The sequence below is a fragment of the Rhodococcus sp. BUPNP1 genome, assembly GCF_002215235.1.
GTDB lineage: Bacteria > Actinomycetota > Actinomycetes > Mycobacteriales > Mycobacteriaceae > Rhodococcus.
Genome location: NZ_NERM01000007.1, coordinates 57,672 through 115,342 on the forward strand (window position 1 = coordinate 57,672; position 57,671 = coordinate 115,342).

A 57,671-nucleotide genomic window follows, 5' to 3' on the forward strand; every position below is an offset into this window, starting at 1 on the left:
GGTTCCTGCCCCGCGACGTGCGGGTCACCGGGATCTCCGTCGCCCCCGAACATTTCGACGCCCGGTTCTCGGCGATCCGGCGTCACTACGAATACCGCCTCACCACAGCGGCGTACGGCGCCGAGCCGCTGCGTGCCCGCGACACCGTCGCGTGGCCCAAGGCCGTCGATCTCGATGCGATGCAACGCGCGTCGCAGTCGCTGCTCGGCCTGCACGACTTCGCTGCCTTCTGCAAGCGGCGGGAGGGTGCGACGACCGTACGCGAACTGCAGCGATACGACTGGACCCGCGAGGGCGACATCCTCACCGCCTACGTCAGTGCCGACGCCTTCTGCTGGTCGATGGTGCGTAGTCTCGTCGGCGCGGCGCTGGCCGTGGGGGAGGGGCGCCGCAGCGTCGAGTGGATGACGGCTCTGCTGGAGGAACGTGAACGTGCGGCCTCCGTCGCGGTGGCACCGGCCCACGGCCTGTCACTGGTCCGCGTCGACTACCCTGCTGACGAGGAACTGGCCGCGCGCAACGCTGCGACGCGGGAGATGCGCGGGCCCATCACGCCCGGCTGTTGCGGATGAAGGGAACGAATGTGCGCGCACGACGGTTTGCGTTGATGGGGACGATCGGGGCGCTCGCCGTCTCGTCGCTGGTCCTGCCCGGTGCCGCGGTCGCCCACGCCGAGGATCTCCCGGCCGCCGCGACCGGCGAGACCCGCTCGCAGAGCGCGACTGTCGAACGCATCGAGAAGCACACCGACCGCGACTGGTCGCTGTTCGTGTACTCGCCGTCGATGGAACGCACCATCGAGCTCCAGGTGCTGCGCCCGGCCGACACGAGCGCGCCGCGACCGGTCTTCTACCTGCTCAACGGTGCCGGTGGGGGACTGGACCGGGCGACCTGGCGCGAGCAGACCGACATCGTGGAGTTCTTCGGCGACAAGAACGTCAACGTCGTCACCCCGGTCGGTGGCGCGTTCAGCTACTACACCGACTGGCTCGAGGACGATCCCGTTCTCGGACGCAACAAGTGGACGACCTTCCTCACCGAGGAGATCCCGTCGGTGGTCGACGAGACGCTCGGCGCGAGCGGCCGCAACGCGATCGCCGGTGTGTCGATGTCGGCGACGTCGGCGTTGGCGCTCGCCCAGCAGGCGCCCGATCTCTACCAGGCGGTGGGTTCGTACAGCGGATGCGCCGAGACCGCGTCGGAGATCGGTTCGCGCTACGCGGAGATCGTCGTCGCGTTCGGCGGGGGCGAGGTCGAGAACATGTGGGGACCGGTCGCCGGTGAGCACTGGACGGAACAGGACGTCGTGCTCAACGCGGACAAGCTGCGCGGCAAGGCCGTGTACGTCTCCACGAGCAGCGGTGTCCCGGGTCCGTACGAACTGAAGGCGTGGGAGCAGGACGGTGTCGCCGTCCTTCCCGATGTGGCTCTGCTCGGGCTCATCGAGGCCGGTGTGAACGACTGCACGACGCGACTGCGCGGTGCGCTGGACGCAGCCGGTGTCGAGGCGACCTACTCGGTCCGGCCCGACGGCACCCACACCTGGGGCTACTGGCAGGAGGCCCTGCACGAGTCGTGGCCCGTGCTCGGCGAGGCCATCGGCGCCTGAGCCGGACGCGCCGAGAAAGCCCCGAGGGAGTGAGGTCCGCGACCTCACCCCCTCGGGGCTTTCTCACATGCTCGTCAGATCAGCCAGTCCAGGAAGTGGAGGACGTTGCTGATGAGGGCGTCGAGCGAACCGAGAAGCATGTGGTGACCTCCATGTCGAAAACGAATCGGACGTATGTCCAGAACTGATTCAAGCGAAACTGCCGGTAACGGGCAACATCGGCGAATGTGACAAATATCCGTCGAGAAGTTGTTAACGCGCGACTGTCGACGTGCGAGCAAGAGCCTCGGCGATCATGCGATGCCCCTCGGCCTCGTAACAGTCGTCGCCCACATGGAAGGCCCACACCGCGACCGCGACCGCCGCGCGGACACGTTGGCGGAACCACGCGTCCTCCTCGCGTGGGTCCTCGCCGTAACCGCGCAGGAAGGCCTGCTCGGCCCCGGGGACCCGGAGGAACTCGCGCACCGCGAGCCGCTCGAAGTCCTCACCCGCCGGGCGCATCGCGGCACGGCCGAAGTCGATCACCTTCACTGTGCCCGCGTCGTCGGCGAGCCAGTTCCGGCTCTGCCAGTCGCCGTGGGTGGGCACCAGGGTGGCCGTCGGCGTCGGCCACCCCTCGACCATCGAGCGCAACCGGCCGGCGACATCGGGGCCGATGCGGTGCGGCGCCGCGAGCCACCGCAGCGTCTTCGTGTTCGCCGATCGCTCGTATCCCTCGTCCACCACACGTTCCTGGCGGTGGAACTGCGCGAGCAGCGCGCCGGCCTGTTCGTAGACGTCCAGGCAGGACGATGCCGCCGTGCCCTGGATCAGCCGGCCCGGAAGATATTCCGTCACGACGAGCTTCGTCGCGCGGTCGGCGTACACCATCCGGGCGGCCCGGCCGCACCGGACCCACGGAGCGGTCCACCGTTCGTGGGCGCTGATCTCACGGCCGATGTGCCGATCCGGGGTTCCGCCCGCCTTCACGACCAGACGCCCGTCGTCGGTGTCGACCTCGAGGACGGTGGTCGACACCAGCCCCCAACTCATGTCGGAGACCACGACGATGCGGCCGAACCGCTGCGTCAGCAGGTGGCGTTGCTGTGGAGTGAGCCGCTCCAGGGCGTCCGGCATGAAGGCACTCTAGCGATCTTTCGCCGCGAGAACCCCTGTCGCTTCCGGCTCGCGATCGTTCACCCCGCGAGGGACCGCGCGATCACGAGTCGCTGAATCTGATTGGTGCCCTCGAAGATCTGGGTGATCTTCGCGTCGCGCATGAAGCGCTCGACCGGGAAGTCACGAGTGTAGCCGTATCCACCGAGGACCTGCACAGCGTCGGTCGTGACCTTCATGGCAGCATCCGTCGCGACGAGCTTGGCCACCGATGCCTGCCGCGAGTAGGGCAGACCTGCGTCCTTGCGCCGGGCGGCGTCGAGATAGGTGGCGCGGGCCGAGTCGACGGCGGCGGCCATGTCGGCGAGGACGAACCCGAGGCCCTGGTGGTCGATGATCCGCTTGCCGAAGGCCTGTCGCTCCTTGGCGTAGGCCGTCGCCTCGTCGAGCGCGGCCTGGGCCAGACCCGTCGCGACGGCGGCGATCCCCAGTCGTCCGGAATCCAGTGCGCTGAACGCGATCGGCAGTCCCTGTCCCTCGGCGCCGATCCGGCGCTCGGCCGGGACGAAGGCGTCGTCGTAGTGGGCGGAAGTGGTGGGGACGGCGTGCAGACCCATCTTCTCCTCGGGCTTGCCGAAGGACAGACCCTCGGTGCCGGCGGGCACGAGGAAGCACGAGATGCCCTTGCTGCCGGTGTCGGCCGTGCGGGCGAACAGGGTGTAGAAGTCGGCCTTGCCGCCGTTGGTGATCCACGCCTTCGAACCGGTGATGCGGTAGCCGCCGTCGACGGGCTTCGCGCGGCACGCGAGGGCGGCGGCGTCGGATCCGGCCTGCGGCTCGGACAGGCTGTACGCGCCGATGGTGTTGCCGCCCAGCATCTCCGGCAGCCACTTGTTCTTCTGCTCGTCGGTGCCGTGGGTGGCGAGCGCGAAGCACGACAGTCCGTGCACGCTCACCGCGACCGCCACGGCCGCCCAGCGGGCACCGAGTTCCTCGAGGACCTGCAGGTAGACCTCGTAGGGCTGGTCGCCGCCGCCGAACTCCTCGGAGTAAGGCAGGCTCAGCAGTCCGGCTGCGCCGAGTGCGGGGAAGACGCCCTCGGGGAAGGTCTCCTTGCGCTCGTGCTCGTCGACGCGCGGGGCGAGCACCTTGTCGGCGACGTCGCGGGTGAGGTCGATCAGGTCGTAGGCCTCGCGGGTGGGAAGCAGACGCTCGACGGGCACGGTGGTTCCTCCTGGAAGGCTGGGGACCGAAAATAGTACTGAGAACGATACTGGCGTACTGTTCTCGGTATGGCAAGAGTCGGTAGCCGGCGGCCCACCGCCCGGCAGGCGCAACTGTTCGACGATCTGGTCGCGTTGTTCCTGGCAGAAGGCTTCGCGCATCTGACCCTCGACGACATCGCCGCGCGTCTGCGCTGCTCGAAATCGACGCTCTACGCACTCGCGGAGAACAAGGACCGACTCGTCTACGCGGCGACCGTCCACTTCTTCAAGGGCGCCGCCGACCGGGTGGAGGCCGACGTCGGGCGGGCCGCGGACGCGCAGGCACGCATCGGCGCCTATCTCGAGGCCGTGGGGCGCGAACTCGAACCCGCCTCCACGCGGTTCATGGAGGACATCGCCCACACGCCCGTCGCGCGCGAAGTCTACGAACGCAACACCCGGTTCGCCGCCGACCGCGTCCGCCAGCTCATCTCCGACGGCGTCGCGGCCGGTGAACTGCGCGACGTCCACGCGGCCTTCGTCGCCGACGTCGTCGCCTCGGTCATGGTGCGCATCCAGCAACGACAGGTGGCCGAGGCGACCGGTGTCGAGGACGCACGTGCCTACCGGGAACTCGCCGCGCTGCTCGCGCACGGGCTCTCGGCCGCACCGCACCTACGATCGACTCCATGACCACGGCAGCATCGAACGAGCCGATCCGCCTCGAGGTCGTCGTCGCCAGTGTCCGTGCCGGTCGCATCGCCCCGGTCGTCGCCGACTGGTTCGCGGCCACCGCGCGACAGCACGCCGAGTTCGACGTCGGCGTTCTCGATCTCGCCGAGACCCCGCTCCCGCAGGACCTCTCGGGCGGACCCGACGCCGACGCCTTCACCCGTCGCATCGGTGCTGCGGACGCCTTCGTGGTGGTGACCTCCGAGTACAACCACGGTTATCCCGCCGCGCTGAAGACGGCCATCGACACCGTCAAGCGTGAATGGCGCACCAAGCCGGTCGGATTCGTCTCCTACGGTGGCCTGTCCGGCGGCCTGCGCGCCGTCGAGCAGTTGCGGCAGGTCGTCGTCGAGGTCCACATGGTGCCGGTGCGGCAGTCGGTGAGCTTCCACCGCGTCAAGCACGCCTTCGCGGCGGACGGCACCACCTCGGACGAGGCCGCGATCGACGGCGCGGAACGCATGCTCGACCAGATCGCGTGGTGGGCTCGCACCGTCCGCGCCGGAACCGCTCTCGACCGCTATCCCGGCTGAGGCGCCGGATCCGGCATGCGCGACCGGCCGAGATGGGTGCTCTCCGCCGCGATCGTCACGAGTGTGAGGGGCGTGCGTTCGTCGCCCGCCGTGAGCACGACGCGGTCCCCGGCCGCTCCGGGTTGCAGCAGTGACACCGTGGGACGCTCGCGCGGCCATCCGTCCGGGTGGATGTGCACGTGGATCGCGGTCGCGTGCGGCATGGACGAGGTGGGCGGGACGCCGTCGTGGACGACCGTGTCGAAATCGCGGTCGCCCGCGTACTCGCCCGCCAGACGCAGCCGGTCGGGTCCGGCCGCGGATCCGACCAGGCCGCGCCACGCGCCGGGGCGGTCGGTGTGGACGACGACCCGCGCCCCCACCGCGACGGCACGGAAGACCACCTGCTGGGCGAAATACAACTCGCCTGCGATGTGGACCGAGCGGACGCCGGGACCGGTGAGACGCGCGGTGACGGCGCGACCGGCGTCGTCCGATCCGACGAGCTGCCCACACCCACCGGCCGGAAGAGCGAGGGCGTCGAGTCCACCGGTGCGCGATTCGCGCAACGGAACCCGGTCCTCCAGCTGCGGAACCCCGAGGGGCAGCGCAGCGGTGAGGAGTTCCGCGTGACGTCCGTACGCCGGGAGCAGTCCGGCCACCGAGGGGACGTCCGCCTCCCGCGTGGTGAACCGTGCCAGCGCCCCGACCCGAACCGACCCGTCATCACCCGGTCGCAACCGGAGGACCAGCGTCGACGCCAGGGTCGGATGCGACCAGATCGCCGCCGTGTGGTGGCGGTCGATCCGTCGGGGGTCGAAAGCGCCGCCCGAGTCGAAGACGGAGGACAGGGCGACGTGCCGGTGCGTCGGGGCCCACTCCGTCGCCGGTACCCCGTGGGAGATGCGCAGCGCGGCCTGTTCGATCTCGCTCGCGGTGAGCAGTCGCGCACCGTACCCGGCGTCGGCGAGCGCGCGGATCACGCGCCGTGCCGCCGCGACGACGGTCCGGGCCGCACCCTCGGAGCCTCCGCCCCGACGGGCGGCAGCGCTCGCGCAGGACGTGACATCGAGTCGGAGCACCACCCGCACCGTGCGTTCGGCCGCGGCGGGAAGCGGGCCCAGCAACTGCGCGTAGGCCTGGCCCGCGGGTGTCGAATCGCGAACCCGACGCCCCTGCACCACGACATCGATCCCGTCCAGAACGACATCGTGCCGGTACAGGCAGGCGGCGATCGCGTCGAGGGGAAGGGTTCGCCCCGTCTCCTCGCTGTCGCGCCCGAGCCGGGTGATCGCGCCGGCCGGGGAGGTCAGCTCGAGAACGACGGTCGCGTACGGGCCGTCCCATCGCACCCCCACCGGGACCGCCGACCCGACATGGAAGTCGCGGAGGACACCCGAGACGGGGACAGCATTCGTGCGTCGGCGCAGAACGGTCGCGATCCACTCGGACGTGCCGCGTCCGCCGACCCGCACGAGACACAGCGCGGCGGGCGGTACGGCGATCGCGCACGCTACCCACACGGACGCCCCCGACACCACCGCCAGCGCCCACACGAGGACGGCGACGCACTGCGCACCCACGAGCCGCACGGCGACGCGACTTCTCGCCTCACCTGCTGTTGTGCGGACCCGTGCACTGTCGGTTGCTGTGCCGACCCGTGAATCCTCCGTCTCGGACACGGTCCGTTGCATCGATCCCCCCGAACGACGGCCGGCAATGATTCGGGCGCGGTGCCGACCTTCCCCCTGACCGCGCGGAGCGCGTGTGGTGAGCGCCCGACAGGACTGTACTGTGTTGCGCCAGAGAGCGTGCCGTACGGGGGGAGATCGATGGCAGCGCAACCGACCACGCGATGGCAGGTCAGTGGATACCGCTTCCTGGCGCGGCGCATGGATCATGCGTTGGTGCGGGGCGACGTACGAATGATCCACGACCCCATGCGTTCCCAGTTCCGGGCGCTCGTCGTCGGCGTCGTCGTCGCGTGTGTCGTGCTGGGAGGCTGTGCCGCCCTTGCCCTGTTCCGGCCCCAGGACCGGATCGGTGATGCGTCCGTCGTCGTCGCCCGCGACTCCGGTGCGCTCTACGTCGCGATCGACACGACCTTCCATCCCGTCCTGAACCTCGCGTCGGCACGGCTGATCCTGGGGTCTCCCGCCGAACCTGCGGTCGTCGCCGACGAGGAACTGACGACACGACCGCGCGGACCGCTGGTGGGGATCCCGGGTGCGCCGTCCTCCCTGGCCCACGATGCGGAGATGGTGCCGTGGACGGTCTGCGACGTCGCCGATCCGAACGGCCTGCAGTCCTCGACCACCGCCGTGCTCGCCGGCACACCCGACCACAGGGCAGGCTCGGTGCTCGCCGACGACGAAGCGCTCCTCGTGACCGCGGACGGCAGATATCACCTGCTCTACGAGGACAGACGCGCCGAGATCGACCCGAACGACCGGTCCCTCGTGCGCCTGCTGGGCATCGACATCTCCCGCGCGCGCCCCGCGAGCCCCGGACTGCTCGCCGCCGTGCCGGAGGCACCGAAGCTGACGGCACCCGTCATCACCGGCGCCGGAGGCGTCCCGAGCGTGTCGATGCCGGGTGCGCGCGTCGGGTCGGTCGTCTCGGTGTCCGAACCGGACGGTCAGAGTTTCCACGTGGTGCTCGAGAACGGTGTGCAGGAGGTCTCGCGGGCCACCGCACATCTCATCCACTTCTCGGATTCGCAAGGAGCACCGGAGATCCCCGTGGTTCCACCCGACGTCCTCGCTGCCGCGCCGGTCGTGCACGAACTGCCGGTCGACACCTTTCCCGAGGTCGTCCCACGCATCGTCGATCCGGGGGAGAGGCCCGTGGCGTGCTCGACCTGGCAGCCGGGCACGGGCGAGGACGACCGGCACCGCTCGGCTCTGCGGTTGTCCGCGGGAACGGCCCTGCCCACCGGCAAGGACGCCGTGCCCGTGGTCCCGGCCCAGGCCGACGGTGCCGGACCGCAGGTCGACGCGATCCACATCCCGCCGGGCCGCGGCAGATACGTGCAGACCACTTCGCTGACCTCGGACACCGACCGTCTCGGTTCGTTGTTCTACGTCGCCGACACCGGCGTGCGGTACGGCATCACCGATGCGGACGCCGCTACGGCGCTCGGCTTCACGGATCCACCCGCCCGGGTCCCGTGGCCGATCCTGCAGTTGCTCGCTCCGGGACCCGCGCTCGGCCGGGAGCAGGCGCTGCTGGCACACGACGGTGTCGCCGCCGACCCGGGGGCGGTCCCCGTCCGGGCGGGCAACTGATTCAGGTCCGTGATCGGGCGAGTCGTCGTGCCGGTGCAGTGAGGACGAGAACGAGGGCGGTCGCGGCGATCACGGTTGCAGCCGAGATCAGTGCGATGGTGCGCGGCCGATGATCCGGTACCGGGGGAGGAGTCGGCTCGGCGACGGCAACCGCCGGCACCGGCTGCGCGCGCTCGGCCGGTAGCGGCGCGGTGACCGCGGCGAGCGGATCGACGACCCCGTGCCCCACCCGCGGATTCCATCCTTCCGCGGGTGAGTGGGCGGTGTTCTCGATGCGCGCCATCACCTCCCGGGCGGACAACTGCGGATGCCGCGAGCGCACCAGCGCGACCGTCGCCGCGACGAGCGGCGCCGCGAAACTCGTCCCGGATACCGGCCTGCCGCCCTGGGGTCCGGGGATCAGGTCGGCCAGACCGTCGGTGCCGGGATTGAGCGAGACGAGCCCACTCCCGGGAGCGGCGACGTCGACCCACGGCCCGGGCAGGCTGTACTCGGCCGGCGTGCCGTCGTCCTCGACCGCACCGACGGTGAGGACGTACTCGTCGTACCAGGCCGGTGATGCCAGGGTGACGACCGAATCCCACGGATCCGCACCGGGATCGGCCGGATCCACCGAGCGCGGATTGCCTTCGCGGCAGGTGTCGGTGTTGCCGGCCGCCGCGACGACGACCGCGTCGTGCACATCCGTCGCGTACTGCACCGCCGCGCCCAGTGGACCGTCGACGAGGCCTTCGGCGACCGTCCGACAAGCGACCTCGGAGATGTTGACGACGGTGGCGCCGAGATCCACCGCCTGCCGGACGGCCGCGGCGAGGGTCCGTACGTCGCCGTATCCGGAGGCGTTGCGCGCGGCATCGTCGTCCGACCGGGAGCGATCGGAGAAATGGCCACTGGACTGGCGGATGGCGATGATCCCGACGTCGGGTGCGCCACCGGCGAAACCCGACCCGGGTGTCGGTCGCGCCGCGATCAGGCCGGCGACGAGCGTGCCGTGCGCGTCGCAGTCCTCGGTGCCGTCGCCCGTGGACACGTAGTCGCCACCCGGCCTCGGGGCCGGCAACCGCGGATGCGGATGGACCCCGGTGTCGATGACGGCGACCACCTGCCCCGATCCCCGGGTGATCGGCCACACGGACGCGAAGTCGAGGATGCGTTGTGCCCGAGGGATCTGTGGCCCGTCCGGAGCATCCGGCAGTTCCGCGCACAGCACCCGCATCTCGGTGGCCTCGGGAGGTGCTGGCGTCGCGCCGGCGGGCAGTTGCGCCGGATCGGGTACCGGCGGCGCGGCGGTCGCGAGACCCGGCGTGGTGGTCGCTACCAGGGCCGCGAGGGCCAGGACCGCGAACCGGTGTGACAGCCGCACCGTCACAGTCCGCGGATCGCTGCGTACACACCGGCGACCCAGCAGGCCAACGGCACGACGGTGGCGATGGTCGCGTACTCCGCGATTTCGGCGATCCGGCGCTGTACCGGGGTGAACGTCCGTCGCGGTGCGACCACACCGAAGAGGAAACCGGCACACGCGAGACCCGTAGCGGATGCGAACACCGCCCACGGTGGCAACGCACCGCTCGCTGCCGCGCCGACGAGCAGCCCGAGCAGCAGTGCCGCGCCACCGGCCACGAGGGGAGCCGCCTGCGCGGTCGCGGTGTAGGTGCGACCCCGGAAGACGAGGACCACGGCCGACGCGACGGCCAGTGCCACCGCGGGGACGAACACCTCTCCGTCCCACGGGAATGCGGCGCACCACGCCCCACCCGCCGTGAGTACGACGACGGCATGGACGATCCCGGTCAGCGCGCTGCGTGCCCGGTCGGCCCGGTCTTCGAGCTCCGCCGGTGACGGCAGACCGGACACGCTGCTGCTGTCGGTGCTCTCCGGTTCGAGCGGAGCGCCCGGAGCGGGGACCGAGGGGATGGGGAGTTTGGCGAGCATCGCCGCGAGACGCGGTGCCGTGCCGGCGAGCAGCAGCGCCGCCACGACCGTTCCGGCCCCGAGCGCACGCGCGTCGAGATCGGTGGTCGATGCGAGGGAGGCCGTCACGACGACACCCGCGGCGGTCGCGGCGACCGCCGTGCACGGTGCGAGGCCGATGCGGGTGACACGCACGGCGAGCACCGCGACCGCACCGGTCAGAGCCGCCGCGAGGACGAGACGCGGCGCCGGCGCGTCGCCGGGAACGAGCAGCGCACCGGCCGTCGATGCGAGAGGAAAGGTGCACCACAACAGTGCGGTGGCGGTCCGACGATCGTCGTGCAGCCGGGCGAGGATGCCTGCAGTGAGCAGCACCAGGAGAGACAGCGCGGCACACACGGCTCCGAGGGCGAGACGACTCGCACCGTCGGGCAGGAACAGCAACGGTACGCAGCCCGCAGCGAGGGCGACCGGACCCAGGACGGCCGCGATGAGACCCGACGGGCCCGCACCCCACGGCGTCATGGTCCGGTCCGACGCCGCGACGCTGTACATGACGTCGTCGAACAACGGTGGAGGAGCGGGGGATCCGGCATCCTCCAGGACGAGGATCTCCCCGTCGCGGACACCGTGCTCGTCGAGGCTCAGTGCCCCGGACAGCGGGGCCCGGCCGATCCGGGCGAGCGCCCAGCCGTCGGGCTCCGTGCGTTCGGGTGTCGCGTCGAAGTCGTTGTCGGGCCGGTGACCGGCGACGAGATCCACGATCCCCGGGAGCAGCAACGCCACCGGAACATCGAGGGGCAGCGCGAGATCGACCTCGGTGTGGCGGGCGAGCACGGTGATCCGGCACAGATCCGGGGCTCCCACCTGCCCCGGGGTCTCGGATCGCGCACGCACAGATGTCATCGGCCTCGGTTCCCCCCGTCACTGCAGTCCGAACGACGCAGACCATACGACATCGTCCCGACAAATGTCCTGCCCGAGTTGCCCGTCGGGGGACCGAGATGCGAGCAGGAGCACGGAAGGTCACCGCCATGGGTTAGTCTTCCACGACCGTGGGGCCGTAGGGGGCGGCCGACGGCGTCCCGGGGGGTGGCGAAGTGAGTACCGTGCGTTTCGTGCGCAGAGCACGGCGGGAGGCGCCGCGCGCTCCCGGCGGGGAGGTGAGTGTCCAACCGCCACCGGACATCCCCCGGGCCACACCCGGAAATCTGGTGACCAGGCTGCTCCCGCTCGTGATGGTCGCGGCGATGATCGGGATGGTCGCGCTGATGTTCACCACCGGCGCCGCACGCAGCCCCATGGCGATGATCTTCCCGCTCATGATGGTCGTGTCCCTGGTGGGCATGCTCGCCAACGGTGGTCGCAGCGGGGGAACGAAGACCGCCGAGGCGAACGAGGACCGCAAGGACTACCTGCGCTATCTCGACCAACTCCGGCGCGAGGTCACAGAGACGGCACACGAACAGCGTCGGGCGCTCGAATGGTCGCATCCCGACCCGGCCCTGCTGTGGACCCTCGCCGGCACCGTCCGGATGTGGGAGCGGCGGGGCAGCGATCCCGATTTCGGCCATCTCAGGGTGGGGCGCGGCGGGCAGCGACTCGCGACCCGGCTCGTGCCTCCCGACACCGGACCGGTCGAGGATCTCGAACCCGTCGCCGCCCTGTCGCTGCGCAGGTTCGTGCGCGCGCACTCGGTGGTGCAGGCGCTGCCCACGGCCGTGTCGCTGCGGGGTTTCGCCGCGATCGGCATCGAGGGCGATCGCGGCGCAGCGCGCTCGCTCGCGCGGGCGATGCTCGCGCAGGCGTGCACCTTCCACGGTCCCGACACGCTGCAGGTCGCCGTCGTGTGCGGTCCCGACACCGCCGCGGAATGGGAATGGATCAAGTGGCTGCCGCACGCGCAGAACCCGGTCCTGCGCGACGGTGCGGGCAGTGCACGCACCGTGTTCGGTTCGCTGTTCGAACTCGAGACAGATCTCGCGGCGGTCCTCGCCGGTCGCAGCAGATTCGTCCGGAACACCCCGGCCGGCGAAGGTGTCGTGCACCTCGTCGTGGTCGTCGACGGCGGGGTCACGGGATCGGGTTCGGGCGTGCTCGACGACGGTCTCGACGCGGTGACCATGCTCGATCTCTCGGGTTACGCCACACGACTCAGCGCGACGCGTGGCCTGCGCCTGGTGGTCGAGGACGGACGGGTCGGGGTCGCCACCGGCACCGACGTCGACATCTTCGCCGAGGCCGACGGCATCGGGACACCGCAGGCACAGACGCTGGCCAGGCGGCTCGCGCCGTACCGGGTGGTGAGCGGGGCGGTGGACGAGAGCGCCGGTGACGAGCGGCCGTCGAGTTGGCAGGAGCTGCTGGGACTCGGGGACGTGGCCCGTTTCGACCCCGCCCAGGCGTGGGTGCCGCGCCGCGGACGCGACCGCCTGCGGGTACCGATCGGTGTCGGCATCGACGGTGCGCCCGTCGAACTCGACCTCAAGGAGGCCGCCGAGAACGGGATGGGACCGCACGGATTGTGCATCGGCGCAACCGGTTCGGGGAAGAGTGAATTCCTGCGGACGCTGGTCCTCGGTCTCGTGGCGACGCACCCACCGGAGGCGCTCAACCTGGTCCTCGTGGACTTCAAGGGTGGCGCGACCTTCCTCGGTCTCGAGCGGCTCGCGCACGTCGCGGCGGTGATCACCAACCTCGCCGACGAGATCGCGATGGTCGACCGCATGAAGGACGCCCTCGAAGGCGAGATGAACCGACGGCAGGAACTGCTCCGGACCGCGGGCAACTTCGCCAACGTCGGTGACTACGAGAAGGCCAGGGCGGCGGGCGCACCGCTCGACCCGCTGCCCGCGCTGTTCATCGTGGTCGACGAGTTCTCCGAACTGCTCTCGCAACAACCCGAATTCGCCGACCTCTTCGCGGCGATCGGACGTCTGGGCCGGTCGCTGCACATGCACCTGTTGCTCGCCAGCCAACGACTCGACGAGGGTCGCCTCCGCGGCCTCGACAGCCACCTGTCCTACCGCATCGGTCTGAAGACCTTCTCCGCCAACGAATCGCGGAGCGTCCTCGGTGTTCCCGACGCCTACCACCTGCCGTCGACACCCGGCGCCGGATATCTGCGGACCGATTCCGCCGACATCCAGCGGTTCTCCGCGGCGTACGTCTCGGGACCGTACGAGCCCGGCCGCCCCACCCGGCGCGCCCGGTCGGCGGTGCCGGCCGGCACGTCCCGGCCCCGGCTCTTCACCGCGCGGGCGGTGCCGGTCGATGCCGGTCCGCCCGCCCCGGTCACGGAGCCGCTCCCGGTTCTTCCCGTCGGCGACGGGCGGAGCGTGCTCGAGGTGGTCGTCGATCGGATCCAGGGCCATGGAAGACCGGCACACGAGGTGTGGCTTCCTCCGCTCGACGCATCCCCGTCGCTCGACATGCTGCTGCCCAGATCGGTGCTCACCGGCGACGTGCCGCGTCGGGCAACTCTGCGCACCGTCGTCGGTGTCGTCGACCGGCCGTTCGAACAACGCCGCGATCCGCTGGTGGTCGACCTGTCGGGGTCGGCCGGCAACGTCGTGGTGGTCGGCGGGCCGCAGTCCGGGAAGTCCACACTGCTGCGCAGCCTCGTCCTGTCGATGGCCCTCACACACACCGCCGAGCAGGTGCAGTTCTACGGTCTCGATTTCGGCGGTGGCACCCTGTCCGGTCTGGCCGGCCTGCCACACGTCGGTTCCGTCGCGGGGTGGCACGACACCGACCGGGTGCGCCGCACGGTCGCGGAGATGATGTCGTTGCTGCGTCGCCGCGAACGGTCCTTCGCCGAGAACGGCATCGAGTCCATGGCCCAGCTGCGGCTGATGCGCGCCGACTCGGTCGCACCGGCCACCGCCGATCCGTTCGGCGACGTCTTCCTCGTCGTCGACGGCTGGCCGAGCATCCGGCAGGACTTCGAGGCACTGGAACAGACGATCGGGATCCTGGCCGCCCAGGGGCTGTCCTACGGCATCCACGTGGTGCTCAGCGCCCCGCGCTGGGGTGACGTCAGGCCCGCCATGCGCGACCTGCTCGGTACACGGCTCGAACTCCGCCTCGGCGACCCGTCCGACTCCGAGTACGGCCGCAAGAGAGCGGCGATGGTGCCGGAAGGGCGGCCCGGACGCGGTATCGACCGCGACGGCCTGCACATCCTGGGGGCGCTGCCCCGGGTGGACGGAAGCTCCGACCCGGCCGATCTCGCGGTCGGCGTTGCAGCGGCGGTCGAGGCCGTCCGTGCTGCCACCCCGGGGCGTTCGGCGCCGCCGGTGCGCATGCTGCCCGAACGCATCGACCGACCCGACCTCCTCGCAGCGCTGCCGAGGGGATGGCCGCCGCCGGCCGAGGCATCCCCGACGGCCCGGCTCTCCGTCCCGATCGGCATCGACGAATCCGAGCTCGCGCCCGTATCGGTGGATTTCACCGACCATCCGCACCTGCTGATCTTCGGCGACTCGGAATGCGGCAAGACCAATCTGCTGCGAGGACTGTGCCGCGGACTGGTCGAAGCCGGCAGCGGCGCGCAGACCAGGATCATCGTCGGCGACTACCGCCGCACGATGCTCGGCGTCGTCGACGGCGACCATCTCGGGGGATACGCGCCGTCGGCGACGGTCCTCGCGGCCATGGTCCGCGAACTCGCCGGCATCTTCGAACGTCGGCTGCCGGGCCCCGACACGACGCAACAACAGCTGCGCGATCGATCGTGGTGGACCGGACCCGAGGTGTTCGTGGTGATCGACGACTACGACATGGTCGCCACCTCGGGCCAGAACCCGCTGCTGCCGTTGCTCGACTACCTTCCGCAGGGACGCGACATCGGCCTGCACCTGGTGGTCGCGCGTCGTTCGGGTGGTGCCGGACGCGCGATGTACGAACCGATCCTCGGACGTCTGCGGGAGTTGTCGACTCCGGGTCTGATCATGAGTGGTAGCCGCGACGAGGGAGCGCTCGTCGGCGCGGTCCGTCCGTCGACGATGCCGCCGGGTCGCGGCACGCTCGTGCGACGCGACGGCACGGCGCTCGTCCAGACCGCCTGGGTGCCGGAGGTGTGATGGCGGTCCGGGACGAGACGGTCGCCGCGGTCGCGTTCACGTTGACGCCCGGGTCCGTCCACATCGGGTGGTCCGGAACGACGCGCAGTGTGCCCGCTCTCGCTGCGGATCTCGGTGACCGGCGGGTGTACGGAGCGGCAGCGGGGGAGGAGTCGGATCCCGTCGGCCTCGGAAGGGTCGTGGATGTCACGGAACTCGTGGATGCGGCTGCGGTCGGAACGGAGACCGAACTCGGAGAACTGCTGAGCGGACTCGTCTCCTACGCAGCAGCGACCGTGGGTGCACCGGATACCGGCGGGCTGGCGTGCGCGATACACCCCACCTGGTGGAACGAGCGGCGCCGTGATCTCTTCCGGACCGCTGTGCGGCAGGTCGCGGGCGATACGATCCTGCTCCCGGTCGCGGTGGCCGCCGCGCGCGCCGCCGATCCTGCGCCGCACGAGCGGTGGGCGGTACTCGAATTCGCCGCCGGGGGAACCACCGCCGTGAGCATCGGTCCGCCCGGACCCGACGGGCCGACCGTCGAACGACTCGCGCGTGATCCGGGCCTGTCGGTGCACTCTCCGGACGCCGCGACGCGACTCGAGAACCTGCTGACCTCGGTGTGCGGCGGGGCCGGGCCGGAGGTCGTGGTGGCGACCGGAGCGCCGGGCGAACCGTCCGGTGTCGAATCGTTCGCTCTCGCGGCAGATCTCGTGGGTGCGGGTCGGCGGGTCGTGCCCGTCGCGGCCTCGGAGATGCTCGTCGCGGTGACCGGCACTCCAACGCCACCGGCCGGAATCGGACCGGCCTCGAGGGCTCCGGCCGTCGCGCCGACGACCGGCGGACCCGACAGGACACTGCCGTGGCTGAGCGAGGTGCGTGCACGCCCGGATCCCCCTCGTGCCGGACGGGCCGGCGCGGTGCGCACGCTGGTCGTCGCCGGTGCGGTGATTCCGTCCCTGCTCGCCGCAGCGATCTTCCTGTGGCCGCTTCTCGCCGGAGAAGGCGGAGATGCGGAGGCCCCGGATCCACCGGAAGTCGTTGCTGCAGCGGAGGTGCCGGCCGACGCGCGTGAGCACGAATCGGCCACCGACACCGGTCCGTCCCCGTCGACGCGGATCGACGCCGGCCCACTGCACCTCGACCTGCCGGAGGGCTGGCGCGTCCGCGACCCCGCGACCGTGCCCGAGGGCCGCGCGGAACTCGTACCGGTCGGCGGAACCGATCGTCGGATCCTGGTGGTGTACCGCGATCTCCCCGGCGGGACCGACGAGCACTCGGTCGCCGCCGCGTTGGCGGAACGGGCCGCCGAACGTGCACCGGTCATCCGCGACCTCGACACCGACACGACCTTCGCCGACCGCAAGGTCGTGGCGTACACCGAGGTTCCCGACGACTACTCGGTGGTGCGGTGGTCGGTCCTGGTCTTCCCCTCGTCGGCGACGCCGACCGGGCGCGGCCTCCAGGTGTCGGTGGGATGCCAGTACCTCGACGAGGAATGGACTCGTATCCGCAGTGAATGTGAGCAGGCCGTCCACACCCTCCGGGTCGGGTGAGAAAAGAAGGTCCACGAATTTCGGAAGGGGCGGAACCGATACCGGATCGGGTGCGTCCAACCACATGTAGGAGCCAGGACCGGCTCGACGCCGAGCCGGACGACCCACGCACGAGCGAAGGAGTACGCCGTTGACCCAACCGACCGGCAATTCGAATCACCTCACCACCGATGTGGCGACCATGGAGGTCGTCGCGGGACAACTCCAGGACTCCCGCGCCGAACTCGACGCGATCCTCGGTCGTCTGACGGGCGTGGTGCAGTCCGCGCCGTCGGTCTGGCGGAGCCGCTCGGCGGAACAGTTCGCCGGAATCATGGAGCGCTGGAACGTCAACCACACCAAGCTGTCGAACGCCCTGGACGAACTGGCAGAGGCCGTGCGCACCAGCGGACGGTCGTACGCCGCGGCCGAGGACCAGCAGGCACAGTCCCTGTCGGCGATCGACCCCGACGGCGGTTCGGTGCTCAACGGGTCGTTCACCTGATCCCGGTTCCTCCGGCACACAGCCCCTCCGGCACACATTCGAGAACAAGGAGAACGATCCGTGTCCGAGATCTATCAGAACTTCGCCGGCGTTGCCGACCTGCACGCCCAGCTCGTGTCCGGTCAGAAGGCGATCGAGGCGACGCTCGACCGCATCGAGGGGCAGGTCGCGCCCCTCATCGCCACCTGGGACAGCGGGGCGCAGGAGCGGTACGCCGCCACGCAGGCCCGCTGGAACGAGGCCGAGGCCGGTCTCATCCAGGTGCTGCACGACATCGGTCGGGTGGTCTCGACCGGTAACGACAACATGCAGGAGGTCGAGCGACTGAACCAGCAGCGTTTCCCGGGCTGATCCGGGTCCGCCGGATCCGGACCGATCCGGCGCTGTCACGTCCCGGTGGTGGAGAGGCCGCCGGGACGTGCTGCTGCTTCCGGAGTGTTCCGGCCGGGGGTGTGCCGGGTCGGGGCTGCTGCGGCGCTTTGACCGGCCCCGCGTCCGCCCGGTAGAGTGTCCCCTCGGCGTGTCGCACGTCGTCGTGCCCTGTGGCGCGACGAACACCTCTCCCGGGTCCCAACTGGCCGCCGGGCGTGGCAACCGTCGGCATGCAGGCCAGCAGCGAAACGATAGACGAGGAAGATCTGTGTCTACGTACACACCGAAGGCCGGCGACGTGACCCATCAGTGGCACGTCATCGACGCCACCGACGTGGTGCTCGGCCGCCTCGCGGTGCAGGCGGCAAACCTGCTCCGCGGCAAGCACAAGCCCACATTCGCGCCGCACGTCGACGGTGGTGACTTCGTCGTCATCATCAACGCCGACAAGGTTGCCGTCTCCGGCAACAAGCGGACCGACAAGTTCCTCTACAGCCACTCCGGTCACCCGGGCGGTCTGCGGGCTCGTTCCGTCGGCGAGGTTCTCGAGAAGAACCCCGACCGCCTCGTGGAGAAGGCCGTCACCGGCATGCTCCCGAAGAACAAGCTCGGTCGCGCCATCGCGAAGAAGCTGAAGGTCTACGCGGGCCCGAACCACCCCCACGCCGCGCAGCAGCCGGTGCCGTTCGAGATCAAGCAGGTGGCACAGTGACGACGCCCGAGGAACAGAACGTGAACCCCGAAGAGTACGTCGAGAACGTCGAGGTCGCTGCAGACGAGTACGTCGAGGACGTCGTCGAGGCACCTGCTGCCCCGATCGTGTTCGACCGTCCGGTCCAGACCGTCGGTCGCCGTAAGGAGGCCGTCGTCCGCGTCCGCCTCGTGCCCGGCACCGGCAACTTCACCCTCAACGGCCGCACCATCGAGGACTACTTCCCGAACAAGGTGCACCAGCAGCTCGTGAAGTCGCCCCTGGTGACGGTCGAGCGCACCGAGTCGTTCGACATCCACGCACGCCTGCACGGCGGCGGCCCGTCCGGCCAGGCCGGCGCGCTGCGTCTCGCCATCGCGCGTGCACTCACCGAGGTCACCCCCGAGGATCGCCCCGCGCTCAAGCGTGCCGGCTTCCTCACGCGTGACCCGCGTGCCGTCGAGCGCAAGAAGTACGGCCTGAAGAAGGCCCGTAAGGCATCGCAGTACTCCAAGCGCTGATGTGCCGCCGACGCTGATTTCGTCAGAGTCGGCACCTGTTCCACCACGAGAGCAGGCGTCGGTAGACATCTCCTACCGGCGCCTGCTTTCGTGCATTCTGACCTCTATCGACATCCGCGGCGGGGGCCGCACACGACTGGGAGGCTGTGTACATGGGTCGGTTGTTCGGCACCGACGGAGTCCGGGGCTTGGCCAACGCCGAGCTCACATTGGAGCTGGCAGTACGTCTGGCAGGCGCTGCAGCAGCGGTCCTGGCCCCTCAGGGTGCCGAGCGGCGACCGGTCGCGGTCGTGGGTCGAGATCCGCGCGCGAGCGGGGAGATGCTCGAGGCGGCCGTCACGGCCGGACTCACCGCAGCCGGGGTCGACGTGGTCTCGGTGGGCGTGCTGCCCACGCCCGCGGTCGCGTACCTCACGGGTGACTACGGCGCCGACCTCGGCGTGATGATCTCCGCGTCGCACAATCCCATGCCCGACAACGGCATCAAGATCTTCGCGGCCGGCGGGCACAAGCTCGACGACGAGGTCGAGGACCGGATCGAGGCGGTGCTGCACGGCGACGCCGAGAGCGCTGCACGCCCGACCGGCGCGGACATCGGCCGGGTACGCGTCGTGTCCGACGCCCTCGACCGTTACCTCGCGCATCTCGAGACGGCCGTGCACAAGCCGCTCACCGGTACGACCGTGGTGGTCGACTGCGCGCACGGCGCCGCCTCACAGGCCGGCCCGGCCGCCTACGCGGCCGCAGGTGCGACGGTCATCGCGATCAACGCCGAACCCGACGGACTGAACATCAACGACGGCTGCGGATCCACGCACCTGTCCGTGCTGCAGCAGGCCGTGCTCGAGCACGGCGCCGACCTCGGTCTCGCGCACGACGGCGACGCCGACCGCTGCCTCGCCGTCGACGCGACCGGCACGGTGGTCGACGGCGACGCGATCATGGCGATCCTCGCCCTCGGCATGCACGAAGCCGGCGAACTTCCCGACGACACGCTCGTCGCCACGGTGATGAGCAATCTCGGTCTGCATCTCGCGATGCGCGCGGCGGGAATCCAGGTGCGCACCGTCGGTGTGGGCGACCGCTACGTGCTCGAGGAGCTCCGCCGCGGTGGCTACGGCCTCGGCGGTGAGCAGTCCGGTCACATCGTCCTGCCCGCGCACGGCACGACCGGCGACGGCGTGCTCACGGGTCTGCGCCTGATGGAGCGGATCGCCACTACGGGCCTGCCGCTCGCGAAGCTCGCCTCGGTGATGACGTCGCTCCCGCAGGTTCTCGTGAACGTGCGGGTCCACGACAAGGTCGCCGTCGCGAACGATCCTGCGGTGGCGGCTGCGGTCGCGGAGGCCGAGCGCGAACTCGGTGAGACCGGCCGGGTGCTGCTGCGTCCGTCGGGTACCGAACAGCTCGTGCGCGTCATGGTCGAAGCCGCCGACGACGATCACGCCCGGGCAGTCGCCGACCGTCTCGCGGGAGTCGTCGCCGCCGTCTGATCTGCGCGGTCACCGGCTCCTCGTAGCCGCATTCCACGGGTAGTCCCGCTGCGGTGGAACCGGATCGCCCTGCGCTGCGTCCTAACTCTTCGAGAGGGTTCGGTGGGCGAAGGGCGGACATGGACACACAGCAGCAGAGCGCGGCGACACAGCACGGCACGATCAGGTTCGACGGCGAGGCGGTGCGCGCCGTCGCGGCACGACTCGCGGAGGTCGCCGAGGACGCCGACGACGAGATCCGTCGCGGCTTCGGCGGTCTCGTCTTCGACGGCTCCGGTGCCGGATCGACGCACCGGGCGGCCGGCGTCCGCGTCGAGACCGGCTGTCGCAGGATGCGTGCTGCATGCGAGACCTGGGCGGCGACCGTGCAGGCGCATGCCGATGCGCTGCGCGCCGCGGCGGACACCTACCGCCACCAGGACGACGCGACCGGCATCGCCGTCACCGCTGTGACCGGCGCCGAACTCGACAGCGTCGGGTTCGGCGACGCAGGGACCCGGCAGCCGTGAGGACCCCTCCCGAGAGCGCAGGCGACATCCTCGATGCAGGAGCGCCCGGCCTGGCCCGTCTGACCGACCTCGTGCAGTCCCTGCATGCTCTCGGGCTCGAGTCCGGCTGTTGCGTCGCGGACGTCCGGGCACGTTACGACGAGGAACGAACCCTCGCGTTGCCCGCCCTCGCCGACGACGCCGCCACGACGCGCTCGCTGGCGACCTCCCTCGGTCGTCGGACCGACGAACAGCGTCGTCTCCTGCTGCAACTCGACGAGTCGTGGGACGGATCCGCCGCCGACCGGGCTCGCGCGGAGCTGACGGCCACCGTCCGTGCCGGAGTGGCGCTGTGTTCGTCGCTCACCGATCTCGCGGTCGCTCTGGAGTCGGCCGCCACCGCGATCGCCGCGGCCTTGCGTGAGAAGGCCCGCGTCGTCGGGGATCTCGCGGAAGGCACCGTCGACGGTCGCACGAGGGACGAGATCGACACGATCGTCGCCGGAGCGAGCGGGAGCCCGCACGGACCGAGCCCGGAGGAGCATGCCCGCTGGTTCGGCGACCCGCCCGGTTGCGACGTGGGCGACCCGCCCGGTGGCGACGTGGCCGACCCTGCCGCCGACTGTCGGAGATGGGTCGAGGAACGTCTGGTCCCGGCGGTCCGGGACGCCGTCGACGTGGTGCTCGGGGCGTGTGAGGAGGCCGGCCGCCGGATCGCCGGCAGTGTCACCGACCTGGCGACGACCACCGAACGCGTCGCCGAGGGTGCCGGGGCGGCCGGGGGCGCGTCCGGTACCGGGACGGTGGCTCCCGTCGTCGACGACGGGTCGATGCAGCACGGACCGAGCGACCCGCCGAATCAAGGTGCACTGCTGACGGTTCCCGGGATCCGCCCGGGCGAACGCAGACGCGAACATGCCTCCGGACCGCTCGAGGACGACCGTCGGCAGAACGAGAACGACGAGGGTGATACGGGAGTCGTGCTCGCGGAAGCCGGGCCGCTGTGACGCGAACGACGGAACGGAGGTCCGTCAGCGCCCGAGGAGCAGGTTGACCTGCGTGCCGAGATCACGATCGACGACGTCGGGGTCGGAGATCACCGTGGAGCCGGGCAGCTCCGTGGTGAGGTCGGAGAAGATCGTGTACGTCTTGTCGCCCGTGAGACGGTGCAGCAGGAAGCCGGTGAGCAGCGCACGAGTGCGTTCCTGGGTGCGACGCTCCGCACCACCGACGCCGAGAGCGCCGAGCAGGCGGCGCCCCTCGACGAGTCCTTCGTCGTTCGCCTTGTCGACGACCCGCAACTGCACGTCGTCGCTGCCCCAGCCCCGGGCGACCGCGACGGCATCGCTGGTCATCGACCCGATGCTCTTCTCACCGACGAGGACGAGGCCCGGTGCCCGCACGCGGCCCGCGGCGTCGGAGGCGGCAGGGGAGACGGGCGAGGGGTAGAGCGCGGCGACGGCCGCCACCTCACGCCTCGCTGCGGCGAGCACCGCCGCTCCGGCGCCCGAGCCGTGGCCCACCAGCGCGAGCTTCGACGGATGGACACTGATCCGCCCGGTGCCGAGACGCACGCCGGTGCAGATGTCGAGGGTGGTGAGCAGGTCGGTCGACAAGCCGATCGCCGACGGCACCGGTCCGCGCTCGGTGTTGGGGGCGCCCACCACGATTCCCCAGGACGCGAGGTGCTCGAAGAGCTTCGTGTACTTCGTGACCCCGGTGAGCCAGCCGTGCCCGAACGCGATCGCGGGCAGGTCGAAGCCTTCCGCGGGGGTGTACACGACACCCGGCTGACCGGCGAGCGCCAGGTCGCCGCGCAGCACCGAGTGCGGGCCGCGCCGGGAGAGTTCCTGAGCCAGTTTCTTGGGGTTCGCCGCCACGGCCTGAACGTTAGCGGATGGCGCTGCCCGCCGGGGTCGGTGCGTACCGGACGGCGTGCCCCGATGCAGGTGTACGGGCTCACCGGTGTGTTGTTCCCGGACGGGGGTCGACCAGTACCCTGCTAGGCATGTGCGGAATCGTGGGCTATGTCGGGCACCGTCGTGCTCTCGACGTCGTGGTGGAAGCGCTGCGGCGGATGGAGTACCGGGGTTACGACTCGGCGGGAATCGCCATCCTCGACGGCAAGGGTGCTCTGGCCGTCGAGCGGAAGGCGGGGCGGCTGGTCAATCTGGAGGCCGAGCTCGCCGAGATCGGCGAGGAGCACTTCGCCGGTACCGCGGGGATGGGGCATACCCGGTGGGCCACCCACGGTCGTCCCACCGACCGCAATGCGCACCCGCATCGCGACGCGACCGGCAAGGTCGCAGTGGTGCACAACGGCATCATCGAGAACTTCGCGCCGCTGCGTGAGGAGCTCGAGAAGTCGGGCGTGGAGCTGGCCAGCGACACCGACACCGAGGTCGCGGTGCACCTGGTGGCCCGCGCCTACGCCGAGGGCCCGACGGCGGGCAACTTCGTCGACAGCGCCCGCAGTGTGCTGCGCCGGCTGCAGGGTGCGTTCACGCTGGTCTTCGCGCACGCCGATCATCCGGGCACGATCGTCGCCGCGCGCCGGTCGACGCCGCTGGTCGTCGGGGTCGGCGACGGCGAGATGTTCATCGCCTCGGACGTCGCGGCGTTCATCGAGTTCACCCGCCAGGCGGTCGAGCTCGGTCAGGACCAGGTCGTGGTGATCACGAACAACTCCTACGAGGTCACCGACTTCGACGGCAACACCGACGTGGCGACGCGTCCGTTCACCATCGACTGGGATCTCGCCGCCGCCGAGAAGGGCGGCCACGACTACTTCATGCTCAAGGAGATCGAGGAGCAGCCGGCCGCGGTCGCCGACACCCTGCGCGGTCACTTCGTCGACGGGTGCATCGTGCTCGACGAGCAGCGCCTGTCCGATCAGGAACTGCGCGACATCGACAAGGTCTTCGTCGTCGCCTGCGGTAGTTCGTACCACTCGGGCCTGGTCGCCAAGTACGCGATCGAGCACTGGACCCGCCTGCCCGTCGAGGTCGAACTGGCCTCGGAGTTCCGCTACCGCGATCCGGTGCTCGATCGGTCCACGCTGGTCGTGGCGATCTCGCAGTCCGGGGAGACCGCCGACACCCTCGAAGCGGTCCGGCACGCCAAGGATCAGAAGGCGCGGGTGCTGGCGGTGTGCAACACCAACGGCGCGCAGATCCCGCGGGAGGCCGACGCGGTGCTCTACACCCGCACCGGCCCGGAGATCGGTGTGGCGTCGACGAAGGCGTTCCTGGCGCAGATGGCCGCGAACTACCTCGTGGGTCTGGCGCTGGCGCAGGCGCGCGGCACGAAGTATCCCGACGAGGTGGCCCGCGAGTACCAGGACCTGGCGGCGATGCCGGAGAAGATCGCCGAGTTGCTGACCGGCATGGAGCCGGTGCGGGCGCTGGCGCGTGAGCTGTCGGCCTCGCCGGCCGTGCTGTTCCTGGGCCGGCACGTGGGCTACCCGGTCGCGCTCGAAGGGGCGCTCAAGCTCAAGGAACTGGCGTACATGCACGCCGAGGGCTTCGCCGCCGGTGAGCTCAAGCACGGCCCGATCGCGCTGATCGAGGACGGGCTGCCCGTCATCGTCGTGATGCCGTCGCCGAAGGGCCGCGCCGTGCTGCACAGCAAGCTGCTCAGCAACATCCGGGAGATCCAGGCCCGCGGAGCCGTCACCGTCGTCATCGCCGAGGAGGGCGACGAGACGGTCCGGCCGTTCGCCGATCACCTCGTCGAGATCCCGTCGTCGGCGTCGCTGCTGCAGCCGCTGTTGTCGACGGTGCCGTTGCAGGTCTTCGCCGCGGAGGTCGCGCAGGCCCGCGGTTACGACGTCGACAAGCCCCGCAACCTCGCGAAGTCGGTCACCGTCGAATAGCGGCCCACCCGCCGGTGCAGGAGGGACGATGCGCAGTTTTCACCCGTCCGACGTGGTCCGTGCGGCGGAGGCGCCGCTGCTGGAGTCTCTCCCCGAGGGGGCGCTCATGCGGCGCGCGTCCTACGGACTCGCGCGGGTCGTGGCTTCCGAACTGCGCGAACGCACCGGTGGGATCGCCGGTCGGCGGGTGAGTCTGCTCGTCGGGTCCGGCGACAACGGCGGCGATGCGCTGTGGGCGGGAGCCTTCCTGCGTCGCCGTGGCGTGTCCGTCACCGCGCTGCTGTTCGCCCCCGATCGGGCGCACCCGGCGGGTCTGCGGGCACTGCGGAAGGCCGGCGGACGGATCCTTTCGGCGACTCCCGAGCACGTCGGCGACCCGGACCTCGTGCTCGACGGCATCGTCGGCATCTCCGGACGCGGCCCGCTGCGACCGGCAGCGGCCGCGGTCGTGGACGAGATCACCGCGCCGATCATCGCCGTCGACATCCCGAGCGGTGTCGATCCCGATACCGGTGCCGTCGACGGACCTGCGATCACGGCCGCGGTGACCGTCACCTTCGGCGCCTACAAACCGGTCCATGCGCTCGCCGCCGCGCGCTGCGGCCGTGTCGAACTCGTCGACATCGGACTCACACTCCCGGAGGCCGGGCTGGTCGCGGCGGAACCGTCCGAGATCGGTGCGATCTGGCCGGTGCCCGGCGCCGAGGACGACAAGTACTCCCAGGGTGTGGTGGGTATCCGTGCCGGCAGCGCCCGGTATCCGGGGGCGGGTGTGCTGTGCACGGGAGCGGCGGTCGCCGCGACCTCCGGCATGGTGCGCTACGCCGGGTCGGGTGCCTCCGAGGTGCTCGCGCGGTTCCCCGAGGTCGTCGTGTCGCCCTCGGTGGCCGAGACCGGGCGGGTGCAGGCCTGGGCCGTGGGGCCGGGTGCCGGTACCGACGACGAGGCCTGCGCGAACCTGCGCGACATCCTCGCCACCGACCTGCCGGTGCTCGTCGACGCCGACGGGCTCACGCTCCTCGCCCGGGAACCCGGTCTCGTGCGGGGCCGGTCCGCGCCCACCCTGCTCACCCCGCACGCCGGCGAGTTCGCACGCCTGACCGGGAACCGCCCCGAACCGGACCGGGTCGCGGCGGTACGTTCCCTCGCCGCCGACTGGGGTGTGCACGTGCTGCTCAAGGGGCGCGCGACTCTCGTGGCACGGCCCGACGGGCACGTCTTCGTCAACGATGCGGGCGGGTCGTGGGCGTCGACCGCGGGTGCCGGGGACGTGCTGGCCGGTGTCATCGGGTCGCTGCTTTCGTCGGGCATGCCGGTGGACCTGGCCGCGGCGGCCGGTGCACGGGCCCACGCGCTCGCCGCGAACCTGGCCGCGCAGGACCCGGAGTCCCCCGGAGCGGCGCCGATCTCGGCGAGCGCGATCCTCTCGCGACTCGGCGACTCGATTCGTCTGCTGCGCACCCACATTGCCGAATCGTGACGTGGCACACGGGGACACGACGTCGGCGTCCGACGGCACAGTGGCAGGATCGACAGATGTGACCACGACCCAACGCACCCCGCGACCTGCACGTACCGTCCTTCCCCAAGCCGAAGCCGTCATCGATCTCGATGCCGTGGCGGAAAACGTACGAGCGCTCCGGGAGTACGCGGGTCCGGCTGCGGTCATGGCCGTCGTCAAGGCCGACGCCTACAACCACGGGGCCGTGCCGGTCGCGCGTGCAGCGCTCGCCGCAGGCGCCCGCGAACTGGGTGTGACGACGCTCGGCGAGGCCCTCGCACTCCGTGCCGCGGGTATCGAGGCTCCGATCCTGTCGTGGCTGCACACCGCCGACTCCGATTTCGCTCCCGCCGTCGAGGCCGGGGTCGAACTGGGCCTGTCCTCGCCGCGGCACCTCGCGGCCGTCGTCGAGGCGGCCCGTCGGGTCGGGGCCACCGCGACCGTCACGGTCAAGGTCGACACCGGTCTCAACCGCAACGGTGTCGCCGTCGACGAGTGGGACGACATGCTGCGCGACCTGGGCCGGGCACAGGCCGAGGGTGCCGTGCGCGTGCGCGGAGCCTTCTCGCACCTCGCCCACGGCGACGAACCCGAGCATCCGGGTAACGCCGAGCAGCGCGATCGGCTGAGCGAGGCCGTCGCGGATCTGCGGCGGCACCAGCTGGCTCCCGAAGTGGTGCACCTGTCGAACTCCGCCGCCACCGTCACCCGTCCCGACCTGCGATTCGACATGGTTCGGCCCGGAATTGCGATGTACGGATTGACACCGATCCCGGAACTCGGAGATCTGGGCTTCCGGCCGGTGATGACCGTGCGGGCGAGGGTGGTGCTGGTGAAGAAGGTGAAGGCGGGGGACGGCGTGTCCTACGGGCACACCTGGACCGCTCCCGCGGATACGACGGTGGCACTGCTGCCCATGGGATACGCGGACGGGATCCGCCGCAATCTCAGCGGGCGCATCGAGGTGCAGCTCGGTGGGCGCCGGTGCCCGCAGATCGGGCGCGTGTGCATGGATCAGGTCGTTGTCGACCTCGGCCCCGACGGTGCAGGAGTAAGCGAGGGCGACGAGGCGTTGTTCTTCGGTGACGGGCGTCACGGAGAGCCGAACGCCCAGGACTGGGCCGACAAGCTGGACACGATCAACTACGAGATCGTGACCGGCATCGGCGGACGGACCGTCCGGACCTATGTCGGAGCGAAGGGAGCGTGACGTCATGTCCCTCGTGAACAGGATGGGACTCCTCGGTGCGAGCCTCGCGACGCTCGCATCGTCGGCGGGACTGTACGCGGTCAGGACCGCGGGCGCGCCCGCCCCCGAGATCTATCAGAACGAGGACTTCGACGAGATCCTCCGGCTCCCGCGCCGCATCGTGGCCACCGAGGACGGTGTCCCGCTCGTGGTCCGCGAGAGCGGCTCGTCCCTGGCTCCGCTCACCGTCGTGTTCGTCCACGGCTACTGCCTGCGCATGCAGGCCTGGCACATGCAGTACCGGCACCTGCGCGAACAGTGGGGACGCGACGTGCGCGCCGTCTTCTACGACCAGCGTGGCCACGGCGAATCCGGTTTCTCCGGCGCCGCGACGTGCACCATCGCGCAGCTCGGCCGCGACCTGGGCCGGGTGATCGACGAGGTCGCGCCCACCGGTCCGGTGGTGGTCGTGGGCCACTCGATGGGCGGCATGACCGCGATCGCCCTCGCTTCCCAGCGACCCGACCTGTTCGGCGAACGCATCGTGGGGGTCGGTCTCCTCGCGACCACCGCAGCAGGTCTGAGCAAGACCGGTATCGGACGCAATCTCGAGAACCCGGTGATCGACGCGTTCCGGTACGCGGCGCGTACCGCACCGGGATTCGTGCAGTTCGCGCGCGGCGCGGCCCGTGCCGTCGTGACCCCGATCCTGCGCGCGGCGTCCTACGGTACGGTCGTGAGCCCTCGCCTGGTGAAGTTGTCCGACCGAATGCTCGACGAGACGTCGGTGCTCACCATCGTCAACTTCCTCCGCACCCTCGAACTGCACGACGAGTCCGCGGCGCTTCCGGTCCTGGGCACCGTGCCCGTGTTGGTGTTGTCCGGCGACGCCGACATGGTCATCCCGTACGCGAGTTCCGAGGCGCTGGCGGAGGAACTGCCCGACGTCGAACTCAAGCGGGTACGCGGTGCCGGGCACCTCGTGCAGCTGGAGTTCCCCGAGGTGGTCGACCGTGCCCTCGATCGCCTGATCCAGCGGAGTTTCACGCAGGGAGTGAACGGAAGGCAGATCGCAATTGGGTGAGTCGCAATCGAGTGGGCCACAGGTGGGGGAGCAGACCATCGAACTGCCGACCGTGGAGGACACCGAGGCGTTCGGGCGGCGGCTTGCAGCCGAGTTGCGGGCCGGCGACCTCGTCGTGCTCGACGGACCGCTCGGCGCGGGTAAGACGGCGTTGACCCGTGGGATAGCCGCCGGCCTCGGGGTGGAGGGACGCGTGACCTCCCCGACCTTCGTCATCGCCCGCGAACACCGTCCCGGTAGTCCGGAGGGACGCGAACCGGTCGGGCTCGTCCATGTCGATGCCTACCGTCTCGGCGACGGCCCGGACGCCCTCGACGAACTCGACGCGCTCGACCTCGACACCGACCTGACCGACACCGTCGTGGTGGTCGAATGGGGCGGTGGCCTGGTCGAACAGCTCGCCGAACGGCATCTGAGGGTCCGGCTCCGGCGCGACCCGGGCACCGACGTCCGCCGTGCCTCGTGGGAGTGGATCGGCTGACCCAGCGGAAGCCCACATGCCGGTGGCTTCCGTCACTGCGCACCGACCGGGCAGGTCGTGCGGGGTAGGCTGGTACATCGTGCTCGTGCTCGCCGTCGATACCGCCACCCCCGCCGTGACCTCGGGAGTCGTCCGTCTCGACCGCGGTCGGGACGATCCCCGGCCCGAGACGGTCGCCGCGCGCGTGCTCGACAATCCGCGAGCGCACGCCGAAGTCCTCACCCCGCAGATCCTCGAATGTCTCGCCGAGGCCGGCGCCGCACCCACCGATCTCGACGCGATCGTCGTCGGCATCGGACCAGGCCCGTTCACGGGTCTCCGCGTCGGCATGGCCACCGCTGCGGCCTTCGGTGATGCTCTCGGCATCCCCGTGCACGGTGTGTGCAGCCTCGACGCGATCGCCGCGGACGTCCACCGGGAACACGGTACGGACGCCGATCTGCTCGTCGTCACCGATGCCCGTCGGCGCGAGGTCTACTGGGCACGCTATTCCGGCGGCCGCCGCGTCGAAGGACCCGAGGTGCGCAAGCCCGCCGACGTGCCCGCCGAGCCGTCGGTGCGGGTGGCCGGCTCGCCGACGCACGTCGCGCTGTTCGACCTTCCGGCGGTGGACGTGCAGACGCCGTCTCCGGCGGGCCTGGTGACCCTTGCCGCCGACGCCCTGCGCGCGGGCGCCGACCCGGAGCCGCTCGTGCCCCTGTACCTGCGTCGCCCCGACGCGGTGGAGACCGCGAACCGCCGCGCATGAACGCCACACCCGAGGAGAATCCGGCCGCCGAGAACGCGGTCGTCATCGACGCACTGCGCCCCGAGGACGCACCCCGCTGCGCCGAACTGGAACAGATCCTGTTCCCCGGCGACGACCCGTGGAGCGCCGACGCCTTCCGTTCGGAGCTGGCCTCGCCCCACAACCGCTACTTCGCCGCGCGCGACCCCCAGGGCCGGCTGATCGGTTACGCGGGACTCGCGCGACTCGGTACGGCCATCGAACCCGAATCCGAGGTGCACACGATCGGCGTGGACCCCGCGGCGCGCCGCCGGGGGATCGGCGGAGCCCTGTTGGGGGAGCTACTGGCCGTCGCCGACCGCTGGGGCGGGCCGGTCTTCCTCGAGGTACGCACCGACAACGACGCGGCGATCGCCCTGTACCGGCGCGAGGGCTTCGAGATCGTCGGAACCAGGAAGCGTTACTACCAGCCGAGCGGCGCGGACGCGTACACGATGCGTCGTCCGGACCCGCGAGAGGAGTCACCGGCGTGAGCACCACCAGCCCCCGATTCGAGCTGCCCGAGCGCCCCGTCGTGATGGGCATCGAGAGCTCGTGCGACGAGACCGGTGTCGGCATCGTCCGTTGGGTGGGTGACGGCACCCTCGAGCTGATGGCCGACGCCGTCGCGTCGAGCGTGGACGAGCATGCCCGCTTCGGCGGTGTGGTGCCGGAGATCGCATCCCGCGCCCACCTCGAGGCCATGGTGCCGACGATGCGGCGCGCCCTCGACGAGGCCGGGATCGAGAAGCCGGACGCGGTGTGCGTGACCATCGGGCCGGGCCTCGCGGGAGCACTTCTCGTCGGTGTCGCCGCCGCCAAGGCCTACGCGGCAGCGTGGAACGTGCCGTTCTTCGCGATCAACCACCTCGCGGGCCACGTCGCGGTCGACACCCTCGAGCACGGACCGATGCCGCCCTGCGTGGCGCTGCTCGTCTCCGGTGGCCACACACATCTGCTGCACGTCGAACATCTCGGCAAGCCCATCGTCGAACTCGGCACCACCGTCGACGACGCCGCGGGTGAGGCCTTCGACAAGGTCGCGCGGCTTCTGGGACTCGGTTATCCGGGCGGTCCCGAGGTCGACAGGCTGGCCCGGGAGGGCGACCCCACCGCGGTCGTCTTCCCGCGGGGTATGACCGGTCCGCGCGACGCGCGTCACGACTTCTCGTTCTCCGGTCTCAAGACCGCGGTGGCCCGCTTCGTCGAGGCGAAGGAACGTGCGGGCGAACCGGTGCCGGTCGCCGATGTCGCTGCGGGTTTCCAGGAGGCGGTGGCGGACGTGCTCACCATGAAGGCCGTGCGGGCCGCCCAGGATCTCGGTGTCGACACGCTCGTCCTCGGTGGCGGAGCGACCGCCAACAGCCGGCTCCGCGAACTCGCCGAGGAACGGTGCGCTGCCGCAGGTATCACCCTGCGTGTGCCGCGACCGAAGCTGTGCACCGACAACGGCGTCATGATCGCGTCGCTGGGCGCGCATCTCATCGCCGCGGGGGCGCAGCCGTCCTCGCTGGGCGCTGCGACGGATCCGGGCCTGTCGGTGTCGGTGTCGCAGATCGTGGCCTGACCGTTCCCGACCGACTGCCACCCGAGGAGGGTGCGCTGCCTAGGTGGGAGCGATCTCCGAGGTCCCGGAGCCGGTGGTGGTCTCTCCGGTGGTCGTGTCGCCCGTCGTGGTCTGTCCGGTGGACGGCACGGTCGTGCTCTCCTCCGTGACGGACGCGATCGTCGAGGACACGTCGGTCGGATATGCACCGGTGGACGATGCGGACGGCGACTCGGTCGGCGATGTGGTCGACGGGGGTGTCGGGCTCACACCGGTGCTCGGTTCGGTCGTCTCCGGATCGGTGGGCGCAGGGCTCGTCGTCTCCGGCGGTGTCGTCGGCTCGGTGGTGTCGGGAGCGGTGGTGTCCGGTGCCGTGGTGTCGGGAGCGGTGGTGTCCGGTGCCGTGGTGTCCGGAGAGGTCGTGTCCGGAGCCGTGGAGTCCGGATCGGGCCTCGGTGCGGTCTCGGAATCCGGCGATGTGAGCGGTCGGTCCGTCTCGGACTCTTCCTCCGCTGTCGACCCGGGAGTCGGCACCTGATCGATCGGGGTGGGCGTCACCGTGGTGCTCGTCGACTCGGGCGCGGTGGGCCACGGATCCTGGGTCGACGGAACGGTGTGCTCGACGGTCGGCAACGGCCAGGGAACCGTCGTCGGCGCGGGTGCGTCCTGGGTGCTCCGGGACGTCACGGGTTCGGGCGGCGGGTCGTGGGACGGGACGGCCGACTCGCCGGGACCGGCCTCCTGCGTGGGGACGTCGCCGCTCGTGAAACGCGGCGAGACCTGGGCGTCGCTGCTCTCGCGTTCGGTGAAGTGCTGGGTGGCGAAGCCGGCCATGATCGCACTGAGCACCAGGAGTCCGGCGACCGCACCGGAGACACGACCCGAGGATCGGTTGCCGGTGCGCGACAGGGCACCGACCACGGTGTATCCGACCGAGGACGCGGAATCGGCCGACAGTGCCGCACCGATCGCGGCAGCCGCTCCCGGCTCGGGGACGGTGACGATCTCGCCGTCGAACTCCGCCGAGATCGCCGCGGCGAGGACGGGGGACGCGGCAGCACCTCCGATGAGGGCCATGGTCTCGGGAACCGGATCGGTGCTCGAGCAGATGCGCCGGGTGAACGCCGCCGCTTCGTCGGCCAGATCGGTCGTCAGTTCGTCCAGTTGCGCGCGGGTGAGGGTGACCGTCGCGTCGGGACCGGCCTCGGCGATGTCGATGCGGGTCGTCGGCGCCGAGGAGAGGGCCTCCTGGGCACCCTGGCACCGGGCCGCCAGCAGGCCGGGGTCGATCTGCCGCCGGGTGCGCATCCGCTCGGTGGCGTTGCGGACATGATCGAGTACACGTGCGGTCAGGGCATCGCCGCCGACGGTCTCGGTGCGTGCGGACCGCAGCAGGGTGCCGGTCTCGCGGTCGAGGACGGAGACGGTCGTGCCGGTGGCTCCGATGTCCACGAGCGCGATCGCGCCGGGTTCGCGACGGACTCCCACGGTGTAGAGGTATTCGAGGGCGGCGGTGGTCTCCGGAACGAGACGGACCATGTGGCCCGTCCGCTCGGCGGCCGTGCGGATCTCGTTCGCCTGCTCCTCGGTGCGGTATGCGACCGTGATGATGTCGGGGCCGTCGGCTCCGCGGGCGGTTCCGCGAGGAGACGTGAGCGAGACGGCGTCGAAGACGAGATCTCCGAGATCGCGCCCGGGCTGGGACTCGGAGGCGAGTCTGCGGAATTCCGTTGTGGGCGCGTGTGCAGCATCGACGCGCAGGGCCGAGCCGACGCCGGAGGCGCCGACGGAGATGCCGAGCGACGTGGGCATTGTTCACCTTCCGTGCGTGATCGACGACCAGGCGTCCAGGGCCTACCTCGGCTGAGGTCACCGAACGATCACGCTCATGGGTTTCCGTTATTCAACCGTAACATGACGCCGGGTTCGATGCAGGTCGGCGTGTTTGCACCCGTTGCCCTTGAGCGCTGGCACTCGCGTGTATAGAGTGCTAGTGACACCGAGCGCCGGCCCGGCACCCGCGACGACGGGACGCGTGCGGAGTCACCGTGATGACTGAACACACCCGTGTTCGAGAACACCGGTTCTCGGACCCCATTACCCCTGAAAGTGGAGGGCTCATCGTGGCGAGCGTGAACATCAAGCCGCTCGAGGACAAGATCCTCGTCCAGGCCAACGAGGCCGAGACGACGACTGCCTCCGGCCTGGTCATCCCGGACACGGCGAAGGAGAAGCCCCAGGAGGGCACCGTCGTCGCCGTCGGCCCCGGCCGCTGGGACGAAGATGGCGACAAGCGCATCCCGCTCGACGTCAAGGAAGGCGACGTCGTCATCTACAGCAAGTACGGCGGAACCGAGATCAAGTACGCCGGCGAGGAGTACCTGATCCTGTCTGCGCGCGACGTCCTGGCTGTCGTCGCCAAGTAGGCCGCTTGCATTCCGCCCCGGTGTCCCGTTTCGGACCCGGGGCGGAATACGTTGGGGAACATCCGAGTCCAGGAGTAGTCGCAGAACATGTCCAAGCAAATCGAGTTCAACGAGACCGCGCGCCGGGCTCTCGAGCGCGGTGTCGACCAGCTGGCCGACGCCGTCAAGGTGACGCTCGGCCCGCGTGGCCGGCACGTCGTGCTCGCCAAGGCATTCGGTGGTCCCACCGTCACGAACGACGGTGTGAGCATCGCCCGTGAGATCGAGCTGGAGGATCCGTTCGAGAACCTCGGCGCCCAGCTCGTCAAGAGTGTCGCGACCAAGACCAACGACGTCGCGGGTGACGGCACCACCACCGCGACCGTTCTCGCCCAGGCGCTGGTCAAGGCCGGCCTGAAGAACGTTGCCGCAGGCGCCAATCCGATCTCGCTCGGAGCCGGTATCGCCCAGGGTGCGGACAAGGTGAGCGAGGCACTGCTCGCGTCCGCCACTCCCGTCGAGGGCAAGACCGCCATCGCGCAGGTCGCCACCGTGTCCTCGCGCGACGAGGAGATCGGCGAGATGGTCGGCGAGGCGCTGACCCGCGTGGGGAAGAACGGTGTCGTCACCGTCGAGGAATCCTCCACGCTGCACACCGAACTGGTCGTCACCGAGGGCGTGCAGTTCGACAAGGGCTTCCTGTCGCCCTACTTCATCACCGACATCGACGCGCAGGAAGCCGTCCTCGAGGACGCGCTCGTCCTGCTGTACCGCGAGAAGATCAGCTCGCTTCCCGACTTCCTCCCGCTCCTCGAGAAGATCGCAGAGTCCGGCAAGCCGGTCCTGATCATCGCCGAGGACATCGAGGGCGAGCCGCTGTCGACCCTCGTGGTCAACGCGATCCGCAAGACCCTCAAGGCCGTTGCCGTCAAGGCCCCGTACTTCGGCGACCGCCGGAAGGCCTTCCTCGAGGATCTCGCCGTCGTCACCGCGGGTACGGTCATCAACTCCGATCTGGGTCTGTCCCTCAAGGAGGCCGGACTCGACCTGCTCGGTTCGGCCCGCCGCGTCGTCGTCACCAAGGACAGCACCACGATCGTCGACGGTGCCGGCACGGCCGAGGACATCGAGGCACGCGCCGCCCAGCTGCGTCGCGAGATCGAGGCCACCGAGTCCGACTGGGACCGCGAGAAGCTCGAAGAGCGTCTGGCGAAGCTCGCCGGTGGCGTCGCCGTCATCCGCGTGGGTGCTGCAACCGAGACGGACCTCAAGGAGCGCAAGTTCCGCGTCGAGGACGCCGTCAATGCCGCGAAGGCGGCCATCGAGGAGGGCATCGTCCCCGGTGGTGGTTCGGCTCTCGTTCAGGCCTCGCGCGCGCTCGAGGAGCTCCAGGCGTCCCTCTCCGGCGACGCCGCCACGGGCGTCGCCGCGCTGCGCACCGCGCTCACCGCGCCGCTGTACTGGATCGCCACGAACGCCGGCATCGACGGTGCGGTGGTCGTGAGCAAGGTCGAGGAGACGGGTAAGGGTTTCAACGCCGCGACCCTCTCCTACGGCGACCTCGTCGCCGAGGGCGTCGTCGACCCGGTGAAGGTGACGCGCTCCGCCGTCGTCAACGCTGCGTCGGTGGCACGCATGGTGCTCACCACCGAGAGCGCCGTCGTCGACAAGCCGGAAGAAGAGGCCGAGGCCGGGCACGGCCACGGTCACGCGCACTGAGCGACAGGTCAGGGCCGCGGACCCGCCGCCCGGCGGGTCCGTAGGTCGAGCCGGACGTGAAAGTCGTTCCGGACGGCACGAATACAGCGAGGCCCCGCAAGGAATGTTCGCATTCCCTGCGGGGCCTTCGTCGTATCGACGCATCTCCTCCAACCGGCCTCCCGGTCGTACCGTCACGGTCGTGTCGACATGGTCACGACCGTGACGGTGTCATCACGGGGCGGGTGACCGCCTCACACAGCGACCTTCCGCCGTCGTTGCCTCGTGTACATCTCCCGCTCGGTCTCCGACATGCCGCCCCAGATGCCGTACGGCTCGGCGACGGCGAGGGCGTGGTCGCGGCAACGGGCCAGCACGGGGCAGGTGCGGCACAGCTCCTTCGCGCGGTTCTCCCGCTGGGCGCGGGCACGACCGCGCTCTCCGTCGGGGTGGAAGAACACCGAGGAGTCCACACCACGACACTTACCGTGCATCTGCCAATCCCAGAGGTCCGCGTTGGGGCCGGGCAGTGTGTGTGGTGCAGGCATGTGGCACTCCTTTGCAGCAAGCTCGCGTGAGTTGTGCGAGCGGACCGTGGACACATCGGGATTCCCGCTGTGATCCGAATCAAACAAACTCACCGTAGGATCTGTATCGATTCGTCGTCAATATTTTCGATGAGTGGGATAGTCCATAACCGAACGGCCAAGATTTAACCGCGGAAATATTTACTTTCGTGAGGAGTCGTGCCTGTGCGCTGCGGGCGGGGGTGATCCGCGGTATTCTCCGCTCCCGACGTGGGTAGAAGGTCCCTTACTCGCTGGTAACCCGGCCTTTCGGCGGCCGGATGTGGCTCCGACTCGGGCTCGGAGGGCAGGGGCGGCACCCTACATGCACCACGCATGTTTTAACGCGATGTTTAACAAAATGTTCGGAAATGTCTTCTGTGCATCCTGCGTTCCAATCGTCGAGACTATTTGCGCTCACGGTGATAATTTCTCTCCGACAAATGCCCGGCGTCGGCCCGGAGCCCCGCGTATCGCCGGTATCCGCTGGTGCGATGATTCCGCGATGGCACCTTCCGACGCCCGCCGGCACACGGCACCGACACCGTCCGACCGCCACGCGATCCTGGTCGCCGCGGCCTTCGGGCCGACCCCGGGGGCACATCCGCTCCCTGCGGCGCACGGACCCGAACAGAATTGGTTGCGGGCCGTCGCGCTCGGTGGGCAGGGGCGTTACGCCGCTGCGCGGGCCGAGCTGACTCGAGTGCGTGGCACCGGAGGAGCGTGGTCGTCGTTCGGAGCGAGCACCGAGGCCTCCCTCCTCCGTCAGCTGGGTGGGCATCGTGCCGCCGCAGTGCTGGACGGACGCGCTCTCGTAGAGGCGGGGTCGCTGCGAACCGGCTCCGGGAACACTGTCGCCGCACGCGACTCCGACACTGTCGCCGCATCGCGCGACGCCGATGCTGTCGCTGCATGGTGCGACGCTGCCACGGGGTTGGCGGCCGATGCGCTCGGGCGGGGCCGTCTCGCGGTGTGCGGGTCGCTCCTCGACCGATGCGCAGCCGCACTCGACGCTGCCGAATCGGAAGCGGGGGAGAAGGCCTTCGTGCGGCAGCGGATCCGTCTCGCGTGGGTCGGGGCCGAATCCGCTCTCGCGGCAGGCGACTTCACCCGTGCTCGCAGCCGGGCGGACCGCGCGGTGGAACTCGCGGACGGATTCGGATCGATCCGGCACTCCGTGAAGTCCGACCTCGTGCGGGCGGCCTCTCTGACCGGACTGCCCGACCACGGTCCGGCCGTGGAACAGGCCGCCGACGTCCTCACGCGCGCGGAGGAACACGGACTGGTTCCGTTGCAATGGGCCGCGGCGATGCTCCTCGACGGACTCGGAGAGGGTGATGCGGGTCGCGTCCGTGATCTCGATGCGGGTCGCGTCCGTGATATCTGCGCGACCACCATCGTCGGGCGTGGGGGCCGGTTCGTGACCTCGTCCGCCTGCTGAGTTCCACTCGCGCGCGGGGGGTGACCCGACCGGTCGGTCGTTGTAGTTACTCTGGGGGTGTTCCACGGTCAGGTGGAAGCCCGCCCGGGGGGGTGGTGCCGTCTGTAACGCCAGGACTTGCGCAATCGATGACTGTTATGGGTGAGGAGTTGGACTCCGCGGTTGCTGCGGCTGCGCAAGGCGACCGGGCGGCTCTCGCTCAGGTTCTTGCAAGTGTCCGGCCCCTCGTCGTGCGGTACTGCCGCGCACGGGTCGGATCTGCAGAGCGCGGCCAGCTCTCTGCAGACGACGTTGCACAGGAGGTGTGCCTGGCCGTGATGACCGCTCTGCCGAGATATCAGGACCAAGGCCGCCCCTTCATGGCGTTCGTGTACGGGATCGCTGCTCACAAGGTCGCCGACGCGCACCGAAGTGCGGCCCGCAACCGCGCGGAACCCGTGGCGGATGTGCCGGAGGTGATGTCGCTCGACGACAGCCCCGAGGAATACGCGATCAACTCCGAGGCGGGCCGGCAGATGAAGCAGCTGCTGGGCATCCTCCCGGAGAAGCAGCGCGAGATCCTCATCCTCCGTCTCGTCATGGGATTGTCGGCCGAAGAGACGGCCGCAGCAGTGGGAAGTACTGCAGGAGCGATCAGGGTGGCCCAGCACCGGGCCATCGCGAGACTCAAGAAGGAAGTCACGAGAGCAGGTGAGCGGAATGGGTAGGGGGCGTTTCTCGGGCGACGGCTTCGACGACGAGTTTCCCGACGACGAAACCTCCGTGGACCTCGCCGCCGTGCGTCGTGACGACGCGCTGATCGATGCGATCTCCGGTAACGGGCTCGTCGAGACGAAGGACAACGAGGAGTACGAACTCGCCACTCTGCTCGCCGATTGGCGTGCAGAGATCCTCGCCGAACCGATGCCCGCCGGCCCCGACCTCGACGAAGTGGTCGCCGCCGTCCACCGGGAACTGGGAACACGGGAAACGCTCGCTCCGGCCCCGGAGGTCACCCCTCTGCGCCCGAGATCGAAGGGGCAACTCCGGTTGCTCCGTCCGCTCGCAGGTGCAGCAGCGCTCGTCGCCGTCGCCGTCGGCAGCGCGACCGCCGTGTCCTACGGCGCCGAGCCCGGCGACCCGTTGTGGGGCGTCAAGCAGGTCGTGTTCAGTGAGCAGGCGCAATCCACCGAGGCCCGGATCGACACCACATCGACCCTGGAGCGTGCCGAACAACTCATCGCCGAGGGCAACACGGAGGAAGCACGTGAGTTGCTGACGTCCGCGGAGTCCCGTTCGGGCGACGTCCGGGACGCGGAGGAGCGCGATGCGCTCGGCGACTGGGTGCAACGCCTCGCCGAGGAACTCGGCCGGTTGGTGCCGCAGGTGCCTCCGCCGCCTGCGGTACCGGTGGCACCCGAGGTTCCGGTGGTTCCCGGTGCCGTCGTGCCCCCGCCGGTCACGACGCCCGGCACCGAAGGGCAGCAGCCCGCTCCCACGACGGGCACCGGCACGGGCACCACCGCGCCGCCGACGTCGTCGACGACCGTGGATCCGACCATCCTGCAGGCGCCGCCGCCGGTGACCGGCACGTCCGCGCCGTCGCAGACCGCGCCGCCGCCGTCGTCGTCGTCCAGCACGCAGCCGTCACCTGCGCCGAGCGAACCGCCGCCGCCGGCGACGTCGGAGTCCCAGACCCCTGCACCCACCACGACCGCGTCGTCGCCGCGGTCGACGCAGGACGGGCCGGCCGCCGATATGGCACCGGCGTCGCTCACGACGCCGGAAGGCGAGTAGAAGCAACGAGAGAACGGGCCCGGCAGCAGATGCTGCCGGGCCCGTTCTCTCGTTGAAGTGCCGTGATGCGTGGTTCGCGGTGGGCTGAGGAATTCAGGAATCCAGGGGACTCAGGAATCCAGACCGTAGGGGTCGACGGGAAGAGCCTCGTTCATGGACGCGTCCGCGTAGCCGCGGCAGTAGTCCCAGGTGACGTAGGCGTCGGGGGACGGATCGAAGGCCGGCTCGTGCGGTCTGACGGTGCCGTCGACGAGCAGCTGCAGCAGGTTCGCCCGCAGCATGTCCCAGTCGTGGTAGTGGTCCTGGTGGCAGTCCTCGCAGCAGACGACGAGTCCGCGGACGCCGCGGGGAGCCAGCAGCGCCTCGTAGACGGCCAGGTCTGCGAGGTCCTCTTCCACCGCGAGCCGCTCCGCAGGATCCAGGGGCTGGCCCGGTTCGATCGCGTCCAGTGCTGCGGACGGATCGTCGGGGTCTCCTGCGAACGGGTCCGGTGGGAGTCCGGGAGGCAACTGATCACGCACGACTCCACGGTACGCAGACCGAGGGGGTCTGCGCCAGCGGTCGCCAGGGGACACGCCGTGAAATCACACGAGGTGATGTGACGAACATCGGGGAACAGGGTGGGAGCCGAGCTTGTTCCCCGGAACAGATAACATGAATGGGTGCGTGCCGCTCTCCAACCGCCCGTCGGTGCGACGAGCGTGCACAGCCTTCATTCATTCCCGCTGCCGGACGGTTCTGCCGTCCGCTCCCATCGACTGTCACGGAGGGTCCGAACCGCATGAGTAGTACCGGAGGGCGCGTGCACACCGGCGGTGACGACCCGAACAAGGTCGCAATGCTGGGTCTGACCTTCGACGACGTGCTGCTGCTTCCCGCGGCTTCCGACGTCGTCCCGAGTCAGGTCGACACGTCGAGCCAGCTCACCCGCGAGATCCGCCTGCGGATCCCGCTGGTCAGCTCCGCGATGGACACCGTCACCGAGTCCCGCATGGCCATCGCGATGGCCCGGGCCGGTGGCATGGGCGTGCTGCACCGCAACATGCCCACCGAGGTGCAGGCCGCGCAGGTCGAGACCGTCAAGCGGTCGGAGGCCGGCATGGTCACCGATCCCGTCACCTGCAAGCCGACCGACACGCTGGCCGAGGTCGACGCGAAGTGTGCGCGATTCCGCATCTCGGGTCTGCCGGTCACCGACGACGAGGGTCAGCTCGTCGGCATCATCACCAACCGCGACATGCGGTTCGAGGTCGACCAGAACCGCCCGGTCGCCGAGGTCATGACGAAGGCTCCGCTGGTCACGGCCCGCGAAGGCGTCACGGCCGAGGCCGCGCTCGGTCTCCTGCGTCGCCACAAGATCGAGAAGCTGCCGATCGTCGACGGTCAGGGCAAGCTCACCGGCCTGATCACCGTCAAGGACTTCGTCAAGACCGAGCAGCACCCCAACGCCACGAAGGACCGCGACGGCCGTCTGCTCGTCGGCGCCGCTGTGGGTGTCGGCGACGACTCCTGGACCCGCGCCATGACGCTGGTCGACGCCGGAGCCGACGTCCTCGTCGTCGACAGCGCCCACGGCCACTCGGCCAACGTGCTGTCGATGATCTCCAAGCTCAAGAGCGAGGTCGGCGACCGCGTGCAGATCATCGGCGGCAACGTCGCGACCCGCGCGGGCACCGAGGCGCTCATCGGCGCGGGTGTCGACGCGGTCAAGGTCGGTATCGGCCCCGGCTCGATCTGCACCACGCGTGTCGTCGCGGGTGTCGGCGCGCCGCAGATCACGGCGATCCTCGAAGCGTCCACGGTGGCGCGCGCCCACGGCGTGCCGGTCATCGCCGACGGCGGTATGCAGTTCTCCGGCGACGTCGCCAAGGCCCTGGCGGCCGGTGCGTCCACCGCGATGCTCGGTTCGCTGCTCGCCGGCACCACCGAGTCTCCGGGTGAGCTGATCCTGGTGAACGGCAAGCAGTTCAAGAGCTACCGCGGCATGGGGTCGCTCGGCGCGATGCAGAGCCGTGGCGAGGCCAAGTCGTACTCGAAGGACCGCTACTTCCAGGACGACGTGCTCTCCGAGGACAAGCTCGTGCCCGAGGGCATCGAGGGACGCGTGCCGTTCCGCGGCCCGCTGCAGCAGGTCACGCACCAGCTCATCGGTGGTCTGCGCGCAGCGATGGGCTACACCGGCGCGACGACGATCGAGCAGCTGCAGGAGGCGCAGTTCGTGCAGATCACCGCCGCCGGCCTCAAGGAGAGCCACCCGCACGACATCACGATCACCGCCGAGGCACCGAACTACGTGGTCCGGTAGTTTTCGCGTCCGCAGCAGGGTCCCGTTCCGAGTAGGGCGGGAGCATCGTCCAAGAGGAGAAAGGGGCGCGCGTGCGCGACCTCGTTGAAATCGGCATGGGTCGCACGGCCCGACGTACGTACGAGCTGGGCGACGTCGACATCGTCCCGTCGCGCCGGACGCGTTCGTCGAAGGAGGTGTCGACGGCCTGGCAGATCGACGCCTACCGTTTCGACATCCCGGTATTGGCGCACCCCACCGACGCGCTGGTGTCGCCCACCTTCGCGATCGAGCTGGGCAAGGCCGGCGGTCTCGGCGTCATCAACGGCGAGGGCCTGTGGGGTCGTCATGCCGATGTCGACGCCGTCGTCACCCGTCTCGCGGAGATCGCGAGCACGGATCCGCGTGCGGCCGTCCGCTACCTGCAGGAACTGCACGCGGCTCCGCTGCAGGGCGACCTGCTGGCGGCGGCCGTCGCGCAGGTGCGGGATGCCGGGGTCACCACCGCGGTCCGCGTCAGCCCGCAGAACGCGCGCGCCCTCACACCCGAGCTCGTCAAGGCGGGCATCGATCTCCTCGTGGTCCAGGGCACCATCATCTCGGCCGAGCACGTGGCCCACGGTGAGGACGAGCCGCTGAACCTCAAGACGTTCATCTCGGAGCTCGACGTGCCGGTCATCGCCGGTGGCGTCAGCGACCACCGCACCGCGCTGCACCTGATGCGCACGGGTGCGGCCGGTGTCATCGTCGGCTTCGGCTCCACGAAGCAGGCGACCACCACGTCCTCCTCGCTCGGCATCGGCATCCCGATGGCCACGGCCATCGCCGACGCCGCTGCGGCCCGGCGCGACTACCTCGACGAGACCGGGGGCCGCTACGTCCACGTGCTCGCCGACGGCGACATCGAGAATGCCGGCGACCTCGCGAAGGCGATCGCGTGCGGCGCCGACGCGGTCGTGCTCGGCGCGCCCCTGGCTCTCGCCGAGGAGGCTGCGGGCAAGGGCTGGTACTGGCCGTCCGTGGCCGGGCATCCGTCGATGCCGCGCGGTGCTGCCGTCCGGGTCGCCGAGGACGGACGACCGGGCCTCGGCCGGGTGCTGTTCGGCCCGTCCGACGACCCGTCGGGCTCGCTCAATCTCGTGGGCGGTCTGCGTCGATCGATGGCGAAGGCCGGTTACTCCGATCTGAAGGAATTCCAGAAGGTCGGTCTGTCGGTCCGCGGATAAGGACCCTTCCCGGTACCTCCCGATGGCCGGTCACAGCGTCGCAGGACGCGGTGACCGGCCATCTGTTTTTCTCACACTTCGTTTTCGTGCAACTCCACGTAACGGGTAGAGTCGGGGCTGTGCCTGTAGTCACACCGCCGAGGTGCATACTGGCCGGTAACAACTCTCGTCGCTGGAGGTTCCATGGGTAAGCAACGGGTCACGGACTACGACGTCCTGATCGTCGGATCGGGTTTCGGTGGGAGCGTCACGGCGTTGCGCCTCGTGGAGAAGGGTTACAAGGTCGGCGTTCTCGAGGCCGGTCGCCGCTACGCCGACGCCGACTTCGCGAAGACCAGCTGGGACCTGCGCCGCTTCCTCTGGGCACCGAAGTTCGGTTGCTTCGGCATCCAGCGCGTGCACCTGCTGCGCGACTGCCTGATCCTCGCCGGTGCCGGCGTGGGCGGAGGGTCGCTGAACTACGCGAACACCCTGTACAAGCCTCCGGCGCCGTTCTTCGAGGACCGCCAGTGGGCGCACATCACCGACTGGCAGGACGAACTGAGCCCGTACTACGACCAGGCGAAGCGGATGCTCGGCGTGGTGCAGTACGGCCGGATGACCGACGCCGACAAGGTGATCAAGTCGGTGGCCGACGACATGGGAGTCGGCGAGACCTTCATCCAGACGCCCGTGGGCGTGTTCTTCGGCGAACCCGGCCGCACGGTCGCCGACCCCTACTTCGGTGGTGTGGGCCCCGACCGCACCGGCTGCATCGAGTGCGGCGAGTGCATGACGGGTTGCCGCCACGGCGCCAAGAACACCCTGGTGAAGAACTATCTGGGTCTCGCCGAGCGGGCGGGAGCCGAGATCGTCCCGCTGACCACCGTCACCGACCTCCGTCAGGCCGTCGACGGCACCTGGGACGTGATCACCGAACGCACCGGCGCGTGGGTCCGCAAGCGGCGGCGCACCTACACGGCCGCGCACGTCGTCCTCGCTGCCGGAACGTGGGGCACGCAGCACCTGCTGCATCACCTCAAGGACACCGGTGCGCTGCCCGAACTGTCCGACAAGGTCGGCGAACTGACCCGCACCAACTCCGAATCGATCGTCGGTGCCGGGAAGATGAGGATCGACCCCGATCTGAAGCTCACCGACGGTGTCGCGATCACCTCGTCGTTCCATCCCACCCCCGACACGCACATCGAACCCGTGCGGTACGGCAAGGGATCGAACGCGATGGGCCTGCTGCAGACCCTCATGACCGACGGCGACGGACGCACCCCGCGCTGGGTGAAGTTCCTCGGGCAGGTCGCGCGGAACCCCGTGAAGATGCTGCGCATGCTCTCGGTCCACCGGTGGAGCGAGCGCACCATCATCGCGCTGGTGATGCAGAACCTCGACAACTCCATCACCACCTACACGACCAAGGGTCTGTTCGGCCGTCGCAAGGTCACCAGCAAACAGGGCCACGGACAGCCGAATCCCACCTGGATCCCGGCCGGCAACGAGGCCACGCGCCGCATCGCCGAGAAGATCGACGGTGTCGCGGGCGGCACGTGGGGTGAGATCTTCAACATTCCGCTCACCGCACACTTCCTCGGCGGCGCCGTGATCGGATCCGATCGCGACCACGGGGTCATCGATCCGTACCACCGCGTCCACGGCTATCCGACGCTGAGCGTCGTCGACGGGGCTGCGGTCTCCGCGAACCTCGGCGTGAACCCCTCGCTCACCATCGCGGCGCAGGCCGAACGCGCTGCGTCGTTGTGGCCCAACAAGGGTGAGGACGACCAGCGTCCCGAGCAGGGACAGCCCTACCGCCGTATCGCGCCGATCGAACCGAAGAACCCGGTGGTGCCCGTCGACGCGCCCGGCGCGTTGCGGCTGCCGGTCGTCGAGGTCAAGCACAGCGGCGTCGCGTAGCGACCCGGAAACGATCGGATGAGCGGCCGCGTCGGGAACACCCGGCGCGGCCGCTTAGACTGTTCGGGTGTCGTCGCAAAGCCAGCAGTCCAGACCGGTCGTCGTCGTCGATTTCGGAGCTCAGTACGCGCAGCTGATCGCTCGGCGCGTTCGTGAGGCCAACGTCTACTCGGAGGTCGTGCCCCACACGGCCGGTGTCGAGGAGATCGCGGCGAAGAACCCGCGCGCGGTGGTGCTGTCCGGTGGCCCCGCCAGCGTGTACGAGGAGGGCGCACCGCGTCTCGATCCCACGCTGTTCGATCTCGACGTCCCCGTCTTCGGCATCTGCTACGGCTTCCAGGCGATGGCGCAGGCGCTCGGCGGCACGGTCGCGCACACCGGCTCGCGCGAGTACGGCCGCACCGAGCTGTCGGTCTCCGGCGGTGTGCTGCACGACGGCCTGCCCGAGACGCAGCCCGTCTGGATGAGCCACGGCGACGGTGTCACCGAGGCTCCCGAGGGCTTCGAGGTCACGGCCACCAGCGCCGGCGCCCCGGTCGCGGCGTTCGAGGACCGCGCCCGCCGCCTCGCCGGTGTCCAGTACCACCCCGAGGTTCTGCACTCGCCCCACGGCCAGCAGGTGCTGAGCCGGTTCCTGCACGACATCGCCGGGATCCCGGGCGACTGGACCGCAGCGAACATCGCCGACGCGCTCGTCGAGCAGGTTCGTGAGCAGATCGGCGACGGACGTGCGATCTGCGGCCTGTCCGGCGGTGTCGACTCCGCTGTGGCGGCCGCACTGGTGCAGCGCGCCATCGGCGACCGTCTGACCTGTGTGTTCGTCGACCACGGTCTCATGCGCGAGGGTGAACGGCAGCAGGTCGAGAAGGATTTCGTCGCCGCGACGGGTGCCCGTCTGGTCACCGTCGACGCGTCCGAGACCTTCCTGCGCGAGCTCGCCGGCGTCACCGACCCCGAGACCAAGCGCAAGATCATCGGCCGCGAGTTCATCCGTTCTTTCGAGGGCGCGGTCTCCGAGGTGCTCGGCGAGGGTGCCGACAAGGGCGAGACCGTGAAGTTCCTCGTGCAGGGCACCCTGTACCCGGACGTCGTGGAGTCCGGCGGCGGCTCCGGCACCGCGAACATCAAGAGCCACCACAACGTCGGTGGACTCCCCGAGGACCTCGAGTTCGAGCTCGTCGAGCCGCTGCGCCTGCTGTTCAAGGACGAGGTGCGCGCGGTCGGACGTCAGCTCGGCCTGCCCGAGGAGATCGTCGGCCGCCAGCCGTTCCCCGGCCCCGGCCTCGGTATCCGCATCATCGGTGAGGTCACCCGCGAACGCCTCGAGATCCTGCGTCGCGCCGACTCCATCGCCCGCGAAGAGCTCACCTCCGCCGGCCTCGACGGACAGATCTGGCAGTGCCCGGTCGTGCTGCTCGCCGACGTCCGCAGCGTGGGCGTGCAGGGCGACGGCCGCACCTACGGTCACCCGATCGTGCTGCGTCCGGTCTCCAGCGAGGACGCGATGACCGCCGACTGGACGCGCCTGCCCTACGAGACTCTCGAGCGGATCTCCACCCGCATCACCAACGAGGTGGCGGAGGTCAACCGAGTGGTGCTCGACGTGACGAGCAAGCCCCCGGGAACGATCGAGTGGGAGTGATCCTCACTCGCCGGGAGCGGTGAGACGACGAACGTCCCCCGGACCGATCAGGTCCGGGGGACGTCGCGTAGATGGGGGGTTACCTCCGGCGGTTGGGGAGGAAGACCAGCACCGCTCCGATAAACAGGGCCGCGCCCACCAGGACCCATCCGAGGTCGACGGCGGCGAGGAACTCGACCGAGAACGGCCCGATCATGGCCCATCCGCTCACGACCAGCGCTGCCAGTGCGGCGAGCAGGAGCAGGAGCGACGGTCCCTTGCGGGTGCACTCGGTCCGATCCTCGGTGTGTGTTCCGGTTTCGTGATCAGCCACGACGCACCTCCAGAGATCCGAATTCCATGTTCGCGTTCAGGTCCAGGACCGGCCCGTCGTCGACTCCGTCGGCGCCGCCGTCGATGCCGGGGGCGGGGCATCCCCTGATCTCACCGGGGCCGACCGTGCAGTCGGCGCGGACGTCCAGGTTCTCCGGCAACAGCACCTCGACGCTGCCGAACCGGCCATCGACCTGCACCGTGCGGTCCTCGGTGAGTTCGAGTCCCCGCAGATCGAGGGTCATCGCCCCGAACTGGAAGCTGTACTCGGACTCGAGCTGATCGGTACTGGTCGGAGCCCAGGTCCGGTCGCCCCAGTTGGAGGTGTCGACCGGGCCGGCGATCGAGGCGAGAACGACGAATCCGAGCAGGGGACCGGTGACGACGAGCAGTCCGTGACCGCGGTGCAGGAACGCGCCGATCAGCAGGCCCAGACCGACGACCGCGAGGGCCACGGCACCCACCCGGGCGGGGGTCACCCAGGCCAGGTCGGCGGCGGCACCGAGCGCGCCGGTCACCGCAGCGGCGATCACGGCCAGGCCGAGGACCGTCGTGGTCAGACGCGAACGTCGATTCGTGACGATCGCGGGTTCGTGCTTCGGTGCCGGTTCGGGCAGATCCCATGCGAACGGGGCGACCCCGAGGGGATCCCATGCCGGCGGTGCCGAACGGTGGGGCGAGAGCTCGTCGACACCCGGGAGCGGAACGTCGGTGTCCTTGCGGTCGGTGTCCTTGCGTAGGTCGGGCATCGGGGACGTCTTCCTCTCCGTCGTCTCGGTGGGCGCTGTGGCGTCGGTGCCCGAGGCGGGGGTGTCGGTGCCCGAGGCCGGGGTGGTGTCCACGACCTCCGTCGCGTCGGTGGCCTGCGCAGGCGGGGTCGCCTCCCCGCTCGGTGTCGTCGTGGCCGCCGGACCCGCCTGCATGTGCCATGCCCCGGTGTGTGCGCCCCACGGGGAGCAGTACGCGTTCGTCACCGGAGGCTGAGGAAAGGCCGCCTGGGTGGGGAAGGAGGTTCCCTCGGGCGCCGGCAGCACCGGCGGTTCGGGACGCCGCTGATAGAGCAGCCACCAGCCGCCGAGCAGCAGGAGCGTTCCGATGAATCCGGAGCCGCCCGAACCCGCACCCACCGGTCCGATGGCACCCGCCGCGATCGCCAGGGCCACGAGGAGCACGATGACCTTGGTGGTCGAGTCCGAGCTCGCACCCCGCCCGACGAGCGATTCGAGCGAAGAGACCTGGTCGCCGTGACGGGGGAACATCAGCCAGGCGGCCAGATAGAGGACGAGACCGCCACCGCCGAACAGCGCCGACGCGACGAAGACGACACGGATCAGCACGGGATCGACGCCGTAGCGCGCTCCGATACCCGAGCACACACCCGCGATGTGCCCCTCCTTCGGCAGACGCACGGGGCGGGTCCGCCACATGTCCGCCACCTGGTCCTGAAAGCTCCTCGTGTCCATGGCACCCATCCTGCTGGGCTTCCGCGCGCGGCACATCAGGGACCAACCCTGATTTCCGAGGGGCCGATCGGAACCCGGACATCAGGGTTCGTCCCCGATGCCGGGCCGGCGATCACCGTGCCAGTATCGAGGTGTGCAACCGGTACCTGGATTACCCGTGACCGTTCCCCGCCTCGAACGGCGGGTGGGCGGTCGCATCGTGGGTGGTGTGGCCGGTGGTGTCGCCGATCATCTCGGCATCGACGCCACCAAGGTGCGGGTCGCGTTCACGGTGCTCGCCGCCCTCGGCGGCTTCGGGATCGCGGCCTACGGCCTGCTGTGGATGTTCGTGCCCCCCGGCTCCGACACCGATCGTCCCACCGGCCCCGAACGTCGCCGCGCCATCGGCCTCGCCTTCATGGGTATCGGCCTGGCGGTGGGCCTTTCGTGGCTGTTCAGCGGTGGTGCGGCAGGCGTGGTGCTGCCGATCGTCGTGGTGGTCGTCGGTGCGGCGCTCGTATGGCGCGAATTCGACGTCGAAGGTCCCCGATCGGTACTCGGCCTGCCCGCGCACCCGACGGTCCTCACGTGGGCCCGCGTACTCGGCGGCCTGACCCTCGTCGTCACCGGACTCGGGGTGATGGTCATCGCGCAGGTCGACGTCGCGGCGCTGCGGTCGTCGCTGGTCGCCGTGGTGGTCACGCTGGTCGGTGCGGCCCTGCTGTCGGTTCCGCTGTGGATCCGGATGTGGCGTGCCCTCGAAACCGAACGTGCCGCCCGGGTGCGCAACGAGGAGCGCGAGGAGATCGCGTCGCACCTGCACGACTCGGTGCTCCAGACCCTCGCGCTCATCCAGAAGCAGGCGGGCGACCAGCAGGAGGTCGTGCGGCTCGCGCGCAGCCAGGAACGCGAACTGCGCCGCTGGCTGTTCGGCGGGGACGAGACGCCGAGTACCTCTCTCGCCGAGACGCTGCGCACCATCGCCGGTGAGGTGGAGGACCAGTACGGCCTGTCCGTCCAACCCGTCATCGTCGGCGACGTCGCGCCGGACGACAGCGATCTGACCCCGGAGGCCGCGACCGCCGTGCTCGGCGCGACCCGCGAGGCACTCGTCAACGCCGCCAAGCACGCCGGGGTGGACAGCGTCGACCTCTTCGCGGAGGTGGAACCGCATCAGGTGAGCGTGTTCGTGCGCGATCGCGGCGTCGGATTCGATCCCGACGAGGTGCCGACCGACCGGCAGGGGCTGGCCAAGTCCATCCGGGCGCGCATCGAACGTCGCGGCGGCCGGACGGTCGTGAAGTCGAGTCCAGGCAAGGGAACCGAGGTGCGCATCCATGTGCCGCGCGCCGGCCGGACGGATACCGAACGCGAACAGGACACCGAGTCGACCTTAGAGTGGGGGGTGAACGACCCCCACCCCGAGGAGCAGACACAGTGACTTCGATTCCGGCGACATCCTCCGATGCCACCGAGAACAACCGTCCCTATCGTGTCTTCCTGGTGGACGACCACGCGGTCTTCCGCTCCGGAGTGCGCACCGAACTGGGGCGCGAGGCCGACATGGAGATCGTCGGCGAGGCCGGAGGAGTCGCCGAGGCCGTCGCCGGGATCGAGGCGAGCAAACCGGATGTCGTGCTCCTCGACGTCCACATGCCCGACGGCGGCGGTGTCGCCGTCCTCCAACGGATCCCGGACGGCCCGGTCTGCCTTGCACTCAGCGTGTCCGACGCGGCCGAGGACGTCATCGCCGTCATCCGCGCGGGCGCCCGCGGGTACGTGACGAAGACGATCTCCGGCCCGGATCTGGCCGACGCCGTCCGGCGGGTCGCCGGGGGAGACGCCGTGTTCAGCCCGCGTCTGGCCGGTTTCGTGCTCGACTCGTTCACCGGCCGGTCGGCCGCACCTGAACCGCCCCTCGATCCCGAACTCGACTCGCTGACGCCGCGCGAACTCGAGGTGCTGCGTCTGCTCGCTCGCGGCTACACCTACCGCGAGATCGCCGAGGAACTCGTGATCTCGGTGAAGACCGTCGAGACCCACGCGTCGAACGTCCTGCGCAAGACGCAGCAGTCGAACCGCAACGCGCTGACCCGTTGGGCGCACCGCCGCCGCATCGACTGAGCGTGACCGGTGCTCGTCGTGCCGATGCCGGCGGCGTGCAGTTCTCGTCGCTCGCGCGCGAGATCGTCGACGAGAACTGCGGAGCCGGGGCGGATCAGACGATCAGCGCGATGATGACGGCGATGAGCAGCGCCACCACGATCACCGCGACCATCGCCGCCATCGCCAGGGGTGCATAGGCGACGATGCGGTCCTGCGGGTTGTCGGGCACGGGACCCTTCGGGAGCAGACGGTCGAGCAGATCCGCCGGGGCGAAACCCTTCGCCGATTTCTTCGGACCACCGGCGGCCTGCGTCGCGGCACCGAGGGGGCGGTCGACGAAGGAACCGCGGGGACGTGCGGGTTCGGCGAAGTGCGCGGAACGCTGTGCCCACGACGGGATCGTGCCGTCCTCGTTCTGGATGGGACGGCCGCGCAGGGCCGCCGCCGATCCGCTCGGTCCGAGGACCACGCGGGCGAGGAGATCGCGCGCCTGCGCCATCGTCGGGCGTCGCGCCGGATCGGGCTGGAGCATCTCGAGCAGGGGCTCGGTGAGCGGACCGGTGTGCGTGGGCATGATGATCTCGGCCCGGGCGACCCGGTGCAGCAACGCGATCGAGTCGGTTTCGAAACCGAAGGGTGGTTGCCCTTCCACCGCGGTGTAGAGGGTGGCTCCGAGCGAGAAGACGTCGCTGGCCTCGGTGGGGTCGTTGCCGCGCGCGACCTCGGGCGCGAAATAGGCGGGGGTGCCGATGATCACGCCGTCGGGGTCGTTGTCGCCCTTCGCGCGGGCGATGCCGAAGTCGCTGATCTTCACGATGCCGGCGTCGCGGCCGCGCTCGGCGATGAGGATGTTGCCGGGCTTGACGTCGCGGTGGACGATCCCGGCGGCGTGCGCGGCGGTGAGGGCGTCGGCGACGTTCGCGCCGATCTGCGCCACCACGTACGGCGGGAGGGTGTCGACGACGTTCATCACCTGCGCCAGGCTGCGGGACGGCAGGTGCTCCATGACGAGCCACGGTTCGCCGTAGTGCAGTGCCATGTCGTACATCGAGATGGCGTGCTCGTGGGCGAGCTGGGCGGCGGCCCGGCCCTCCCGGAGCGCGCGGCGGCGGAGATCCTCGGCCTCGTCGGGATCGAGGTCTGCGGTGGAGATCACCTGTTTGACGGCGACGTCGCGGCCCAGACGGTTGTCGCGGGCGAGCCAGACGGCACCCATGCCGCCACCGCCGAGCTTGGAGTCGAGCCGATATCGACCGGCCACCAAGTGATCCGGCCCTACGGCCCGTCCTACCCACGCCTGCTCCGCCACTCGATCGAGAGTAGTCGATCGGAGGTGTTCGCCCCGGCCGAAAGACGTGTGAGCTGCACTGTAGTCACCGGCGGGGGTGGTGCTTCCGGCTTGACGGGAAGGATTCGGGTCGGTTCTACTTGATGAAGATCGAAAGTATGTTCGAATAGAGTGCGAGCCGGGCCACGACTTCCCCGTGGTCGGCCGGTCGTGTGTGTCAGGCGGCAGGCGGATGACAGGGGTGACAGTGGGCGAGGTGGCCGAATTTCCGGTGGACGACGAGGAAGCGGGTCGCGCGGAGCGGATCGAGGCGCTGCGACGTCGGATCGCGGCAGTGTCGGCGCGGGGCGAGGTCCAGTCCGTCGCGCGAGGCCGGGTCGAGGCCTCTTCCGACCGCATCCTGCCCGTCCCGGCTCCGCTCGCGGAACTGTTGCCGCAGGGCGGACTGGTGCGCGGCAGCGTCGTCTCGGTGTCCGGCGCCACCTCCCTCCTCCTCGGGATGCTCGCGTCCGTGACGGCCTCCGGCGGGTATGCCGCCGTGATCGGTCAGCGCCGACTGGGTCTGCTCGCCGCCGCGGAGATGGGAGCCCGCCTGCACCGGCTGGCCGTGATCCCCGATCCCGGACCGGATCCCGTGGAGATCGCCGCGGTGCTGCTCGACGGGATCGACCTGGTGGTGCTGGGACTCGGTGGGGCATCGGTGCCCCCGTCCCGTGCTCGTGCGGTCGCCGCCCGGGCGCGGAGCAAGCAGTCCGTCCTCGTGGTCACGGACGGTCGCTGGGAAGGTGCCCACGTGCGACTGGAGGCGCGGGTCGACGGTTACCGGGGTGTGGACGGTCCCGGCCGGGACCGGCTGTGCGCGACCCGTCTGTCGGTCCGAGCGCACGGGCGGGCATTCCCTCCGCGCGCCACCCGCGTCGAGGTGTGCGCCGACCGCAGTGCCGTCGAGTGGGCGAGCGAGGAGCGGAATCGGCTGGAGGACGGGCGTTTCCGTAAAGCGGTCCGGTGAACGACTCGTCCTCCCGACGGGCACCCGCGCGGGTCGTGGCCCTCTGGTGCCCCGACTGGCCCGCGGTCGCCGCCGCCACCGCCGCGGAGCTGCCCGCGACCGTCCCGGTGGCGGTGCTCTCGGCGAATCGTGTCGTCGCCTGCTCGGCCTCGGCGCGGGCCGCGGGTGTCCGGCGCGGCCTGAGACGGCGTGAGGCGCAGGCGCGCTGCCCGGAACTGCATGTGGCCCGCTCGGATCCCGACCTGGAAGCGCGGACGTTCGAGGCGGTGGTGGCCGCGATCGATGCGGTGGCCCCGGGCGTGGAGGTGCTGCGCCCGGGTCTGGTGGTCCTCGCCGCGCGCGGGGTGGTCCGGTGGTTCGGCTCGGAGGAGGCCGCCGCGGAGGCCCTGATCGACGCGGTCGCGGCGACCGGCGTGGAATGCCAGGTCGGTGTCGCCGACGAGCTGTCCACCGCCGTGCTCGCCGCGCGACGGAACGCACTGGTCCCGACGGGGAGGTGTGCCGAGTTCCTGGCGCCGCTGCCGGTCTCGTATCTCGCGGTGGAACCGGCGCTGGCGGCTCCTCGACGGGCCGACACGGTGGATCTGTTGCGGCGTCTCGGTATCCGCACCATCGGAGCGTTCGCCGCGTTGTCCTCGATCGATGTGGCCTCACGCTTCGACGCGGACGTCGTGGCTGCGCACCGGAGCGCACGGGGCCTGCCGGAACGTCCCCCGTCGGGACGGCCGATCCCTCCGGATCTGACGGTCGAGCAGCCCTGCGACCCGCCGGTGGAGCGGGTCGACGCCGCGGCCTTCGCCGGTCGCGCACTGGCCGAACTGCTCCACACCCGGCTCGCGGCGGCGGGAGTCGCGTGCACGCGACTGCTCGTGACGGCACGCACTGGGGCCGGGGAGGAACTCGCGCGCACCTGGCGCTGCGCCGAGCCGCTCACCCCCGAGGGCACGGCCGATCGTGTGCGCTGGCAGCTCGACGGATGGCTCACCGGCCGCAACACGAACCGGCCCACGGCGGGAATCGTGCTGCTGCGTCTCGAACCGGTCGAGGTCGTCGCCGCCGGTGCGCTGCAACTCGGGTTGTGGGGCGGTGTCGGCGACGAGGACGAACGGGCACGTCGGGCGCTCGTCCGGGTGCAGGGCCTGCTCGGTGGGGACGCCGTCCGGATCGGGGTGCTCGGCGGCGGCCGGGGACCCACCGAACGGATCGTCCTCGTGCCCGTCGGCGACGAGGCGATACCGCACTCCGACCCGGACGCACCGTGGCCGGGCCGGCTCCCGCCCCCGGCTCCCGCACTGGTGTTGCACACACCTCCCGCGATCCGGCTGGACGACGACGTGGGGAATCCGGTCTCGGTGACCGAGCGCGGGCTGCTCAGCGGGTCACCTGCTCGGCTGCGATGGGGAAGTCGCAGCTGGACGGTGATCGGATGGGCCGGTCCGTGGCCGGTGGACGAGTACTGGTGGGATCCGGCCGTCGCCCGGTGCGCCGCCCGTCTGCAGGTGCTGCTCGAGGAATCACGGGCTTTGCTGGTGTTCTTCGGTGCCGACGGCTGGCGGGTGGAGGGCGTCTACGACTGAGTAGGCTCGAGCATCATGAGATCTCCGGTCCTCACCGTCGCGCCGAACGGGGTCGCCCTGGCGTATCGCGAATACGCTGCGTCCCGCGAATCCGCGGGGTCCGCCGCCCGTTCCGTGCCCGTACTGCTGGTGCACGGGATGGGCGGTGATGGGCGCACGTGGACCCGGTTCGCCGGAGCCCTGGTGAAGGCGGGCCGACGGGTGGTCACCGTCGACCTGCGCGGGCACGGACGCAGCGGCCGGGCCCCCTCGTACCGTTTCGACGAGTTCGCCGCCGACGTCGCCGGCCTGTGCGCCCACCTCGACGTCGAGGCCGTCGATCTCGTCGGGCACTCGCTCGGCGGTCACGTGGGATCGCTGGTCGCGCAACAGAATCCCGGCCTCGTCCGACGGCTCGTCCTCGAGGAGACACCCCTGCCGCTGCGGGAGGGGGATCCGGTTCCGGAGGTGCCGGCCCACCGCCCGACTCCCGCGGAGCTGTGGCACGCCGCGACCAGCATGGCGCTCAACCCGCGCGCGGTCACCGCCTTCGACCGTTCGATGACACCGTCGGTCGTCGCCCAGTTCCACACGCCGAATCCGGTGTGGTGGCAGCACCTTCCGTCCCTCACTGCCCCGACCCTGCTGTTGCGCGGAGTGCGGCGCGGCAGCATGGTCGACCCGCGCCTGCTGACGGCGGCAGTCGAGGCGCTGCCTTCGGCATCCGTGCGGGAGGTCGGCTGCGGGCACAGCATCCATCGCGACCGTGCCCGCGATTTCGCGGCGGCGGTCGTCCCGTTCCTCACGGATCGAACGGTTGCCTAGACTGGACGATCGTGCGCATCGCGACCTTCAACATCAACGGAATCCGCGCCGCACAGCGACGTGGGTTCGAGAACTGGCTGCGTGAGCGCAACCCCGACGTGGTGGCCCTGCAGGAGGTACGTGCTCCGGCGGCCGCGATCCCGCAGGGTGTCTTCGGCAAGTACCACCTCGCCTACGACGAGGGCACCCTTCCCGGCCGCAACGGCGTCGGGATCCTGACCCTGCACGAACCCGCCGCCGTGCGCACCTGGAGCGGCACCGCACTGTTGCGACTTCCCGGTGAGGAACACGTCGACCGGATCGAGTTCGATCGGGGACCGCTGGCTCGCGGACTGTCCGAATTCGCCCACGAGGGGCGGTACGTCGAGGTGGATCTCGCCGACGCGCCGATCACCGTGGCGTCGCTGTACCTGCCGAAGGGTGGGCTCCCGGCGCACCTCCAGAAGCCCGGGCGCATGCGCGACGAGCCGGACGGTGGGGTGCGTTACCAGCGCAAGATGCGGTTCCTGTCGGCCTTCGCCCGGCAGCTGACCCGTAGCCGGCTCGCGGCGCGCGCGCAGGGGCGGGAGTTCCTGATCATGGGTGATTTCAACGTCGCCCACACGCGTTACGACGTGCGCAACTGGCGGCGTCGCGGGCAGGCCGAGGGTTTCCTGCCCGAGGAACGCGCCTGGTTCGATTCGCTGCTGTCGCCGCGCACGCTCGTCGACGTCGTCCGCCGGCATCATCCCGAGGTCGACGGTCCCTACTCGTGGTGGTCGTGGCTGGGGGAGTCGTTCGCCTCCGATTCCGGGTGGCGGATCGACTACCACCTCGCCACCCCGCGATTGGCCCGGACCGCGATCTCCGCAGGGACCGACCGCGATCCGGCGCCGGACCGGAGGATCAGCGATCACGCGCCGGTCGTCGTGGACTACGACATCTGAACCGACAGGGACATGGATGGATGTTCAGTCCATGGTGAGGATCTGACGGAGGGCGGTTCCGTCGGCCAGGGCGTCCATGGCCTCGTTGATCCGGTCCAGCGGCAGACGGTCGGTGACGAGCCGCTCGACCGGCAGTCGCCCCTCGCGCCACATGTCCACGAAGCGGGGGATGTCGCGGGCCGGGACGGCGGAGCCGAGATAGCTGCCCACCAGCGAGCGGCCTTCGCCGACGAGAGCGGTGGGCGAGATCTCGAGCCGGGCGTCGGGCGCGGGTAGTCCGACGGTGATCGTGGTGCCTCCCGGTCCGGTGAGCGCGACCGCCGTGGTGAGCGCGGGCACGCTCCCCGCGGCCTCGATGACCAACCGTGCCTTCACGCCCTGCTCGACGGCCTCGTCCGGCGAGAGCACGAGTTGTGCTCCCAACGAACGTGCCGTGTCGCGCTTGTCGGGGGAGGTGTCGACGGCGATCACGGTGACGTCGTCGTGGGCCAGCGCCACGAGCAGCGCGGCCATCCCCACTCCGCCGAGACCGACGACGACCAGCGTGTCCCCGGCCTGAGGACGAGCGGCATTGACGACCGCACCGCCACCGGTCAGCACGGCACAGCCCATCAGCGCGGCGACCTCGGCGGGGACGTCGTCGCCGACACCGACGAGCGACCGCGTGTCGACGACGGCGTGGGTCGCGAAGGCCGATGCTCCCAGGTGGTGGTGGACGTCGTTCCCGTCGCGGTGCAGCCGCCGCGCGCCCGACAGCAGGGTCCCCGCAGCGTTCGCGGCCGATCCGGGGATGCAGGGGCGGATGCCGTTGCTCGCGCAGCCCTCGCATTCGCCGCAGCGGGGCATGAAGGTCATGACGACCCGCTCGCCGACGGAGAATCCGGTGGTGTCGTCGCCGAGTTCGACGATGCGTCCGGCCGCTTCGTGCCCGAGGAGCATGGGCACCGGCCGGGGCCGGTTGCCGTCGACCACGGACAGATCGGAGTGGCACACACCGGCGCATTCGATCTCGACCAGCGCCTCACCCGGTCCCGGTGGGTCGAGTTCGAGAAGGTCCACGCTGAGCGGGGTGGACTTCTCGTACCGCCGTCGACGTCCGATCTCCTCCAGGACTGCTCCGGTGATCTGCACGGGTCTCCCTTCCGTAGGGTCGCGGATTCTCTGCCCCTAGCATCACGAGCATGACACTCACCCGGGCGGACCGCTTCCTCATCGGTGCTGCCGCCGTCTTCCTCGTGTCCCAGGCGAACATCGGCCGGGTCCTCGGCTCCACGGCCCCGACGGTGGGCACCGTCCAGACCACCTTCTCGGCCTCGAAATACCGGAAGATCCTCGAGGATCTCGGTCCCGAGGAGATCGAGCGCTACCGGGAGCACTACTACTGGGACATGGTCCACCCGGCGACCTTCGCGATCGCGCTGCGGGCCGGTGCGCGCTCGCTCGACAAGCACCGCCCGCTGTCGCCGAGGACGCGTCGGATCCTGATGGCGGCGCCGGTCGTCGCCGCGGCGGGGGATTACGTCGAGAACGTCGTCGGCCTGTACCTGCTGGATCACCGCACCCGGATCGACGACCGGACGGTCCGGGCCGCCTCGACCGTCAGCGTCACCAAGTGGGTGCTGGCGCTGGGCAGTTTCGCGTACCTGTCGCAGGGATTCCTGCGGATGTGGGGCGGTGCGGCACGGCGGCTTCTTCGCCGCGGCTGACCGGTCACCGCGGGGTGCCGGGCCGTCACGAGGGTGTCCGGGCCACAATGTCCGCGTGACCACCATTGCCGCTCCCACCTGTTCCG

At 70.2% G+C, this 57,671-nt stretch carries 52 protein-coding genes (2 of these 52 cut by a window edge); 39 read left to right on the forward strand and 13 right to left on the reverse strand.

Annotated elements, in window-relative coordinates; all coding sequences use genetic code 11:
- Positions 1-572 carry the 3' portion of a tRNA pseudouridine(38-40) synthase TruA gene (gene truA / locus B9C99_RS09085; RefSeq protein WP_253250017.1) on the forward strand. The gene continues 265 nt to the left of window position 1, outside the view, so only the last 572 of its 837 coding nucleotides appear in the window; its start codon lies beyond the left edge, outside the window; its stop codon occupies positions 570-572.
- Between the two features lie 35 nt (positions 573-607).
- A complete protein-coding gene (locus B9C99_RS09090) occupies positions 608-1,609 on the forward strand; it encodes an alpha/beta hydrolase family protein (RefSeq protein ID WP_016690919.1) in 1,002 nt (333 codons plus the stop codon).
- Positions 1,610-1,861: 252 nt separating this feature from the next.
- Here the strand turns inward: B9C99_RS09090 and B9C99_RS09095 are convergent, their stop codons facing one another.
- Both B9C99_RS09095 and B9C99_RS09100 read right to left on the reverse strand, forming a co-directional pair.
- Positions 1,862-2,728 carry a phosphotransferase gene (locus B9C99_RS09095; RefSeq protein WP_016690920.1) on the reverse strand — a complete coding sequence of 289 codons (867 nt, stop codon included), beginning with the start codon at positions 2,726-2,728 and terminating at the stop codon, positions 1,862-1,864.
- Positions 2,729-2,787: 59 nt separating this feature from the next.
- Positions 2,788-3,930: an acyl-CoA dehydrogenase family protein gene (locus B9C99_RS09100; RefSeq protein WP_088897616.1), complete on the reverse strand. Its 1,143-nt coding sequence runs from the start codon at positions 3,928-3,930 to the stop codon at positions 2,788-2,790.
- 69 nt (positions 3,931-3,999) lie between these two features.
- Here B9C99_RS09100 and B9C99_RS09105 point away from each other — a divergent pair, with 69 nt between their 5' ends.
- Entirely contained in the window at positions 4,000-4,605 is a 606-nt protein-coding gene (locus tag B9C99_RS09105) for a TetR/AcrR family transcriptional regulator (RefSeq protein WP_016690922.1), read from the forward strand.
- On the forward strand, positions 4,602-5,177 hold the full coding sequence (locus B9C99_RS09110; RefSeq protein WP_016690923.1) for an NADPH-dependent FMN reductase: 576 nt from the start codon (positions 4,602-4,604) through the stop codon (positions 5,175-5,177). The genes B9C99_RS09105 and B9C99_RS09110 overlap by 4 nt, the downstream gene beginning before the upstream one ends.
- Here B9C99_RS09110 and eccE read toward each other — a convergent pair.
- On the reverse strand, positions 5,165-6,838 hold the full coding sequence (gene eccE / locus B9C99_RS09115) for a type VII secretion protein EccE (RefSeq protein ID WP_253250018.1): 1,674 nt from the start codon (positions 6,836-6,838) through the stop codon (positions 5,165-5,167). The two genes, B9C99_RS09110 and eccE, sit on opposite strands and share 13 nt — an antisense overlap.
- Before the next feature lie 150 nt (positions 6,839-6,988).
- Between eccE and eccB the strand changes: the two genes are divergently transcribed.
- Complete coding sequence (eccB, locus tag B9C99_RS09120) at positions 6,989-8,443, forward strand: type VII secretion protein EccB (protein WP_026060890.1); 1,455 nt, start codon at positions 6,989-6,991, stop codon at positions 8,441-8,443.
- A 1-nt stretch (position 8,444) separates the two neighbouring features.
- Here the strand turns inward: eccB and mycP are convergent, their stop codons facing one another.
- Together mycP and eccD are read right to left on the reverse strand one after the other, a co-directional pair.
- Positions 8,445-9,812 carry a type VII secretion-associated serine protease mycosin gene (gene mycP / locus B9C99_RS09125; RefSeq protein ID WP_088897617.1) on the reverse strand — a complete coding sequence of 456 codons (1,368 nt, stop codon included), beginning with the start codon at positions 9,810-9,812 and terminating at the stop codon, positions 8,445-8,447.
- Positions 9,809-11,263 (reverse strand): type VII secretion integral membrane protein EccD, encoded by a 1,455-nt coding sequence (gene eccD, locus B9C99_RS09130; protein ID WP_037189565.1) that lies wholly within the window; start codon positions 11,261-11,263, stop codon positions 9,809-9,811. Before eccD ends, mycP begins: the two co-directional genes overlap by 4 nt.
- A 194-nt stretch (positions 11,264-11,457) precedes the next feature.
- On the opposite strand from eccD, the gene eccCa reads away from it, so the two are divergent.
- The 9 genes from eccCa (at position 11,458) to B9C99_RS09175 (ending at position 22,035) form a co-directional block, all read left to right on the forward strand.
- Positions 11,458-15,441, forward strand: coding sequence for a type VII secretion protein EccCa (gene eccCa, locus B9C99_RS09135; RefSeq protein ID WP_088897618.1), 3,984 nt, complete (start codon positions 11,458-11,460; stop codon positions 15,439-15,441).
- Positions 15,441-16,979 carry a type VII secretion-associated protein gene (locus tag B9C99_RS09140; protein WP_253250019.1) on the forward strand — a complete coding sequence of 513 codons (1,539 nt, stop codon included), beginning with the start codon at positions 15,441-15,443 and terminating at the stop codon, positions 16,977-16,979. The genes eccCa and B9C99_RS09140 overlap by 1 nt, the downstream gene beginning before the upstream one ends.
- A gap of 130 nt (positions 16,980-17,109) precedes the next feature.
- Complete coding sequence (locus tag B9C99_RS09145; protein ID WP_229565273.1) at positions 17,110-17,463, forward strand: WXG100 family type VII secretion target; 354 nt, start codon at positions 17,110-17,112, stop codon at positions 17,461-17,463.
- 60 nt (positions 17,464-17,523) lie between these two features.
- On the forward strand, positions 17,524-17,814 hold the full coding sequence (locus B9C99_RS09150; protein WP_016690931.1) for a WXG100 family type VII secretion target: 291 nt from the start codon (positions 17,524-17,526) through the stop codon (positions 17,812-17,814).
- Between the two features lie 289 nt (positions 17,815-18,103).
- Positions 18,104-18,547 carry a 50S ribosomal protein L13 gene (gene rplM / locus B9C99_RS09155; protein WP_006550055.1) on the forward strand — a complete coding sequence of 148 codons (444 nt, stop codon included), beginning with the start codon at positions 18,104-18,106 and terminating at the stop codon, positions 18,545-18,547.
- Positions 18,544-19,047, forward strand: coding sequence for a 30S ribosomal protein S9 (gene rpsI / locus B9C99_RS09160; protein ID WP_006550056.1), 504 nt, complete (start codon positions 18,544-18,546; stop codon positions 19,045-19,047). Before rplM ends, rpsI begins: the two co-directional genes overlap by 4 nt.
- Before the next feature lie 152 nt (positions 19,048-19,199).
- Positions 19,200-20,540, forward strand: a complete 1,341-nt coding sequence (gene glmM / locus B9C99_RS09165) for a phosphoglucosamine mutase (protein WP_088897726.1) — start codon at positions 19,200-19,202, stop codon at positions 20,538-20,540.
- A gap of 119 nt (positions 20,541-20,659) precedes the next feature.
- Positions 20,660-21,049, forward strand: coding sequence for a hypothetical protein (locus B9C99_RS09170; RefSeq protein ID WP_088897620.1), 390 nt, complete (start codon positions 20,660-20,662; stop codon positions 21,047-21,049).
- A complete protein-coding gene (locus tag B9C99_RS09175) occupies positions 21,046-22,035 on the forward strand; it encodes a hypothetical protein (protein ID WP_088897621.1) in 990 nt (329 codons plus the stop codon). The genes B9C99_RS09170 and B9C99_RS09175 overlap by 4 nt, the downstream gene beginning before the upstream one ends.
- 24 nt (positions 22,036-22,059) lie before the next feature.
- Here B9C99_RS09175 and B9C99_RS09180 read toward each other — a convergent pair whose 3' ends face one another.
- Positions 22,060-22,908, reverse strand: coding sequence for a hypothetical protein (locus B9C99_RS09180; protein WP_088897622.1), 849 nt, complete (start codon positions 22,906-22,908; stop codon positions 22,060-22,062).
- A gap of 128 nt (positions 22,909-23,036) precedes the next feature.
- On the opposite strand from B9C99_RS09180, the gene glmS reads away from it, so the two are divergent.
- The 8 genes from glmS to tsaD all read left to right on the forward strand — a co-directional run bounded on the left by glmS (position 23,037) and on the right by tsaD (position 31,490).
- Positions 23,037-24,902, forward strand: a complete 1,866-nt coding sequence (gene glmS / locus B9C99_RS09185) for a glutamine--fructose-6-phosphate transaminase (isomerizing) (RefSeq protein WP_088897623.1) — start codon at positions 23,037-23,039, stop codon at positions 24,900-24,902.
- 28 nt (positions 24,903-24,930) lie between these two features.
- Entirely contained in the window at positions 24,931-26,382 is a 1,452-nt protein-coding gene (locus B9C99_RS09190; protein ID WP_088897624.1) for an NAD(P)H-hydrate dehydratase, read from the forward strand.
- Positions 26,383-26,440: 58 nt separating this feature from the next.
- Positions 26,441-27,613 (forward strand): alanine racemase, encoded by a 1,173-nt coding sequence (gene alr, locus B9C99_RS09195; protein WP_088897625.1) that lies wholly within the window; start codon positions 26,441-26,443, stop codon positions 27,611-27,613.
- Positions 27,614-27,617: 4 nt separating this feature from the next.
- Complete coding sequence (locus B9C99_RS09200; RefSeq protein WP_016690938.1) at positions 27,618-28,676, forward strand: alpha/beta hydrolase; 1,059 nt, start codon at positions 27,618-27,620, stop codon at positions 28,674-28,676.
- A 22-nt stretch (positions 28,677-28,698) separates the two neighbouring features.
- Positions 28,699-29,157, forward strand: a complete 459-nt coding sequence (tsaE, locus tag B9C99_RS09205; RefSeq protein ID WP_088897626.1) for a tRNA (adenosine(37)-N6)-threonylcarbamoyltransferase complex ATPase subunit type 1 TsaE — start codon at positions 28,699-28,701, stop codon at positions 29,155-29,157.
- 79 nt (positions 29,158-29,236) lie between these two features.
- Entirely contained in the window at positions 29,237-29,905 is a 669-nt protein-coding gene (gene tsaB / locus B9C99_RS09210; RefSeq protein WP_088897627.1) for a tRNA (adenosine(37)-N6)-threonylcarbamoyltransferase complex dimerization subunit type 1 TsaB, read from the forward strand.
- Positions 29,902-30,417: a ribosomal protein S18-alanine N-acetyltransferase gene (gene rimI / locus B9C99_RS09215; protein ID WP_088897628.1), complete on the forward strand. Its 516-nt coding sequence runs from the start codon at positions 29,902-29,904 to the stop codon at positions 30,415-30,417. The genes tsaB and rimI overlap by 4 nt, the downstream gene beginning before the upstream one ends.
- Before the next feature lie 44 nt (positions 30,418-30,461).
- A complete protein-coding gene (gene tsaD / locus B9C99_RS09220; protein ID WP_088897727.1) occupies positions 30,462-31,490 on the forward strand; it encodes a tRNA (adenosine(37)-N6)-threonylcarbamoyltransferase complex transferase subunit TsaD in 1,029 nt (342 codons plus the stop codon).
- Between the two features lie 39 nt (positions 31,491-31,529).
- Here the strand turns inward: tsaD and B9C99_RS09225 are convergent, their stop codons facing one another.
- Positions 31,530-33,281 carry an Hsp70 family protein gene (locus B9C99_RS09225; RefSeq protein ID WP_088897629.1) on the reverse strand — a complete coding sequence of 584 codons (1,752 nt, stop codon included), beginning with the start codon at positions 33,279-33,281 and terminating at the stop codon, positions 31,530-31,532.
- Between the two features lie 311 nt (positions 33,282-33,592).
- On the opposite strand from B9C99_RS09225, the gene groES reads away from it, so the two are divergent.
- Both groES and groL read left to right on the forward strand, forming a co-directional pair.
- Positions 33,593-33,895 (forward strand): co-chaperone GroES, encoded by a 303-nt coding sequence (groES, locus tag B9C99_RS09230; RefSeq protein WP_006550071.1) that lies wholly within the window; start codon positions 33,593-33,595, stop codon positions 33,893-33,895.
- 87 nt (positions 33,896-33,982) lie between these two features.
- The gene (groL, locus tag B9C99_RS09235; protein ID WP_088897630.1) at positions 33,983-35,593 is read left to right on the forward strand and encodes a chaperonin GroEL; all 1,611 of its coding nucleotides are present in this window, start codon (positions 33,983-33,985) and stop codon (positions 35,591-35,593) included.
- Positions 35,594-35,826: 233 nt separating this feature from the next.
- Here groL and B9C99_RS09240 read toward each other — a convergent pair whose 3' ends face one another.
- Entirely contained in the window at positions 35,827-36,120 is a 294-nt protein-coding gene (locus B9C99_RS09240) for a WhiB family transcriptional regulator (RefSeq protein ID WP_006550073.1), read from the reverse strand.
- Between the two features lie 523 nt (positions 36,121-36,643).
- On the opposite strand from B9C99_RS09240, the gene B9C99_RS09245 reads away from it, so the two are divergent.
- The 3 genes from B9C99_RS09245 (at position 36,644) to B9C99_RS09255 (ending at position 39,355) form a co-directional block, all read left to right on the forward strand.
- Positions 36,644-37,579 carry a hypothetical protein gene (locus B9C99_RS09245; RefSeq protein ID WP_016690946.1) on the forward strand — a complete coding sequence of 312 codons (936 nt, stop codon included), beginning with the start codon at positions 36,644-36,646 and terminating at the stop codon, positions 37,577-37,579.
- Between the two features lie 128 nt (positions 37,580-37,707).
- Positions 37,708-38,286 (forward strand): sigma-70 family RNA polymerase sigma factor, encoded by a 579-nt coding sequence (locus B9C99_RS09250; RefSeq protein ID WP_019288580.1) that lies wholly within the window; start codon positions 37,708-37,710, stop codon positions 38,284-38,286.
- Positions 38,279-39,355: an anti-sigma-D factor RsdA gene (locus B9C99_RS09255; protein WP_088897631.1), complete on the forward strand. Its 1,077-nt coding sequence runs from the start codon at positions 38,279-38,281 to the stop codon at positions 39,353-39,355. The genes B9C99_RS09250 and B9C99_RS09255 overlap by 8 nt, the downstream gene beginning before the upstream one ends.
- Positions 39,356-39,465: 110 nt before the next feature.
- On the opposite strand, the gene B9C99_RS09260 is transcribed toward B9C99_RS09255, so the two are convergent.
- Positions 39,466-39,876, reverse strand: coding sequence for a DUF5319 domain-containing protein (locus tag B9C99_RS09260; RefSeq protein WP_006550077.1), 411 nt, complete (start codon positions 39,874-39,876; stop codon positions 39,466-39,468).
- A 260-nt stretch (positions 39,877-40,136) separates the two neighbouring features.
- Between B9C99_RS09260 and guaB the strand changes: the two genes are divergently transcribed.
- The 4 genes from guaB (at position 40,137) to guaA (ending at position 46,415) form a co-directional block, all read left to right on the forward strand.
- A complete protein-coding gene (guaB, locus tag B9C99_RS09265; RefSeq protein ID WP_026060895.1) occupies positions 40,137-41,660 on the forward strand; it encodes an IMP dehydrogenase in 1,524 nt (507 codons plus the stop codon).
- A gap of 71 nt (positions 41,661-41,731) precedes the next feature.
- Entirely contained in the window at positions 41,732-42,865 is a 1,134-nt protein-coding gene (locus B9C99_RS09270) for a GuaB3 family IMP dehydrogenase-related protein (RefSeq protein WP_016690950.1), read from the forward strand.
- Between the two features lie 183 nt (positions 42,866-43,048).
- Positions 43,049-44,773 carry a GMC oxidoreductase gene (locus tag B9C99_RS09275; protein ID WP_088897632.1) on the forward strand — a complete coding sequence of 575 codons (1,725 nt, stop codon included), beginning with the start codon at positions 43,049-43,051 and terminating at the stop codon, positions 44,771-44,773.
- Between the two features lie 67 nt (positions 44,774-44,840).
- Positions 44,841-46,415, forward strand: coding sequence for a glutamine-hydrolyzing GMP synthase (guaA, locus tag B9C99_RS09280; RefSeq protein WP_024101587.1), 1,575 nt, complete (start codon positions 44,841-44,843; stop codon positions 46,413-46,415).
- A gap of 79 nt (positions 46,416-46,494) precedes the next feature.
- Here the strand turns inward: guaA and B9C99_RS09285 are convergent, their stop codons facing one another.
- Positions 46,495-46,728: a hypothetical protein gene (locus tag B9C99_RS09285; RefSeq protein ID WP_088897633.1), complete on the reverse strand. Its 234-nt coding sequence runs from the start codon at positions 46,726-46,728 to the stop codon at positions 46,495-46,497.
- Positions 46,721-48,190, reverse strand: a complete 1,470-nt coding sequence (locus tag B9C99_RS09290) for a PspC domain-containing protein (protein ID WP_172414903.1) — start codon at positions 48,188-48,190, stop codon at positions 46,721-46,723. The genes B9C99_RS09285 and B9C99_RS09290 overlap by 8 nt, the downstream gene beginning before the upstream one ends.
- Before the next feature lie 97 nt (positions 48,191-48,287).
- Here B9C99_RS09290 and B9C99_RS09295 point away from each other — a divergent pair, with 97 nt between their 5' ends.
- Together B9C99_RS09295 and B9C99_RS09300 are read left to right on the forward strand one after the other, a co-directional pair.
- Positions 48,288-49,610 (forward strand): ATP-binding protein, encoded by a 1,323-nt coding sequence (locus B9C99_RS09295; RefSeq protein ID WP_253250020.1) that lies wholly within the window; start codon positions 48,288-48,290, stop codon positions 49,608-49,610.
- A complete protein-coding gene (locus B9C99_RS09300) occupies positions 49,607-50,293 on the forward strand; it encodes a response regulator transcription factor (RefSeq protein ID WP_085470041.1) in 687 nt (228 codons plus the stop codon). Before B9C99_RS09295 ends, B9C99_RS09300 begins: the two co-directional genes overlap by 4 nt.
- A gap of 94 nt (positions 50,294-50,387) precedes the next feature.
- On the opposite strand, the gene B9C99_RS09305 is transcribed toward B9C99_RS09300, so the two are convergent.
- Positions 50,388-51,536, reverse strand: coding sequence for a serine/threonine-protein kinase (locus tag B9C99_RS09305; RefSeq protein WP_051033010.1), 1,149 nt, complete (start codon positions 51,534-51,536; stop codon positions 50,388-50,390).
- 274 nt (positions 51,537-51,810) lie between these two features.
- On the opposite strand from B9C99_RS09305, the gene B9C99_RS09310 reads away from it, so the two are divergent.
- From B9C99_RS09310 to B9C99_RS09325, 4 genes are read left to right on the forward strand one after another with little or no spacing between them, the layout of a single operon-like run.
- Positions 51,811-52,572: a hypothetical protein gene (locus tag B9C99_RS09310; RefSeq protein WP_016692870.1), complete on the forward strand. Its 762-nt coding sequence runs from the start codon at positions 51,811-51,813 to the stop codon at positions 52,570-52,572.
- Positions 52,569-54,149 carry a DNA polymerase Y family protein gene (locus B9C99_RS09315; RefSeq protein WP_016692869.1) on the forward strand — a complete coding sequence of 527 codons (1,581 nt, stop codon included), beginning with the start codon at positions 52,569-52,571 and terminating at the stop codon, positions 54,147-54,149. The genes B9C99_RS09310 and B9C99_RS09315 overlap by 4 nt, the downstream gene beginning before the upstream one ends.
- Before the next feature lie 15 nt (positions 54,150-54,164).
- Complete coding sequence (locus B9C99_RS09320) at positions 54,165-54,953, forward strand: alpha/beta fold hydrolase (protein WP_016692868.1); 789 nt, start codon at positions 54,165-54,167, stop codon at positions 54,951-54,953.
- A gap of 11 nt (positions 54,954-54,964) precedes the next feature.
- On the forward strand, positions 54,965-55,879 hold the full coding sequence (locus B9C99_RS09325; RefSeq protein ID WP_088897636.1) for an exodeoxyribonuclease III: 915 nt from the start codon (positions 54,965-54,967) through the stop codon (positions 55,877-55,879).
- 24 nt (positions 55,880-55,903) lie between these two features.
- Here B9C99_RS09325 and B9C99_RS09330 read toward each other — a convergent pair whose 3' ends face one another.
- A complete protein-coding gene (locus tag B9C99_RS09330) occupies positions 55,904-57,010 on the reverse strand; it encodes an alcohol dehydrogenase catalytic domain-containing protein (RefSeq protein WP_016692866.1) in 1,107 nt (368 codons plus the stop codon).
- A 50-nt stretch (positions 57,011-57,060) separates the two neighbouring features.
- Here B9C99_RS09330 and B9C99_RS09335 point away from each other — a divergent pair, with 50 nt between their 5' ends.
- Together B9C99_RS09335 and B9C99_RS09340 are read left to right on the forward strand one after the other, a co-directional pair.
- Positions 57,061-57,585 carry a hypothetical protein gene (locus B9C99_RS09335; protein ID WP_088897637.1) on the forward strand — a complete coding sequence of 175 codons (525 nt, stop codon included), beginning with the start codon at positions 57,061-57,063 and terminating at the stop codon, positions 57,583-57,585.
- Between the two features lie 55 nt (positions 57,586-57,640).
- Positions 57,641-57,671: the start of a sucrase ferredoxin gene (locus tag B9C99_RS09340; RefSeq protein ID WP_088897638.1), read on the forward strand. Its footprint extends 848 nt past the window's final position; only the first 31 of its 879 coding nucleotides appear in the window; the start codon lies at positions 57,641-57,643; its stop codon lies beyond the right edge, outside the window.

Excerpts from the sequence above, each read along its gene's own strand:
- tsaD (WP_088897727.1), top strand. The coding sequence starts at position 30,462 with ATGGGCATCGAGAGCTCGTGCGACGAGACCGGTGTCGGCATCGTCCGT.
- B9C99_RS09245 (WP_016690946.1), top strand. The coding sequence starts at position 36,644 with ATGGCACCTTCCGACGCCCGCCGGCACACGGCACCGACACCGTCCGAC.
- B9C99_RS09190 (WP_088897624.1), top strand. The coding sequence starts at position 24,931 with ATGCGCAGTTTTCACCCGTCCGACGTGGTCCGTGCGGCGGAGGCGCCG.
- groL (WP_088897630.1), top strand. The coding sequence starts at position 33,983 with ATGTCCAAGCAAATCGAGTTCAACGAGACCGCGCGCCGGGCTCTCGAG.
- B9C99_RS09110 (WP_016690923.1), top strand. The coding sequence starts at position 4,602 with ATGACCACGGCAGCATCGAACGAGCCGATCCGCCTCGAGGTCGTCGTC.
- B9C99_RS09140 (WP_253250019.1), top strand. The coding sequence starts at position 15,441 with ATGGCGGTCCGGGACGAGACGGTCGCCGCGGTCGCGTTCACGTTGACG.
- B9C99_RS09335 (WP_088897637.1), top strand. The coding sequence starts at position 57,061 with ATGACACTCACCCGGGCGGACCGCTTCCTCATCGGTGCTGCCGCCGTC.
- B9C99_RS09200 (WP_016690938.1), top strand. The coding sequence starts at position 27,618 with ATGTCCCTCGTGAACAGGATGGGACTCCTCGGTGCGAGCCTCGCGACG.
- B9C99_RS09295 (WP_253250020.1), top strand. The coding sequence starts at position 48,288 with ATGCCGGGCCGGCGATCACCGTGCCAGTATCGAGGTGTGCAACCGGTA.
- B9C99_RS09255 (WP_088897631.1), top strand. The coding sequence starts at position 38,279 with ATGGGTAGGGGGCGTTTCTCGGGCGACGGCTTCGACGACGAGTTTCCC.
- B9C99_RS09250 (WP_019288580.1), top strand. The coding sequence starts at position 37,708 with ATGACTGTTATGGGTGAGGAGTTGGACTCCGCGGTTGCTGCGGCTGCG.
- B9C99_RS09170 (WP_088897620.1), top strand. The coding sequence starts at position 20,660 with ATGGACACACAGCAGCAGAGCGCGGCGACACAGCACGGCACGATCAGG.
- B9C99_RS09240 (WP_006550073.1), bottom strand. The coding sequence starts at position 36,120 with ATGCCTGCACCACACACACTGCCCGGCCCCAACGCGGACCTCTGGGAT.
- glmM (WP_088897726.1), top strand. The coding sequence starts at position 19,200 with ATGGGTCGGTTGTTCGGCACCGACGGAGTCCGGGGCTTGGCCAACGCC.
- guaB (WP_026060895.1), top strand. The coding sequence starts at position 40,137 with ATGAGTAGTACCGGAGGGCGCGTGCACACCGGCGGTGACGACCCGAAC.
- B9C99_RS09320 (WP_016692868.1), top strand. The coding sequence starts at position 54,165 with ATGAGATCTCCGGTCCTCACCGTCGCGCCGAACGGGGTCGCCCTGGCG.
- B9C99_RS09090 (WP_016690919.1), top strand. The coding sequence starts at position 608 with ATGGGGACGATCGGGGCGCTCGCCGTCTCGTCGCTGGTCCTGCCCGGT.
- B9C99_RS09105 (WP_016690922.1), top strand. The coding sequence starts at position 4,000 with ATGGCAAGAGTCGGTAGCCGGCGGCCCACCGCCCGGCAGGCGCAACTG.
- B9C99_RS09225 (WP_088897629.1), bottom strand. The coding sequence starts at position 33,281 with ATGCCCACGTCGCTCGGCATCTCCGTCGGCGCCTCCGGCGTCGGCTCG.
- B9C99_RS09275 (WP_088897632.1), top strand. The coding sequence starts at position 43,049 with ATGGGTAAGCAACGGGTCACGGACTACGACGTCCTGATCGTCGGATCG.
- rimI (WP_088897628.1), top strand. The coding sequence starts at position 29,902 with ATGAACGCCACACCCGAGGAGAATCCGGCCGCCGAGAACGCGGTCGTC.
- B9C99_RS09095 (WP_016690920.1), bottom strand. The coding sequence starts at position 2,728 with ATGCCGGACGCCCTGGAGCGGCTCACTCCACAGCAACGCCACCTGCTG.
- eccB (WP_026060890.1), top strand. The coding sequence starts at position 6,989 with ATGGCAGCGCAACCGACCACGCGATGGCAGGTCAGTGGATACCGCTTC.
- B9C99_RS09290 (WP_172414903.1), bottom strand. The coding sequence starts at position 48,190 with ATGGACACGAGGAGCTTTCAGGACCAGGTGGCGGACATGTGGCGGACC.
- glmS (WP_088897623.1), top strand. The coding sequence starts at position 23,037 with ATGTGCGGAATCGTGGGCTATGTCGGGCACCGTCGTGCTCTCGACGTC.
- eccD (WP_037189565.1), bottom strand. The coding sequence starts at position 11,263 with ATGACATCTGTGCGTGCGCGATCCGAGACCCCGGGGCAGGTGGGAGCC.